This window comes from Streptomyces sp. KL109B (assembly GCF_030766935.1).
GTDB lineage: Bacteria > Actinomycetota > Actinomycetes > Streptomycetales > Streptomycetaceae > Streptomyces.
This window is the reverse complement of sequence record NZ_JASERL010000013.1, coordinates 1-55596: the sequence shown is the minus strand read 5'-3', so window position 1 is coordinate 55596 and position 55596 is coordinate 1. Positions and strand designations below refer to the sequence as shown.

At 71.1% G+C, this 55596-nt stretch carries 52 protein-coding genes and 1 pseudogene (1 of these 53 only partly in view); 17 read left to right on the top strand and 36 right to left on the bottom strand.

Translation table 11 applies throughout. The annotated features are described in order from the left end of the window. Positions 1 to 328, bottom strand: partial view of a glycerophosphodiester phosphodiesterase gene (locus RBJ65_RS33795; protein ID WP_306332193.1) — the 5' portion only. The gene continues 884 nt to the left of window position 1, outside the view; the window shows 328 of its 1212 coding nt (coding positions 1–328); its start codon is at positions 326 to 328; the stop codon falls past the left edge of the window. Positions 329 to 625: 297 nt separating this feature from the next. Between RBJ65_RS33795 and RBJ65_RS33790 the strand changes: the two genes are divergently transcribed. Further along, the gene (locus RBJ65_RS33790; protein WP_372341279.1) at positions 626 to 1315 is read left to right on the top strand and encodes a lysophospholipid acyltransferase family protein; all 690 of its coding nucleotides are present in this window, start codon (positions 626 to 628) and stop codon (positions 1313 to 1315) included. A 189-nt stretch (positions 1316 to 1504) separates the two neighbouring features. Here the strand turns inward: RBJ65_RS33790 and RBJ65_RS33785 are convergent, their stop codons facing one another. Together RBJ65_RS33785 and RBJ65_RS33780 are read right to left on the bottom strand one after the other, a co-directional pair. Beyond that, on the bottom strand, positions 1505 to 3037 hold the full coding sequence (locus RBJ65_RS33785; RefSeq protein WP_306319170.1) for an MFS transporter: 1533 nt from the start codon (positions 3035 to 3037) through the stop codon (positions 1505 to 1507). Continuing rightward, positions 3034 to 3585, bottom strand: a complete 552-nt coding sequence (locus RBJ65_RS33780) for a TetR/AcrR family transcriptional regulator (RefSeq protein WP_306319171.1) — start codon at positions 3583 to 3585, stop codon at positions 3034 to 3036. Before RBJ65_RS33780 ends, RBJ65_RS33785 begins: the two co-directional genes overlap by 4 nt. Before the next feature lie 130 nt (positions 3586 to 3715). Between RBJ65_RS33780 and RBJ65_RS33775 the strand changes: the two genes are divergently transcribed. Further along, positions 3716 to 3985: a hypothetical protein gene (locus tag RBJ65_RS33775; RefSeq protein ID WP_306319172.1), complete on the top strand. Its 270-nt coding sequence runs from the start codon at positions 3716 to 3718 to the stop codon at positions 3983 to 3985. A 95-nt stretch (positions 3986 to 4080) separates the two neighbouring features. Here the strand turns inward: RBJ65_RS33775 and argH are convergent, their stop codons facing one another. Continuing rightward, the gene (argH, locus tag RBJ65_RS33770) at positions 4081 to 5514 is read right to left on the bottom strand and encodes an argininosuccinate lyase (protein WP_306319173.1); all 1434 of its coding nucleotides are present in this window, start codon (positions 5512 to 5514) and stop codon (positions 4081 to 4083) included. Between the two features lie 157 nt (positions 5515 to 5671). On the opposite strand from argH, the gene RBJ65_RS33765 reads away from it, so the two are divergent. From RBJ65_RS33765 to RBJ65_RS33750, 4 genes are all read left to right on the top strand, one after another. Beyond that, positions 5672 to 6568, top strand: coding sequence for a DMT family transporter (locus RBJ65_RS33765; RefSeq protein ID WP_306319174.1), 897 nt, complete (start codon positions 5672 to 5674; stop codon positions 6566 to 6568). A gap of 18 nt (positions 6569 to 6586) precedes the next feature. Then, positions 6587 to 7174: a pyridoxamine 5'-phosphate oxidase family protein gene (locus RBJ65_RS33760; RefSeq protein ID WP_306319175.1), complete on the top strand. Its 588-nt coding sequence runs from the start codon at positions 6587 to 6589 to the stop codon at positions 7172 to 7174. A gap of 3 nt (positions 7175 to 7177) precedes the next feature. Next, a complete protein-coding gene (locus tag RBJ65_RS33755) occupies positions 7178 to 7942 on the top strand; it encodes a L,D-transpeptidase (protein WP_372341280.1) in 765 nt (254 codons plus the stop codon). 155 nt (positions 7943 to 8097) lie between these two features. Beyond that, on the top strand, positions 8098 to 9117 hold the full coding sequence (locus RBJ65_RS33750) for a bile acid:sodium symporter family protein (RefSeq protein WP_306319177.1): 1020 nt from the start codon (positions 8098 to 8100) through the stop codon (positions 9115 to 9117). 120 nt (positions 9118 to 9237) lie between these two features. Here the strand turns inward: RBJ65_RS33750 and RBJ65_RS33745 are convergent, their stop codons facing one another. From RBJ65_RS33745 to argC, 5 genes are read right to left on the bottom strand one after another with little or no spacing between them, the layout of a single operon-like run. Then, positions 9238 to 9801 (bottom strand): arginine repressor, encoded by a 564-nt coding sequence (locus RBJ65_RS33745; RefSeq protein WP_306319178.1) that lies wholly within the window; start codon positions 9799 to 9801, stop codon positions 9238 to 9240. A 17-nt stretch (positions 9802 to 9818) separates the two neighbouring features. Continuing rightward, positions 9819 to 11018, bottom strand: a complete 1200-nt coding sequence (locus RBJ65_RS33740) for an acetylornithine transaminase (protein WP_306319179.1) — start codon at positions 11016 to 11018, stop codon at positions 9819 to 9821. Beyond that, positions 11015 to 11956, bottom strand: a complete 942-nt coding sequence (argB, locus tag RBJ65_RS33735) for an acetylglutamate kinase (protein WP_306319180.1) — start codon at positions 11954 to 11956, stop codon at positions 11015 to 11017. Before argB ends, RBJ65_RS33740 begins: the two co-directional genes overlap by 4 nt. Next, on the bottom strand, positions 11953 to 13104 hold the full coding sequence (gene argJ, locus RBJ65_RS33730; protein WP_306319181.1) for a bifunctional glutamate N-acetyltransferase/amino-acid acetyltransferase ArgJ: 1152 nt from the start codon (positions 13102 to 13104) through the stop codon (positions 11953 to 11955). The genes argB and argJ overlap by 4 nt, the downstream gene beginning before the upstream one ends. Then, a complete protein-coding gene (gene argC / locus RBJ65_RS33725; protein ID WP_306319182.1) occupies positions 13101 to 14129 on the bottom strand; it encodes an N-acetyl-gamma-glutamyl-phosphate reductase in 1029 nt (342 codons plus the stop codon). The genes argJ and argC overlap by 4 nt, the downstream gene beginning before the upstream one ends. Before the next feature lie 164 nt (positions 14130 to 14293). Here argC and RBJ65_RS33720 point away from each other — a divergent pair, with 164 nt between their 5' ends. After that, positions 14294 to 15286: an aldo/keto reductase gene (locus RBJ65_RS33720; RefSeq protein WP_306319183.1), complete on the top strand. Its 993-nt coding sequence runs from the start codon at positions 14294 to 14296 to the stop codon at positions 15284 to 15286. Positions 15287 to 15400: 114 nt separating this feature from the next. On the opposite strand, the gene RBJ65_RS33715 is transcribed toward RBJ65_RS33720, so the two are convergent. After that, positions 15401 to 17890, bottom strand: coding sequence for an alpha-L-arabinofuranosidase C-terminal domain-containing protein (locus RBJ65_RS33715; protein WP_306319184.1), 2490 nt, complete (start codon positions 17888 to 17890; stop codon positions 15401 to 15403). Positions 17891 to 18013: 123 nt separating this feature from the next. On the opposite strand from RBJ65_RS33715, the gene RBJ65_RS33710 reads away from it, so the two are divergent. After that, positions 18014 to 18493, top strand: a complete 480-nt coding sequence (locus tag RBJ65_RS33710) for a DUF6314 family protein (RefSeq protein ID WP_306319185.1) — start codon at positions 18014 to 18016, stop codon at positions 18491 to 18493. 78 nt (positions 18494 to 18571) lie between these two features. On the opposite strand, the gene RBJ65_RS33705 is transcribed toward RBJ65_RS33710, so the two are convergent. Together RBJ65_RS33705 and RBJ65_RS33700 are read right to left on the bottom strand one after the other, a co-directional pair. Continuing rightward, entirely contained in the window at positions 18572 to 19006 is a 435-nt protein-coding gene (locus tag RBJ65_RS33705) for a GNAT family N-acetyltransferase (RefSeq protein ID WP_306319186.1), read from the bottom strand. A gap of 10 nt (positions 19007 to 19016) precedes the next feature. Then, positions 19017 to 20486, bottom strand: coding sequence for a PLP-dependent aminotransferase family protein (locus RBJ65_RS33700; protein ID WP_306319187.1), 1470 nt, complete (start codon positions 20484 to 20486; stop codon positions 19017 to 19019). Between RBJ65_RS33700 and RBJ65_RS33695 the strand changes: the two genes are divergently transcribed. Together RBJ65_RS33695 and RBJ65_RS33690 are read left to right on the top strand one after the other, a co-directional pair. Further along, positions 20485 to 21477, top strand: a complete 993-nt coding sequence (locus RBJ65_RS33695) for a DMT family transporter (RefSeq protein ID WP_306319188.1) — start codon at positions 20485 to 20487, stop codon at positions 21475 to 21477. The two genes, RBJ65_RS33700 and RBJ65_RS33695, sit on opposite strands and share 2 nt — an antisense overlap. 80 nt (positions 21478 to 21557) lie before the next feature. Continuing rightward, positions 21558 to 21755 carry a DUF1918 domain-containing protein gene (locus tag RBJ65_RS33690; RefSeq protein ID WP_306319189.1) on the top strand — a complete coding sequence of 66 codons (198 nt, stop codon included), beginning with the start codon at positions 21558 to 21560 and terminating at the stop codon, positions 21753 to 21755. On the opposite strand, the gene RBJ65_RS33685 is transcribed toward RBJ65_RS33690, so the two are convergent. Next, complete coding sequence (locus RBJ65_RS33685; RefSeq protein ID WP_306319190.1) at positions 21742 to 22956, bottom strand: glycoside hydrolase family 10 protein; 1215 nt, start codon at positions 22954 to 22956, stop codon at positions 21742 to 21744. The two genes, RBJ65_RS33690 and RBJ65_RS33685, sit on opposite strands and share 14 nt — an antisense overlap. A gap of 246 nt (positions 22957 to 23202) precedes the next feature. Between RBJ65_RS33685 and RBJ65_RS33680 the strand changes: the two genes are divergently transcribed. Both RBJ65_RS33680 and RBJ65_RS33675 read left to right on the top strand, forming a co-directional pair. Beyond that, on the top strand, positions 23203 to 24063 hold the full coding sequence (locus RBJ65_RS33680; protein ID WP_306319191.1) for a 3-hydroxybutyryl-CoA dehydrogenase: 861 nt from the start codon (positions 23203 to 23205) through the stop codon (positions 24061 to 24063). 193 nt (positions 24064 to 24256) lie between these two features. Further along, positions 24257 to 24517, top strand: coding sequence for a hypothetical protein (locus RBJ65_RS33675; protein ID WP_306319192.1), 261 nt, complete (start codon positions 24257 to 24259; stop codon positions 24515 to 24517). A gap of 31 nt (positions 24518 to 24548) precedes the next feature. On the opposite strand, the gene RBJ65_RS33670 is transcribed toward RBJ65_RS33675, so the two are convergent. The 10 genes from RBJ65_RS33670 to infC form a co-directional block, all read right to left on the bottom strand. Further along, positions 24549 to 25079 (bottom strand): NUDIX hydrolase, encoded by a 531-nt coding sequence (locus tag RBJ65_RS33670; RefSeq protein WP_306319193.1) that lies wholly within the window; start codon positions 25077 to 25079, stop codon positions 24549 to 24551. Positions 25080 to 25151: 72 nt separating this feature from the next. Continuing rightward, on the bottom strand, positions 25152 to 26492 hold the full coding sequence (locus tag RBJ65_RS33665) for a transcriptional regulator (protein WP_306319194.1): 1341 nt from the start codon (positions 26490 to 26492) through the stop codon (positions 25152 to 25154). 286 nt (positions 26493 to 26778) lie between these two features. After that, entirely contained in the window at positions 26779 to 27864 is a 1086-nt protein-coding gene (locus tag RBJ65_RS33660; RefSeq protein ID WP_372341281.1) for a PP2C family protein-serine/threonine phosphatase, read from the bottom strand. A gap of 193 nt (positions 27865 to 28057) precedes the next feature. Further along, positions 28058 to 30559: a phenylalanine--tRNA ligase subunit beta gene (pheT, locus tag RBJ65_RS33655; RefSeq protein ID WP_306319195.1), complete on the bottom strand. Its 2502-nt coding sequence runs from the start codon at positions 30557 to 30559 to the stop codon at positions 28058 to 28060. Continuing rightward, complete coding sequence (gene pheS, locus RBJ65_RS33650) at positions 30559 to 31683, bottom strand: phenylalanine--tRNA ligase subunit alpha (protein WP_306319196.1); 1125 nt, start codon at positions 31681 to 31683, stop codon at positions 30559 to 30561. Before pheS ends, pheT begins: the two co-directional genes overlap by 1 nt. A gap of 140 nt (positions 31684 to 31823) precedes the next feature. Then, the gene (locus tag RBJ65_RS33645) at positions 31824 to 32939 is read right to left on the bottom strand and encodes an ATP-binding protein (protein ID WP_306319197.1); all 1116 of its coding nucleotides are present in this window, start codon (positions 32937 to 32939) and stop codon (positions 31824 to 31826) included. Between the two features lie 46 nt (positions 32940 to 32985). Then, positions 32986 to 33828: an RNA methyltransferase gene (locus tag RBJ65_RS33640; protein ID WP_306319198.1), complete on the bottom strand. Its 843-nt coding sequence runs from the start codon at positions 33826 to 33828 to the stop codon at positions 32986 to 32988. Between the two features lie 230 nt (positions 33829 to 34058). Continuing rightward, positions 34059 to 34442, bottom strand: a complete 384-nt coding sequence (gene rplT, locus RBJ65_RS33635; protein ID WP_306319199.1) for a 50S ribosomal protein L20 — start codon at positions 34440 to 34442, stop codon at positions 34059 to 34061. 101 nt (positions 34443 to 34543) lie between these two features. Beyond that, on the bottom strand, positions 34544 to 34738 hold the full coding sequence (rpmI, locus tag RBJ65_RS33630) for a 50S ribosomal protein L35 (RefSeq protein WP_004933563.1): 195 nt from the start codon (positions 34736 to 34738) through the stop codon (positions 34544 to 34546). 123 nt (positions 34739 to 34861) lie between these two features. Next, positions 34862 to 35545, bottom strand: coding sequence for a translation initiation factor IF-3 (gene infC / locus RBJ65_RS33625; protein WP_306319397.1), 684 nt, complete (start codon positions 35543 to 35545; stop codon positions 34862 to 34864). Between the two features lie 350 nt (positions 35546 to 35895). Between infC and RBJ65_RS33620 the strand changes: the two genes are divergently transcribed. Then, positions 35896 to 36258 carry a DUF1844 domain-containing protein gene (locus tag RBJ65_RS33620; RefSeq protein ID WP_306319200.1) on the top strand — a complete coding sequence of 121 codons (363 nt, stop codon included), beginning with the start codon at positions 35896 to 35898 and terminating at the stop codon, positions 36256 to 36258. Positions 36259 to 36276: 18 nt separating this feature from the next. Here RBJ65_RS33620 and RBJ65_RS33615 read toward each other — a convergent pair whose 3' ends face one another. Next, positions 36277 to 37056, bottom strand: a complete 780-nt coding sequence (locus RBJ65_RS33615; protein WP_306319201.1) for an SseB family protein — start codon at positions 37054 to 37056, stop codon at positions 36277 to 36279. A 94-nt stretch (positions 37057 to 37150) separates the two neighbouring features. Between RBJ65_RS33615 and RBJ65_RS33610 the strand changes: the two genes are divergently transcribed. Continuing rightward, complete coding sequence (locus RBJ65_RS33610; protein WP_306319202.1) at positions 37151 to 38032, top strand: serine hydrolase; 882 nt, start codon at positions 37151 to 37153, stop codon at positions 38030 to 38032. Here the strand turns inward: RBJ65_RS33610 and mycP are convergent. Continuing rightward, entirely contained in the window at positions 38016 to 39314 is a 1299-nt protein-coding gene (mycP, locus tag RBJ65_RS33605) for a type VII secretion-associated serine protease mycosin (RefSeq protein WP_306319203.1), read from the bottom strand. The genes RBJ65_RS33610 and mycP overlap by 17 nt on opposite strands. Before the next feature lie 7 nt (positions 39315 to 39321). Further along, entirely contained in the window at positions 39322 to 40197 is an 876-nt protein-coding gene (locus RBJ65_RS33600; protein ID WP_306319204.1) for a hypothetical protein, read from the bottom strand. Positions 40198 to 40694: 497 nt separating this feature from the next. Here RBJ65_RS33600 and RBJ65_RS33595 point away from each other — a divergent pair, with 497 nt between their 5' ends. After that, positions 40695 to 41897: an amino acid deaminase/aldolase gene (locus RBJ65_RS33595; protein WP_306319205.1), complete on the top strand. Its 1203-nt coding sequence runs from the start codon at positions 40695 to 40697 to the stop codon at positions 41895 to 41897. Positions 41898 to 41950: 53 nt separating this feature from the next. Here RBJ65_RS33595 and RBJ65_RS33590 read toward each other — a convergent pair whose 3' ends face one another. Genes RBJ65_RS33590 through RBJ65_RS33575 form a run of 4 tightly spaced genes read right to left on the bottom strand, consistent with a single transcriptional unit; the run spans position 41951 to position 46870 of the window. Next, positions 41951 to 43249 (bottom strand): haloacid dehalogenase-like hydrolase, encoded by a 1299-nt coding sequence (locus RBJ65_RS33590; protein WP_306319206.1) that lies wholly within the window; start codon positions 43247 to 43249, stop codon positions 41951 to 41953. Positions 43250 to 43292: 43 nt separating this feature from the next. Further along, positions 43293 to 44081 (bottom strand): 3-oxoacyl-ACP reductase, encoded by a 789-nt coding sequence (locus RBJ65_RS33585; RefSeq protein WP_306319207.1) that lies wholly within the window; start codon positions 44079 to 44081, stop codon positions 43293 to 43295. Then, a complete protein-coding gene (locus tag RBJ65_RS33580; RefSeq protein ID WP_306319208.1) occupies positions 44078 to 45454 on the bottom strand; it encodes an aldehyde dehydrogenase in 1377 nt (458 codons plus the stop codon). The genes RBJ65_RS33585 and RBJ65_RS33580 overlap by 4 nt, the downstream gene beginning before the upstream one ends. 51 nt (positions 45455 to 45505) lie before the next feature. After that, positions 45506 to 46870 (bottom strand): glutamine synthetase family protein, encoded by a 1365-nt coding sequence (locus tag RBJ65_RS33575; protein WP_306319209.1) that lies wholly within the window; start codon positions 46868 to 46870, stop codon positions 45506 to 45508. Positions 46871 to 47050: 180 nt separating this feature from the next. Here RBJ65_RS33575 and RBJ65_RS33570 point away from each other — a divergent pair, with 180 nt between their 5' ends. Beyond that, a complete protein-coding gene (locus RBJ65_RS33570) occupies positions 47051 to 47749 on the top strand; it encodes a gamma-glutamyl-gamma-aminobutyrate hydrolase family protein (RefSeq protein ID WP_306319398.1) in 699 nt (232 codons plus the stop codon). A gap of 9 nt (positions 47750 to 47758) precedes the next feature. Here RBJ65_RS33570 and RBJ65_RS33565 read toward each other — a convergent pair whose 3' ends face one another. Next, a complete protein-coding gene (locus tag RBJ65_RS33565; protein WP_306319210.1) occupies positions 47759 to 48712 on the bottom strand; it encodes a phosphotransferase family protein in 954 nt (317 codons plus the stop codon). Between the two features lie 139 nt (positions 48713 to 48851). After that, complete coding sequence (locus RBJ65_RS33560; RefSeq protein WP_306319211.1) at positions 48852 to 49772, bottom strand: LysR family transcriptional regulator; 921 nt, start codon at positions 49770 to 49772, stop codon at positions 48852 to 48854. A gap of 70 nt (positions 49773 to 49842) precedes the next feature. Between RBJ65_RS33560 and RBJ65_RS33555 the strand changes: the two genes are divergently transcribed. After that, on the top strand, positions 49843 to 50970 hold the full coding sequence (locus tag RBJ65_RS33555) for a TDT family transporter (protein ID WP_306319212.1): 1128 nt from the start codon (positions 49843 to 49845) through the stop codon (positions 50968 to 50970). Between the two features lie 53 nt (positions 50971 to 51023). On the opposite strand, the gene RBJ65_RS33550 is transcribed toward RBJ65_RS33555, so the two are convergent. From RBJ65_RS33550 to RBJ65_RS33535, 4 genes and pseudogenes are all read right to left on the bottom strand, one after another. Continuing rightward, the gene (locus RBJ65_RS33550; RefSeq protein WP_306319213.1) at positions 51024 to 51788 is read right to left on the bottom strand and encodes a helical backbone metal receptor; all 765 of its coding nucleotides are present in this window, start codon (positions 51786 to 51788) and stop codon (positions 51024 to 51026) included. Positions 51789 to 51799: 11 nt separating this feature from the next. Continuing rightward, entirely contained in the window at positions 51800 to 52375 is a 576-nt protein-coding gene (locus RBJ65_RS33545) for a helix-turn-helix domain-containing protein (RefSeq protein ID WP_306319214.1), read from the bottom strand. 278 nt (positions 52376 to 52653) lie between these two features. After that, positions 52654 to 55263 (bottom strand): ABC transporter permease/substrate binding protein, encoded by a 2610-nt coding sequence (locus RBJ65_RS33540; RefSeq protein ID WP_306319215.1) that lies wholly within the window; start codon positions 55261 to 55263, stop codon positions 52654 to 52656. Then, positions 55256 to 55596: pseudogene (locus RBJ65_RS33535) on the bottom strand (hypothetical protein); the annotation flags it as partial. The pseudogene RBJ65_RS33535 and the gene RBJ65_RS33540, both read right to left, overlap by 8 nt.

The window sequence follows — 55596 nt, the reverse complement described above, 5'->3', positions numbered from 1 at the left end:
TGGTCGGGCAGAGGTCGCCCGCCTCGATGATGTGCGCGCCCATGTCGAGCGCCAACTGGTACGAGCCGAGCGTGTGCTCGGGGCGGTAGCCACTCGTGCCGCGGTGTGCGATGACCGTGGGCACGGGGAGGCCCGCGAGGCCCTTGCTCATGTTAATCGCGCCACTTTCTCTCTCGGCCGCTCTTGCGGTTCCGGCCGCCCCGAGTGCTGTCGCGCCCGCGCCGAGCACCGCGGCACCGAGCAGTGCGCGCCGGCCGACCGCCCCCGCGGTCGGTGACTGCCGCGCCCCCTGCGCGAGCTGTGACTTCTCGTTCCCCTTGTTCCCCATGACGCACTCCTCCCACCAAGTACTGCCTTGCACCTGTCAAAGCGAGGTCGATCGTAGGGGTGCGGAAGTGACGAGTGGGAGACCCTGGACGGAACGTCGGGGTGATGCGGCATGGCGCACGGGCGTTTCCCGCGCATCAACGGGGCGCCAACTTCGGTCAACTCCTCGTATCCAGTCCGTGAACCCGATGTGCGCGGGGTACTCGTGCGCGAGTATCGTCCTCACCTGCACAGACTCCTCGGTCCAATCCAGGTGTCAACCACCGCTCATTCGTTGACCCATTCGTTGACCCATTCCTTGACATCGGAGGGCTCGTTGTCCCGCTTCGCGCTCATCAAGGCAGTGCTCGGCCCGATCATGCGCCTGGTGTTCCGCCTACGGGTGGAAGGCGCAGAGAAGATTCCGGGGAACGGTCCCGTCATCCTGGCGGGCAACCACCTGACGTTCATCGACTCGATGCTCCTGCCGCTCGTCTGTGACCGGCAGGTCTTCTTCATCGGCAAGGACGAGTACGTCACCGGCAAGTCCCTCAAGGGCCGCCTCATGGCGTGGTTCTTCACCGGGGTCGGCATGATTCCCGTCGACCGCGACGGGGCCAACGGTGGGGTGGCCGCGCTGATGACCGGCCGCCGGATCCTGGAGGAGGGCCGCATCTTCGGCATCTACCCGGAGGGCACGCGCTCCCCCGACGGACGCCTGTACCGGGGCCGGACCGGCATCGCCCGGCTTACGTTGATGACGGGTGCGCCCGTCGTCCCCTTCGCCATGATCGGCACGGACAAGTTGCAGCCGGGCGGTGCGGGGATCCCGCGGCCGGGCAAGGTGACCGTGCGCTTCGGCGAGCCGATGGAGTTCTCCCGCTACGACGGGATGGGGCGTGACCGGTACGTGTTGCGGGCCGTGACGGATTCCGTGATGGCGGAGGTCATGCGGTTGTCGGGGCAGGAGTACGTGGACATGTACGCGACGAAGGCCAAGGCAGCGTAAGCGCTGGCCGCTGCATTACGGGTACGCGGGCCCGGCCCACCGGTTCTTTCCTCCGGTGGGCCGGGCCTTTCGCCGCGCCGCGGCCGACGCCCCTGGAGGGGGCGGGTGGGTGGCACAGGTGGGCCAATCAAGCCCCTGCGGCGATTGAGCAGCGGGGTCCGGGGCGGAGCCCCGAGGCGTGGGGGCGGGTTACTGTTCGAGGCGTTGGTGGCGGAGGAGGAACCAGGCCGCGACGGACGTCGCCAGCAACACCACCGCACCGACCCCCGCCGCAACCTGCAACCCGTCGACGAAGGCCGCCCGCGCCCCGTCGAGCACCGCCTCCGCCTGCCCCGCCGGCAACCCGGACACCGCCTCCACCGCCCCGCCAAGGGAATCGTGCGCCGCGACCGCCACCCCCTCCGGCGTACCCGCCGGAACCGTGAACCCGGAGTACACACCGGTGACGATCGACCCGAGCAACGCGATACCGAGCGCCGTACCGAGCTCGTACGCCGTCTCGGACACCGCCGACGCCGCCCCCGCCTGCTCCTTCGGCACGCTGGACAGAATCACGTCGGCCGTCACCGTGAACGAGAACCCCGCGCCCACACCGACGACGAGCAGCACCGCGCCGAGCAGCGGATACCCGGTCGACTGGCTCAGCGTGGTGAGCGCGGCCAGCGCGAGGCCGACCGCCGCGAGCCCACCCGCGACCACCCCACGTACCGAGAAACGCCGCGCCACCGTACCGGCGACGAGCCCCGCCGCCACCGCCCCGACGGCCGCCGGGAGTTCGGCGAGGCCCGCCTCGAACGGCTGGCGCCCCTGCACCAGTTGCAGGAACTGGGAGAGGAAGAAGACCAGGCCCGCCAGGCCCAGAATCGTCAGCAGGTCGGCCAGGACCGCGCCCGAGAACCCGCGGTTGCGGAACAGCCGCATGTCAAGGAGTGGCGCCTCCAGCGTGAGTTGGCGCCGCACGAACCACACGAGCCCCGCCACACCGACGACCGCCGACACCGCGACACCCGCACCGAAGCCGTGCGCCGCCGCCTCCTTCACCGCGTAGACGACACCGATCATGCCGACCAGGGACAGGAAGACACTCACCAGGTCCCACGGCCCCGGCACCGGGTTCTTCGACTCCGGGATCAGCTTCGCGCCGACGACCACCAGGATCGCCATCACCGGCAGGTTGATCAGGAAGACCGAGCCCCACCAGAAGTGTTCGAGCAGAAACCCGCCGACGACCGGCCCGACCGCCGCGCCCGCCGAGGCCATCGCTCCCCAGATGCCGATGGCCAGCGACCGCTCGCGCGGGTCGTGGAAGATGTTGCGGATCAGCGCCAGCGTGGACGGCATCAGCGTCGCGCCCGCGACACCCAGCAGGGCGCGCGCCAGGATCATCAACTCCGGTGTCGTCGCGTACGCGTTGAGCACCGACACCGCGCCGAACGCGACCGCGCCCGTCAGCAGCAGCTTCTTGCGTCCGATCCGGTCGCCGAGGCTGCCCATGGACACCAGCAGACCGGCGATGACGAACGAGTACACGTCCCCGATCCACAGCAACTGCGTGCCCGAGGGCTTCAGGTCCTCGCTGATGTAGGGGGTCGCGAGGCCGAGGACGGTCGCGTCCACGGCGACGAGCAGCACGGCCAGCACGAGGACGGAGAGGGCGAGCCACCGCGCGGGGCGGGACGTCACCCCCTCCGTCGCGGAAGTGCGCTGTTGTGTGCTGGTCATGGTTCCACTCTCCGTATTGCGCCGCCGAGCAGCAGCTCGACGATCATGAATTGGAAGTCCTTGGCCGCGACGCGGCCGTCCTGTACCGCCCAGGCGCCGCTGCCGATGAGGCCGTAGAGCGCCTCGGTCAGCCAGGCGGGTGTCAGGTCGATCCGGAACTCGCCCGCTTCCTGTCCGCGCCGGAACAGCGCCTCTATGCGGGCGTCCAGGTGCGCCCACCCGGCGTTCTGCTCCTCTCCCTCGAAGAGCTGGTTCTCCGTGACGAGGAAGGCGAGCAGCGGCGCCGCCGGCTCGACCTCGCGGACGAGCCGGCGCAGCGCCTCGACGGCCGGTCCCGCGTCGAGCCCGGCCCGGTCGAGCGCCGTCGCGCACTCGGCGATGCCCAGTTCCTCGAGGGCGCGGACCAGCGCGTCCCGGCCCGCGAACTGGCGGTGCAGGGTCGCCCGGCTGATGCCGGCGGCCCGCGCCACCTCGTCCATGGTGGCCGTGGATTTGCGGGTGAGCAGGGCGGCAGCGCTGCGCAGCACCTGGGCACGATCGACAGACATGAGACGAGGATACGTCACATGAGACATGAATGTCTCACGGGAGGCGTGGGCGTCTCGTATAGCTCAAGTGGCCGACCCCCTCACGCAGTGTTACGACTGTCGGGACGTTCGACTCCCGGGAGGTACCGGCATGGGGTGCTGCATCTTCGCCGCGATGGCGGCCATCGGGCCGCGGGTGGCGCTGATCATCACGTGGCTGTTCACCAACCTCGTGGACCGCGCCTTCACCGGCGTACTGCTGCCGCTGGTCGGCCTGATCCTGCTGCCGTGGACAACGTTGGGTTATGTCCTCGCGTACGCGCCCGTGGTCGGGGTCCGCGGGATCGGCTGGGTCGTGATCGTCTTTGGTCTGCTGCTCGATCTGTCGAGCTACGGAGGCGGGGCACGGGCGCGCCGCTGACGCCCAGCCCGTCCGGGCACGCGGACGCCGAAGGGCCCGGCCCGTCCACGGATGGACGAGCCGGGCCCTTCGGCGTGCCGACGGCTACTGGTTCGTCACGGCTGCTTCTTCGCGTCGGCCCACGTGCGCTGCACCGTCAGGTCCTGCTTGACCTCGGCGAGCTGGGTGGCGACCGCGCTCGGCGCCGTGCCGCCGCGGCCGGAGCGGGAGGCCAGGGCGCCGGGGACGTTCAGCACCGTGCGGACCTCGGGCTTGAGGTGCTCGGAGATCTTGGCGAACTGGTCGTCGGTGAGGTCGTCGAGCTCCTTGCCCTCCGACTCGGCGACCTTGACGCACTCGCCCGCGACATCGTGCGCGACGCGGAACGGCACGCCCTGCTTGACCAGCCACTCGGCGATGTCCGTGGCGAGCGAGAAGCCCGCCGGGGCCAGCTCCTCCATGCGCTCCCGGTTGACCGTGAGCGTGGCCATCATGCCGGTGAACGCCGGGAGCAGAAGAGCCAGCTGGTCGCAGGAGTCGAAGACCGGCTCCTTGTCCTCCTGGAGGTCGCGGTTGTACGCGAGCGGGAGCGCCTTGAGCGTGGCCATCAGGCCCGTGAGGTTGCCGATGAGGCGGCCGGACTTGCCGCGCGCCAGCTCCGCGATGTCCGGGTTCTTCTTCTGCGGCATGATCGAGGAGCCGGTGGAGAAGGCGTCGTGGAGCGTGACGAAGGAGAACTCCTTCGTGTTCCACAGGATGATCTCCTCGGCGATCCGCGAGATGTTCACGCCGATCATCGCGGTGATGAAGGTGAACTCGGCGACGAAGTCACGGGAGGCCGTGCCGTCGATGGAGTTGGCGGAGCTGCCGTGCTCGAAGCCGAGGTCGCGGGCCACCGCCTCCGGGTCGAGGCCGAGGCTGCTGCCCGCGAGGGCGCCCGAACCGTACGGCGAGACGGCCGTCCGCTCGTCCCACTGCCGCAGCCGCTCCGCGTCCCGGGACAGGGACTGGACGTGCCCCAGGACGTGGTGCGCGAAGAGCACCGGCTGGGCGTGCTGAAGGTGCGTACGCCCCGGCATCGCGACGTCCGGGTGCGCCTCCGCGAGGCCGACGAGGGCCTCCTGGAGGTCGGCGATGAGGCCGCCGATGACGCGGGCCTCGTCGCGCAGGTACATCCGGAAGAGCGTCGCCACCTGGTCGTTGCGCGAGCGGCCCGCGCGGAGCTTGCCGCCGAGGTCCGGGCCGAGGCGCTCCAGGAGGCCGCGCTCCAGGGCGGTGTGCACGTCCTCGTCGGCGATGGTGCCGGTGAAGGAGCCGTCCGCGACGTCGCCCTCCAGCTGGTCGAGGCCGGCGAGCATGCGGGTCAGCTCGTCCTCGGTGAGCAGTCCCGCCTTGTTGAGCACGCGCGCGTGGGCGCGGGAACCCGCGATGTCGTACGGGGCGAGGCGCCAGTCGAAGTGGACGGAGGCGGAGAGTTTCGCCAGGGCCTCGGCCGGGCCGTCGGCGAACCGGCCGCCCCAGAGGCGGACATCGCCGTTGTTGCTGCTCACGTGCTCTGCTCCTCAAGCCGGTGGGTGTGCGTGCCGTGGACTGACCGTCACGCATGCATGATTATGCAGGGTACTGCATGATTCGTCAATCGTGCGGTCGGAGCCCCGCGGCAGCGAGGGCGCATGGCCGGAGATCCGCCGGGTACCCGGCACTGTCGTGATCAAGCGGACCGGCGTCCCGATGCGCTCCCGCGCCCTGGTCGGCATGGGTGTGGGCGCGCTCTCCCTGTCCGTCGCGCCCGTCCTCATCGACCTCTCCGGCACCTCGCCGGGCACGGCCTCGTATCTGCGCTGCGCGCTCGCCCTGCCGCTGCTCGCGCTCCTGTGCGCGCCGGAGCGGCGCCGCGAGGGGCCGCCGGGCGCCCGTCATCTCGCGCTCGCGGCGCTGGCCGGGGCACTGTTCGCGGGCGACATGCTGCTGTGGACGGCGGCCATCGGGGAGGTCGGGGCCGGCCTGTCCACGGTCCTGGTCAATGTGCAGGTGGTGCTCGTGCCGCTACTGGCGTGGCTGGTGGACGGGGAGCGGGTCACCCGGCGCTTCCTGCTGTGGCTCGGGCCGCTCGTCGTCGGTGTCGCGCTCACCGGCGGCGTACTCTCCGACGCGGTCGGCGACGAGCCGCTGCTCGGCACCGTGCACGCGCTGCTCGCCGCGCTCTGCTACTCGGGGTTCCTCTTCCTGCTGCGGCGCGGCGGCCTGTCCGGGCGGGTACGGCAGACGTATCTGACGGTCACCGCGTCCGCCGGGCTGGTCTCGCTCGGGGTCGGGGCGCTGTGGTCCGGCGTGACGTTCGCGCCGGGGTGGGCGGCGCTCGGCTGGCTGGCCGGGGCCTCGCTGACCAGCGGCGTGATCGGCTGGCTGCTCGTCGCGGTGCACTCGCCGCGGCTGGCGAGCCATGTCGGCGCCGTGCTGCTCCTGCTCACCCCGGCCGGCGCGCTCGCCTGTGGGGCCGCCGTCCTCGGCGAACGCCCCACGCCCCTCCAACTCGCGGGGTGTGCCCTGCTGTTGGCCAGCGGCTATTTCGCCGTACGGACATCAACGACGGACGACGCGTGAACGCGGCATCATCCTGGCATGGGAAAAAGTCATGACCGCATAGCCGGGCGGCTGCGCACCTTCATCGAGGAGCAGCCGATCTTCTTCACCGCCACCGCCCCGCTCTCCGGCGACGGCACGGTGAACCTCTCCCCCAAGGGCCTCAAGGGCTCCTTCGCCGTGCTCGACGAACTGACCGTCGGCTACCTCGACTTCGCGGGATCCAACGCGGAGACCATCGCGCACCTCCGCGAGAACGGGCGGATCACGCTGATGTGGTGCGCGTTCCAGGGCCCGCCGAACATCGTCCGGGTGCACGGCCGCGGCGAGCCCGTGTTCCGCGACGACCCGCGCTTCCCCGAACTGCTCGGCCACTTCCCCGACATCGACCCGACCCGCAACGGCCTGCGCGCGATCATTCTCGTGCACGCCGAGCACATCCGTGACACCTGTGGCTACGCCGTGCCCTTCATGACGTACGACGAGGATCGCGACCTGCACGGCAGGCGCTTCGAGCGCGAGGACGACGCGGGGCTCGACGCGTACTTCCAGAAGAAGGAGTACATCGCGACGAGCCTGGACGGCCTGCCGGGGCTGCCGCTCCCGCTGCCGCCCGCTACGTTCTGATTCATGCGTCCTGTACGAGTATGTGCTGCACGAGCGGTACCAGCTGTACGAGTGGTACCAGCTGTACGAGTGGGTGTCGCCGGTGTCGTCGCCGTCTGCGCCGCGTTCGGCGTCGCGCCCTCGGCGACCGCCACGGCCGCTCCGCTGCCCGCCCGGATGGCGGACACGGGCGGCGGCCGTCAGCTGATCACGGCCGAGGCGCCCCGGGCGTCCTCGACCACCGGCACCGTCACCTGGTGGGACCGGAAGGTGAACGGCCAGTGGGCGAAGGCCGGTTCGGCGCCCGCGCGGTTCGGGGCGAAGGGGCTAGTGGCGGGCGGCAAGCGGGAGCAGGGCACCAACACGACACCCGCCGGGCTCTACGATCTGCCCTTCGCGTTCGGCGTCGAGGCGGCGCCCGCCGGGACCACGGCGACGTACCGGCGCGTGCACCGCGACTCCTGGTGGTGCCAGGACAACGCCTCCCGCTCGTACAACCGCTGGACCGAGCCGCGCCCCCGCGACTGCCGCGCCGCCGAGTCCGAGCGCCTCGCCGACTACGGCACGCAGTACGCGCACGCCCTCGTCGTCGGCTTCAACTACCGCCAACCCGTGCACGGCCGCGGCGCCGGAATCTTCCTGCACGTCAACGGGCGCGGGGCGACGGCCGGTTGTGTGTCCGTGCCCGCGGACTCCATGCGGCGGATCGTGTCGTGGGTGCGTCCCGAGCGGGCGCCGCACATCGCGATCGGGACGGCGGGCGGGGCGACGGCGATCACCGGGTACTGACTGGGTACTGACCGGGTACTGACCAGGTAGCGAGTCCCGTGTAAGGACCACATAACGAGACAGGGTTGCGCGGGCCGGGCGCTCGGGCGTTGCATCGCCCGGTGCGAAGCGAATCCGAACAGACGTCCCCCTCCTCTCCCCCGGCGGAGACCCCGGTGGAGCCCGCCCCGTCGGCCGGGTCCGCCGACCGTGCCGCGCGGCTCGCGGTCACCGTCTTCCCTGTGCTCGTCCTTGTGGCGGGTGCCTGGGGTCTCGCCTCCCCGGGCACCTTCGCCTCGTGGGGCACGAACGTGCCTTATCTGCTGGGCGTCGTGATGTTCTGCATGGGGCTCACCATGACCCTCACCGACTTCAAGGGCGTCGCACAGCGGCCCTGGGCGGTGGGGCTCGGGCTTGTCGCGCACTACGTGATCATGCCAGGGCTCGGCTGGGTGATCGCCCACGCGCTCGGTCTGTCCCCGCAGTTGGCGGCCGGTGTCATCCTCGTCGGCTGCGCTCCCAGCGGCACGGCGTCCAACGTCGTGACGTATCTGGCGCGCGGCGACGTCGCTCTGTCGGTGTCCGTCGCGACCGTCTCCACGGTGCTGGCGCCGCTGATCACGCCGCCGTTGACGCTGCTGCTCGCGGGCGAGTACCTGCCGGTGGACGCCGGGTCGATGATGACGGACATCCTCAAGACCGTGCTGCTCCCGGTGATCGCGGGGCTGGTCGTACGTCTTGTGCTCGGCCGGTTCGTCGACCGGCTGCTGCCCGTGCTGCCGTGGCTGTCCGCGCTGACGATCGCCGTGATCGTGGCGGTGGTGGTGGCGGGGAGTGCCGATGCGATCAAGTCGGCGGCGGCGCTGGTCATGGTGGCGGTGGTGCTGCACAACGGGCTGGGTCTTGCGCTCGGTTATGGGGCCGGGAAGCTCGGTCGGCTCGGTAAGCCGGCGTCGCGGGCCATGGCCTTCGAGGTCGGTATGCAGAACTCGGGGCTTGCGGCTTCCCTGGCCACGGCCCACTTCAGCCCGCTCGCGGCGCTGCCCGCCGCGGTGTTCTCCGTGTGGCACAACGTGTCGGGGGCGTTGGTGGCGGCGTGGATGTCGTATCGGGCGCGGGCGGCCGAGCGGGGCGCGGAGGCGTCGGCGGGCGCGGAGGCGTCGGCGGGCGCGGAGGCGTCGGCGGACGCGCGGTAGAGGCCGGGGCTCCGCCCCGGACCCCGCTCCTCAAACGCCGGAGGGGCTGGATTCACCCGCCGGAAGGGCTGGAATTGCCCTCCGGCGGGGCTGGATCGGCCGGGGTACCGAGCGGAGCGGCTAGTGGTTGTTCTGGGCCAGGCGGAGCATGTGGTCGGCGAGGGACTGGCCGCCCGCCGGGTCGCGGCTGATGAGCATCACCGTGTCATCGCCGGCGATCGTGCCGAGGATGACGTGGAGTTCGGCCTGATCGATGGCCGAGGCGAGGAACTGGGCCGCGCCCGGCGGGGTGCGCAGGACCACCAGGTTCGCCGAGGCCTCCGCCGAGATGAGCAGTTCCCCGGCGAGGCGGCGCATCCGCTCCTCCTTGGCGGATTCGCCGAGGGGGGCCTGCGGGGTGCGGAAGCCGCCTTCGCTGGGCACGGCGTAGATCAGCTCACCGCCGGTGTTGCGGATCTTGACCGCGCCCAGTTCGTCGAGGTCGCGGGAGAGCGTGGCCTGGGTGACCGTGAGGCCGTCGTCGGACAGCAGTTTCGCCAACTGGCTCTGGGAGCGCACGGGTTGGCGGTTGAGGATGTCCACTATCCGGCGGTGCCGCGCGGCGCGGGTCTGCGGCACCGCGGCCGCCGCCGCGTGTGCGAGGTTCGTGGCCGCGGCTACGTCTCTCTCCGCTTTGCTGCTCATCGTCGTCGTCCCATTCCTCAGGATCGTCCTTCGTCCTCGGCTGCCGTGTCCAGTACGGCGGGCAGCGCCGCGAGGAACGCGTCCGCCTCGGCGTCGGTCAGGTTCAGCGGCGGCATCAGCCGGACGACGTCGGGTGCGGGCGCGTTCACCAGGAGGCCCGCGTCCTGGGCCGCCTGCTGCACCTGCGGTGCGCGCGGCCCGGTGAGCACGATACCCAGCAGCAGGCCCTCGCCCCGTACATGGCTGGCCAGGGGGTGTCCGAGCGCCTCGACGCCGGACTTGATGCGCTCGCCGAGCGCCTTGGTGTTCTCCAGGAGTCCTTCGCCCGCGATGGTGTCGAGGACGGCGAGGCCCGCCGCGCAGGCGACCGGGTTGCCGCCGAAGGTCGTGCCGTGCTGGCCGGGCTTCAGCAGCTTGGCCGTCTCGCCGAAGGCGATGGTGGCGCCGAGCGGGAGACCGCCGCCGAGGCCCTTGGCGAGCGTCACGACGTCGGGCTCGATGCCCTCCTCCGCCTGGTACGCGAACCAGTGCCCGGTCCTGCCGACGCCGGTCTGCACCTCGTCGAGCACGAGCAGGGTGCCGGTGGCGCGGGTGATCTCGCGGGCCGCCTTGAGGTAGCCGGCGGGCGGTACGACCACGCCGTTCTCGCCCTGGATCGGCTCGATGATGACGAAGGCCGTGTCCTCCGTGACCGCCGACCTGAGCGCGTCCGCGTCTCCGTACGGGACGTGCGTGACGTCGCCGGGCATCGGCGTGAAGCCGTCCTGCTTTCCGGGCTGTCCTGTCAGGGCGAGGGAGCCCATGGTGCGGCCGTGGAAGCCGCCGGTGGTGGCGACCATGTGCGTACGGCCCGTGAGCCGGCCGATCTTGAACGCGCCCTCGTTGGCCTCGGCGCCCGAGTTGCAGAAGAAGACGGCGCCGTCCCGGCCGAAGAGCTGGAGGAGCCGCTCGGCGAGGGCGACGGGCGGTTCGGCGACGAAGAGGTTGGAGACGTGGCCGAGGGAGGCGATCTGGGTGGAGACCGCTTCGACGATCGCCGGGTGGGCGTGGCCCAGCGCGTTGACCGCGATGCCGCCGACGAAGTCCAGGTACTCCTTGCCGTCGGCGTCCCACAGCTTGGCGCCCGCGCCCTTGGCGAGGGGCAGCCTGGGGGTGCCGTAGTTGTTCATCAGGGCGCCCTGCCAGCGCTGGGTCAGTTCCGCGTTCGTCCCGGTCATGATGGATCCCCCTGATTCGGCTGTTCCGCGTCGGCCATGACCATCGTGCCGATGCCTTCGTCGGTGAAGATTTCCAGCAGGATCGAGTGCTGGACCCGGCCGTCGATGACGCGGGCGGTGTGCACGCCGTTGCGCACGGCGTGCAGGCAGCCCTCCATCTTCGGGACCATGCCGCTCGCCAGCTCCGGGAGCAGCTTTTCGAGTTCGGTGGCGGTGAGCCTGCTGATGACCTCGTCGGAGTGCGGCCAGTCCTCGTAGAGGCCCTCGACGTCGGTCAGCACCATCAGCGTCTCGGCGTCCAGCGCAGCAGCGAGTGCCGCAGCCGCCGTATCAGCATTGACGTTGTAGACATGCGAGTCGTCCTGGGAGCGGGCGATCGAGGAGACGACCGGGATGCGGCCGTCGGCGAGCAGGGCCTCGATGGCGCCGGTGTCGATCTCGGTGATCTCGCCGACGCGGCCGATGTCGACCAACTCGCCCTCGATGCGGGGCTGGTGCTTGGTGGCGGTGATGGTGTGCGCGTCCTCGCCGGTGATGCCGACGGCGAGCGGTCCGTGCTGGTTGAGCAGGCCGACCAGTTCGCGCTGCACCTGTCCGGCGAGCACCATCCGTACGACGTCCATGGCGTCCTCGGTGGTGACCCGCAGGCCCGCCTTGAACTCGCTGACGATGCCGTGCCGGTCGAGCGCCTTGCTGATCTGCGGGCCGCCGCCGTGCACCACGACCGGCTTGAGTCCGGCGTGGTGCAGGAAGACGACGTCCTGTGCGAACGCGGCCTTCAACTCCTCGTCTACCATGGCGTTTCCGCCGAATTTGATGACGACGGTCTTGCCGTGGTGCCGGGTCAGCCAGGGCAGCGCCTCGATGAGGGTCTGCGCCTTGGGGAGCGCCGTGTGTTTGCGGGCGGAGGCCGGCTTGCTGTCCTTGGTCTCGCTCATGAGCTGTACGCGCTGTTCTCGTGGACGTAGTCGGCGGTCAGGTCGTTGGTCCAGATCGTCGCGGTCTCGGTGCCCGCGGCGAGGTCGGCGGTGACGACGACCTCCCGGTAGCGCATGTCGACCTTCTCGCGGTCCTCGCCGACGCCGCCGTTCTTGCAGACCCAGACGCCGTTGATCGCGACGTTCAGCTGGTCCGGCTCGAAGGTGGCCTGCGTGGTGCCGATGGCGGACAGGACGCGGCCCCAGTTGGGGTCCTCGCCGTGGATGGCGCACTTGAGGAGGTTGTTCCGGGCGATGGAGCGGCCCACCTCGACGGCCTCGTCCTCGCTCGCGGCGTTGATCACCTCGACCTTGATGTCCTTGCTTGCGCCCTCGGCGTCGCCGATGAGCTGCCTGCCGAGGTCGTCGCAGACGAGCCGGACGGCCGTGGCGAACTCCTCGTACTCGGGGGTGACTTCGGCGGCGCCGGAGGCGAGAAGGAGCACCGTGTCGTTCGTCGACATGCAGCCGTCGGAGTCGACGCGGTCGAAGGTGACGCGGGTGGCGTCGCGCAGCGCCTTGTCGAGGGTCTCGGTGTCGAGGTCGGCGTCCGTGGTGAGGACGACGAGCATGGTGGCGAGGCCGGGGGCGAGCATGCCCGCGCCCTTGGCCATGCCGCCGACGGTCCAGCCGTCGCCCTGGTGCACGGCCGTCTTGTGCACGCTGTCGGTGGTCTTGATGGCGATGGCGGCCTTCTCGCCGCCGTGCTCGGAGAGCTGGGCGGCGGCCTTGTCGACGCCCGGCAGCACCTTGTCCATGGGCAGCAGCTCGCCGATGAGGCCGGTCGACGCGACGGCGACCTCCCCGGCGTTGACCTCCAGGACCTCGGCGACCTTCTCGGCGGTGGCGTGGGTGTCCTGGAAGCCCTTGGGGCCCGTGCAGGCGTTGGCGCCACCGGAGTTGAGGACGACGGCGGAGACGAGGCCGCCCTTGAGTACCTGCTCGGACCACAGGACCGGGGCCGCCTTGACGCGGTTGGAGGTGAACACGCCCGCGGCCGCCTGGCGGGGGCCGCGGTTGACCACGAGGGCCAGGTCCGCGTTCCCGCTGTTCTTGATTCCGGCGGCGATGCCCGCGGCCTGGAATCCCTTGGCTGCCGTCACACTCACGGCGCGACTCCGATCGTCGAGAGCCCGGTGGTCTCGTCGAGACCGAGGGCGATGTTCATGGATTGAATGGCACCGCCGGCGGTGCCCTTGGTCAGGTTGTCGATCGCGGCGATGACGATGACGCGGCCGGCCGCCTCGTCGTACGCGACCTGGATCTGCGCCGCGTTCGACCCGTACACGGCGGCCGTCTGCGGCCACTGCCCTTCGGGCAGCAGGTGCACGAACGGCTCCTCCCCGTACGCCTTCTCGTACGCGGTCCGTACGGCGTCGAGCGTCACGCCCGGCTTGGCCTTGGCGCTGCACGTGGCGAGGATGCCGCGGGGCATCGGCGCGAGCGTCGGCGTGAAGGAGACGGAGACCCGCTCCCCCGCCGCGGCGCTGAAGTTCTGGATCATCTCGGGGGTGTGCCGGTGGACACCGCCCACGCCGTACGGCGACATGTTCCCCATGACCTCGCTGCCGAGCAGGTGCGGCTTGGCCGCCTTGCCCGCGCCGGAGGTGCCGGAGGAGGCGACGATCACGGCCTCGCTCTCCACGATCCCGGCGGCGTACGCGGGGACGAGGGCGAGCGAGACGGCCGTCGGATAGCAACCGGGAACCGCGATGCGCTTGGACCCCTCCAGCGCGGCGCGGCCACCCGGCAGTTCGGGAAGGCCGTACGGCCAGGTGCCGGCGTGCGGGGAGCCGTAGAACCTCTCCCAGTCGCCCGCGTCCGTCAGCCGGAAGTCGGCCCCCATGTCGACCACGAGGACGTCCGGGCCGAGCTGCTCGGCCACGGCGGCGGACTGCCCGTGCGGCAGCGCGAGGAACACGACATCGTGCCCGGCGAGCACCTCCGTCGTGGTCTCCTGGAGGACTCGGTCGGCGAGCGGGTGGAGGTGCGGCTGGAGAGCGCCCAGGCGCTGCCCCGCGTTCGAGTTGCCCGTCAGGGCGCCGATCTCCACCTCGGGGTGCGAGAGCAGCAGGCGCAGCACTTCGCCGCCCGCGTATCCACTCGCTCCCGCCACTGCTGCGCGTACCGCCATGGAACCCTCCTCTTGGATGGCATGACTATACGTCGCCGTGCACGTTTATGCAATCGTGTGGCGGCGGGGCCTCCGCTTGGCCTGGAGCGCACTCCAAGCCATAGCGTCGACGACGGCGCACCGCACCGGCGTCACCACAGGACCACCACAGGAGGCAGCACCCCATGTCGAACCTTCCCACTCGCCGCCTGGGCGCGCTCACCGTCTCCGCGCAGGGCCTGGGCTGCATGGGCATGAGCCATGGCTTCGGCCCGTCCGACGACGAGCAGTCGATCGGCACCATCCACCGCGCCCTGGACCTCGGTGTCACCCTGCTCGACACGTCGGACTTCTACGGCCAGGGGCACAACGAGGAGCTGATCGGCCGGGCCCTCACCGCGCCCGGCCGCCGTGAGCAGGCCGTCCTGGCGACGAAGTTCGGCTTCGCCAACAAGCTGGGCGACCCGACGGAGATCCGCGGCGACGCGGCCTACGTCCGCCAGGCGTGCGAGGCCTCGCTGCGCCGGCTCGGCGTCGACCACATCGACCTGTACTACCTGCACCGTGTCGACCGGAGCGTGCCCATCGAGGAGACCGTGGGCGCCATGGCCGAGCTGGTCGAGGCGGGCAAGGTCCGCCACCTCGGCCTCTCGGAGGCGGGCGCAGACACGCTGCGGCGGGCGTCCGCGACGCATCCGATCGCGGCGCTGCAGAGCGAGTTCTCGCTGTGGACGCGCGACCTGGAGGCGGAGGTCCTGCCGGTGTGCCGGGAGCTGGGCATCGGGCTCGTACCGTTCTCGCCGCTGGGGCGCGGCTTCCTCACCGGCGCCTACAAGTCGACGGAGCAGTTCAAGGAGGGCGATCTGCGCCGCACCCAGCCGCGCTTCACGGACGGCAACCTGGAGCGCAACCTCGCGATCGTCGAGCGCCTGGAGGAGCTGGCGGCCAAGAAGGGCGTCACGGCGGGCCAGTTGGCGCTCGCCTGGGTGCAGCACCAGGGCGACGACGTGGTGCCGATCCCCGGCACCCGCCGCCAGAAGTACCTGGAGGAGAACGTCGCGGCCGCCACGCTTGAGCTGTCGGCGGACGACCTGGCCGCGATCGACGCGGCGGCCCCGGCGGGCGAGGTGGCCGGTGACCGCTACGACGCGGGCAGCATGAAGTACGTGAACGGCTGACGGTCGCGCCGCTCCGTACGGCGAGCGTGGCGCGCGCGGCGACGGGGGTCCCGGCCGCTCCCCTCCTCGCCGCCGGGCACCGCGCGCGCCAACTCACCGCAGGATCCGAGGGGTTCAGCCCTTCTTGATCCTCAGGAACGTCACCGAGTTCCCCGGGAAGGTGTACGTGAACCTGTCGCTCACCCCGTCGAACGTCGACGTCACCGGCCGCACGGGCCGCTCGGTCGCCGTGTTCTCCGCGTCCGGCGCCGCGCTGAGCGTCGTGACGGCCGCCGAGTCCGCGACGTCGGCGCCGCCGAGGTCGACCTTCGTACGGGCCGCGGAGTCCTGGGCGTTGACGACCTTGACGATGAGGTCGCCGGTCTTCTTGTCCTCGGTGACGACCTGGCGGAACGGCTCGGCCGGCTTGTCGTCCTTGAAGGAGCCCCACTCCTGGCCGTCGAGGTAGAGGGTGACCTGGCGGCCGCGCACCTTGATGTCGATGTCGTAGGCGCGCCCTGTCTCGATCGAGCCGGCTTTGGAGACGAGCGTCGACTTGCCGCCGTTCACGGCCTGTTCGACGGCGGACGAGGTGTTGTTCCAGCCGCCGAGGTTCCACCAGTAGTAGTTGCCGGTGTCCTTGACGCCGAAGGCGACAAGGAAGCCCTCCTTGCCGGACTTCTTGGTGGCCTTCACGTGCAGGTCGTAGTCCTGCCAGCTCGGGTCGCCGGCGGTGACCAGGGTGTTCTCGGCGGCCGCGTCGGACTGCACGTACTGCCCGTCCTGGACGCTCCAGCTCCCCTTGCCGCTGCCGGTCCACTGTCCGGCGTCGCCGCTGAAGTCGTCGCTCAGCAGCGTCTTCCCGTCGGCGTCCGTCACCTTTACGTCGTCGTACGCGGCGCTGGTCGCCCAGGTGGACAGGCCCACGGCGCCGGTGATGGGTTCGAGGGTCGAGGGGGTGGCGGTGGCCTTCGAGGGGACGACCTGGTCGCCGACGTTGCGCATGAAGAGCTTCTGCACCTCGTAGTCGGCCGAGCCCCAGGACTTCTGGTCGTTGAACCAGATCATGTCGGGCTTCCACTGCACGGTGTCGGTGCGCGCGAACAGCGGCGCGTAGGAGGCGAGTTTGACGACGTCAGCGTTGCGTTCGAGGCCCGTCATGTAGGCGGCCTCGGACATCGCGTTGGTCCACTGGTTGCCGAGCGAGGCGTACTCGCCGAGGAAGACCTTGGGGCCCTGCCGGTCGTAGGAGTCGTAGCGCTCGTTGTTCTGGAGGAACCACTGCGGGCTGTTGTAGTAGTGCTCGTCGACCATGTCGACCTTGGCGTCCTTGTTGAGCTTCCACGCCGTGTCGAAGGTCGTGCCGCTGTCGTCGGGGCCCGAGTTGGAGATGACCTCGACGTTCGGGTACTTGGCGGCGATGGCGGCGCGGAACTGCTTGAAGCGGGCGAAGAACTCGTTGGGAAGGTTCTCTTCGTTGCCGACTTCGAGGTGGGTGAGGTGGAAGGGCTTGGGGTGGCCCATGTCGGCGCGGAGCTTGCCCCACTTGGTGCTGGTCGGGCCGTTGGCGAACTCGATGAGGTCGAGGGTGTCCTGGATGTGCCGATGGAGCAGTGCGTCGTCGTCGGTGGCCTTGTTCTGGCCGCAGCCGGTGACGAGCGCGGGGACGACGGGCAGCGGCATCGCGCCGATGTCCTCGGCGAACTGGAAGTACTCGTAGTAGCCGAGGCCGTAGCTCTGGTTGTAGCCCCAGAAGTTGGCGTTGGTGGCGCGCTGCTCGACCGGTCCTACGGTGTCCTTCCACTGGTACGAACGCTTGCGCTCGTAGCCGGAGGCCGCGTCGTACCCCTTCATGGAGCCGGTGTTGACCAGGCAGCCGCCGGGGAAGCGCACGAAGCCCGGCTTGAGGTCGGCGACCTTCTCCGCCAGGTCCTTACGTAGACCGTTCTTGTGCCCCTTGTAGGTGTCGCGCGGGAACAGCGACACCATGTCGAGCGCGGCGTCCTTCGTGGTGGCGACGGTGAGGCGGCCGGTGGTGGTGTCCTGGCTCGGCGTGAACGTCGCCCTGTACTGGGCCCAGCCGCCGCGCGTGCGCACCTTGCGGGGCGTCGCGAGCGCACCGTCGGCGTCCCCGAGGGTCACGGTCAGCTCGGCGTCGCCGCGCGCCCACACCGAGAAGTCGTACGTGGCACCCTTCTGGAGGGTGTAGCCGGTGCCGTAACCGGAGTTGGTGGCACTCGAACCGGCGGCGAGCGAGAGGTAGTTGCGGTTGCGGGCGTTCAGCCGTCCGTCGTCGTCGGCGACCTTCGCGGTGCCGGTGGTCTTCCAGGCGGTGAGCGGGGTGTAGGCGCCGTTGTCGGCGGTGGAGTACTCGAAGGATCTGTTCTGTACGAGTTCGGCGTAGAGGCCGCCGTCCGCGGCGCGGTTGATGTCCTCGAAGAAGACGCCGTACATCGTGTCGTCGATGGCCGCGCCCGAGCGGGCCGGGTCGACGGTGACGGAGTAGTCGGTGACGTCGGAGGTGTCGGGGGCGTCGGGGGCTTCCGCCGCCGACGACGGCAGTACTGCCGCGCCCACCAGCAGGGAGCCCACCGCGGCCCCGAGCCCTAATCTCCAGTGCCTCATACGCGCTCCCTAGGTTACTTGTTGTTCGATATCTCGTACGTCGTCCTAAACTGCGAACGGCAAGATAGAAAGCAGCGGTACGCGCGTCAACGGTTCGCGCAGAGGTGAGCGGGAGTGGTGTGCGTGACGGAGGAACTCTGGCCGGTTTCCGACGTGTTGGCGTTCCTGGCGGGGCGCTGGCGGGTCGAGCGGACGGTGCGGGACCTCGCGGCCGACGTGACGGGGACGTTCAGCGGGACGACCGATTTCACGGCCGAGTCCACGGCCGGGTCCACGGCCGGGTCCCCGGCCGAGGGCGGCGGGCTGCTGCACTTCGAGTCGGGGACGTTCGAGTGGCACGGGGTCGCGCGGCCCGCGGAGCGGACGCTGCGCTATCTACCGGGGGCGGACGGGGACGGCACCGCCGTGGTGCGCTTCGCCGACGGACGCTTCTTCCACGACCTGGACCTGCGGACGGGGCACCACGTGGCGGACCATCCGTGTTCGGCGGACCTGTATCGCGGCGAGTTCACCGTGTACGACGCCGATCGGTGGCGGACGGTGTGGCGGGTGAAGGGGCCGGCGAAGGACCTCCGGCTGGTGACGGAGTACCGCCGGGCGTGACCGTGTCCGTGGCGGTCAGCCGTGGGTACGGCCACGGGGCTCCGCCCCGGACCCCGCTGCGCAATCGCCGCAGGGGCTCTAAGCGGTGAAGTACAGCGCCATCCACTGCTCCGGCTTCTCCAGGGGCTTGAAGCCCACCTCCTCGTACACGCCGTGCGCGTCCTGCGTCGCCAGGAGGACCCGGCGGATGCCGAGCGGCTTGAGGTGGTCGCGGACGGCCGTGACCATGGCCTTACCGATGCCCTTGCCCCGAGCGGAGCGGTCCACGTAGACGTCGCAGAGCCAGGCGAACGTGGCGCCGTCCGTGATCACGCGCGCGTACGCGACCTGTTGCCCCGAAGCGGTGTCGTAGACGCCGAAGTTGAGGGATCCGGCGACCGCCTTGTCCTGCGTGGCGCGCGGGCGGTCGAGGGCCCAGTAGGCGTCCTCGGAGAGCCACGCGTGGACGCGGTCCGCGTCGAGTCGGGCGGGGTCGGTGGAGAGCTCGTAGCCGTCGGGCAGTGTGCTGGTCATCCGGGGATCCTCACAGGTCGGACGCGTGCGCGTCGAGCCGATTCGGGCCCAGCACCTCGGCGCAGGCCGCGTTCAGGCGGCGTACGCCCTCGGTCAGCTCGGCGGTCGTCGCGACGCCCACGAAGCTCAGCCGGACGTGCGGCGCCGGGGGTTCGGCCGAGAAGTACGGGCGCCCGGGGGCGACCGCGACGCCCGCGCGCAGGCCGCCCGCGACGAGCGCGGCCTCGTCGCCGCCCTCCGGGAGGCGGAGCCACAGGTGGTAGCCGCCGGCCGGGACGTGCGTGAGGTCGAGCGCGGGCAGGTCCGCGGTGACGGCGGCGGCGAGGATGTCGCGCCGCGACCTCAACTCGCCCGCCAGCGTACGCAGATGGCGGGGCCAGGCCGGGGAGCCGACGAGTTCGAGCGTGGCCTCCTGGAGGGGGCGCGGCACGAAGAGGTGGTCGACGACCTGGATCGCGCGCAGCCGTTCGAGGACCGGTCCGCGCGCGGCGAGGCAGCCGATGCGCAGGCTCGGCGACGTCGCCTTGGTGAGCGAGCAGACGTGCACCACCACACCGTCCGGGTCGTCGCTCGCCAGCGGCCTCGGCAGCGGCCCCGCGTCCTCGTGCACGAGGCGGCGCACGAAGTCGTCCTCGACGATGAACGCGCCCGCCTCCCGCGCGATCCGCAGCACTTCGGGGCGGCGGTCGGGGGCGAGCATCGCGCCCGTCGGGTTCTGGAACAGCGGCTGGCACACGAAGAGCTTGGCGCCGCTCGCCTTGAAGGCCCGCGCGAGGAGTTCGGGGCGCACCCCGTCCCGGTCCACCGGCACCGGCACCGGCCGAAGCCCCGCCGCCCGCGCGATCGCCAACATGCCGGGGTACGTGGGCGATTCGACGAGGACGGGGGCGCCGGGCGGGGCGAGCGCGCGCAGCGCCGTCGTGAGGGCCGACTGACCGCCGAAGGAGATCAGCACGTCGGACGCGGAGACGGCGCCGCCGATGCCGCGTGCGAACCACTCGCGCAGTTCGGGCAGCCCGTCGACCGGCGGCTTCGCCCACGCGCCGGGGCGGCGTCCGGCCCGCGCGAGGGCGGCGGACAGGGCGGCGCCCGGCTGCAGCACCGGGTGCAGATAACCGGTGTTGAGCTCGATCACGCCGGGTGGCGGCGGCGCGAGCGTCACCAGGACCCCGGCCGCGTCGACCGCGCGCGGCACGACCTCGGTCGCGGCGTCCGCGCTCAGCGCGACCTCCTGCCAGGAGGTGTCGCCGACGGGCCCGGTCGCGGCGCGCGCCTCGGCACGGAAGGCACCGGCTCCGGGCCGGGTGACGACGAGGCCCTCCGCGGCGAGCTGCGCGAGCGCCCGCGAGACCGTCACCGGGCTCACCTTGAAGCGGTCGACGAGGGAGCGGCTCGACGGCAGCTTTTCACCCGGCGAGTAGCGGTTCAGCTCGGATCGGAGCTGTTTCGCCAGTTCACCCACGCTGCTACTCTGTTGCATGAGAGCACAGAATAGCGCTACCACACCGATTCGGGTAGCAGTTGCCGACCGGCCGACCCCCTCGGCGGCCCAGCCGGGGTCGAACCGACCAGGGTCGAACCAGCCGGGGTCGAGTGGGAGCAAGGCCGGGTCGACGAAGCTCGTCGGCACCCTGCTCGCCGCCGTCGCCGTCACGTCCTTCTCGCTCACCTTCCCCGCCACCGCCTGGGGCCTCGAGGGCTTCGGCCCGTACTCGCTGATCAGCGTGCGCTGCGTGCTGGCCGCGCTCGTCGCGGGCACCTGCCTGCTGGCGCTGCGCGTACGCCCTCCGCAGCGGCGGCACTGGGCGGGGCTCGCCATCGTCGCGTCCGGGGTGGTGCTCGGCTTCCCGCTGCTCACCACGCTCGCCCTTGAGACGGCGACGACCGCGCACTCCGCCGTCGTGGTCGGCCTGTTGCCGCTGACCACGGCCGTCTACTCCTCGATACGCACCGGCTCCCGACCCTCGCGCGCCTTCTGGGTCGCGGCGTGCGCGGGCGCGGCGGCGGTCATCGCGTTCACGGTGCAGCAGAGCGGCGGCGCCCTCACGCGGGCCGACCTGTTCCTGTTCGCGGCGCTGCTGATCTGCGCGGCGGCCTACGCGGAGGGCGGCCGGCTCGCGTCCCTGATGCCGGGCTGGCAGGTCATCGCGTGGGCGCTCGTGCTGTGTCTGCCGCTCGCCGTGGCGGGGGCCGCGCTCTCACTCCCGTACGAGACCGTGCACCTGACCGGGCACGCGATGGCGGGGCTGCTGTGGGTGGCGGTCGGCGCGCAGTTCCTCGGCCTGGTCATCTGGTACAAGGGCATGGCGATGATCGGAGTCCCGAAGGCGAGCCAACTCCAGCTCGCCCAGCCGCTGTTGACGCTCGTGTGGTCGGTCGTCCTGCTCGGCGAGGCACTGCCGGTGGCGGCGCCGCTGACGGCGGTGGCGGTCCTGCTGTGCATCGCGGTCACCCAGCGCGCGCGTGGCTGAGACGGGTCCCAACCCCCGCGCGCCGCCGTACACTTGCCGCAACGCACGGCACGTACGGCACGTCGAGGAGGTCACTCCTGATGCGCGCAACCGTAGGCGACCAGCTCCTGGTGCACGGCCGGATCGTCGGTCAGCACGACCGGGTGGCGCAGATCATCGAAGTGCTCGGCGCGGACGGCGATCCGCCGTTCCGCGTCCGGTTCGAGGACGGCCACGAGGCGATCATGTCGCCGGGCCCGGACGCGGTGGTCCGGCACCCCACCGTCAAGAAGGCCTGACCCGGTCGTAGTGGTCCTCGACCACGCGGGCCATCGCGCCGATCCGGTCCTGCCCGACCTCCTTGGCCGAGAAGAACACGTGTCCGCGCACCTCAGGGAAGCCGTCCGCGAACGTGAGGTGCCGGGACAGCTCGGCCGGGTCCTGCCAGGCGGCGGGCTGCGCCGGGTCGCCCGCCTTGTAGAGCGCCTCGCCGATGTAGAGGCGCACGCCCGTGCCGCGTACGGCATCGGCCCACCACGGCACGAGCTTCGCGTAGTCGGCGGCGGCGAAACCGACATTCCAGTAGACCTGCGGACATACATAATCAATCCACCGCTCGCGCACCCACTTACGGGTGTCCGCGTGCAGGTTGTCGTAGGTCTGCACGCCTGCCGTGGTGTCGGAGCCCAGCGGGTCGGTGGCCTTGTTCCGCCACACCCCGAAGGGGCTTATGCCGAACCGGCAGCGGGGCCTCGCCTTCTTGATGCGCGCCGCCATCTCCTGGATCAGCCGGTCGATGTTGTCCCGCCGCCAGGCCGCCTTGTCCGGGAAGTCACCGCCGTACGTCTCGTACGTCGCGTCGTCGTCGAAGACCTGGCCGACGACGGGGTACGGGTAGAAGTAGTCGTCGAAGTGCACGGCGTCCACCGGGTACTTCTCGACCGCGTCCAGCATCGCGTCCACGACGAAGCGGCGGACCTCCGGGATGCCGGGGTTGTAATAGAGCTTCCCGCCGTACGCCACGACCCACTCGGGGTGCAGGCGGGCCGGGTGCGTGGGGACGAGGCGGCTGGGGTCGATGTGGTTGGCGATCCGGTACGGATTGCACCAGGCGTGCAGTTCCAGGCCGCGCGCGTGCGCCTCCGCCACCGCCGTGCCCAGCGGGTCCCAGCCGGGGTCCTGGCCCTGGGTGCCGGTGAGGACCTGGGACCACGGCTCGTACTCGGACGGCCACAGCGCGTCGGCGGTCGGCCGGATCTGGAAGATCACCGTGTTCAGCCGGCGGCGTACGGCGGTGTCCAGATGCGCGATCAGCTCGGCGCGCTGCTCGTCGGCGCTCAGGCCCGCCCGCGAGGGCCAGTCCCGGTTCGCGACCGTGGCCAGCCACATGCCCCGCAGCTGCCGCCGCACCGGCACCGATGAGGCGACGGCGTCCCCCGCCGTCAGCGCGCTCAGCGCGAGGGCCGCGCCGAGCGTGAATCCGCGCCGCGAAAGGCGCACATGCCGTGACGGCTGACGTGCCGAATGACGTGACGGCTGACGTGCCGAATGACGTGAGATACGTCCCATAGTTCCCCCCAAGCCCCCTGTGACACGGTGTTGTCCGCATGAACAGCCGTTAACCCGGACTCCACCCCTCCCATGTCTACGGGGTAACGTGCGGTTCCGGAAGCCCCCGGAGAGACACTGTGCCCCTGGTACCGGTGATCCCGGACGATCAGCGAAAGGCACGAGGTGACGGACACCTTGAGTGACATCCAACGCGTCGGTGTGGTGGGTTGCGGCCAGATGGGCGCCGGGATCGCGGAGGTCTGCGCCCGCGCGGGCCTGGACGTGAAGGTGGCCGAGACCACCGGCGAGGCTTTGGAGTACGGCCGTACCCGGCTGCTCAGCTCGCTCGCGAAGGCGGCCTCGCGCGGCAAGATCACCGAGGAGGAGCTGGCGGAGACGCAGGAGCGGCTCACGTTCACCACGGACCTCGGCGAGTTCGCCGACCGGGACCTCGTCATCGAGGCGGTCGTCGAGAACGAGCAGGTGAAGACGGAGATCTTCCAGGTCCTCGACCAGGTCGTGACGCGGTCCGACGCGATCCTCGCGTCGAACACCTCCTCCATCCCGCTGGTGAAGCTGGCCGTGGCGACCTCCCGCCCGGACCACGTGGTCGGCATCCACTTCTTCAACCCGGCGCCGGTGCAGAAGCTCGTCGAGCTGATCCCGGCGCTCACCACGTCCGAGGGCACCATCAGCCGCGCCCAGGTCATGGTGGAGAAGACCCTCGGCAAGCACGCGATCCGCGCCCAGGACCGCTCGGGCTTCGTGGTGAACGCGCTGCTGGTGCCGTATCTGCTCTCCTCGATCCGGATGTTCGAGTCCGGCATCGCGAGCCGCGAGGACATCGACAACGGCATGGAGCTCGGCTGCGCGCACCCGATGGGCCCGCTCAAGCTCTCCGACCTGATCGGCCTCGACACCATCGTCTCCATCGCGGACTCGATGTACGAGGAGTACAAGGAGCCGCTGTACGCCGCTCCCCCGCTGCTGCAGCGGATGGTCGACGCGGGCCGGCTCGGCCGCAAGTCCGGCTCGGGTTTCTACACCTACGCCTGACCACGCACCGTAATCCGCGAGTGGGCCCTGTGTTCTTCGGAGCACAGGGCCCACTGCGTTCGCACGGGGTGCGCGCGGCTGACTCGCATATGCCTTTCGCACACGCTCCCGCCGCGCCCACCAGGCGAGTTGACTTCCGATACGTACATCAGTGACGACGCGCTGATGTCACGCACAAGGAAGGAGCACACTCGTGACCACCGACCCGGAGAATCCAGTGGTCCTCCCCGAAGAACTCGCAGAGTTACGACGGGTCTTCGAGGTCCGACTGGCCCGCATCGACGGTCAACTGGCCTTGCACACACACCGCGACGACCAGACCGCGAAGGATCAGGACGATCTGAGCAGTCGGGTCAGCGCGCTCGAGAACACCCGCTGGCCCCTGCCCACGGTGGCCGCGCTGACCTCGGTCGGCGCGCTCGCCATCGCGGTGTGGCAGGCACTCGGTCACTAGGCCGTCCGGCCTGTGGGCCCGGGAGGGGGCCCTAACCGAGATTCAGGTGGTGCAGGAGAAGCAGTGCGGCCGCCATATTGGCGGCCGGGACCTCTCCGCGAGCGATCATGTCGGGGACGAGTTTGAGATGGACCCATTCCCTGCGGTCCGACTCGAAGTCGTCCTGGGGGTGGCCGATGTACGTTCCCTCGTCGGTCCAGTAGATGTGGTGCCGGGCGTCCGTGAGGCCGTTGGACGGTTCGACGCTCATGAGATGCCGCAGCGGTCCCGGCCGCCAGCCGGTCTCCTCCTCCAATTCCCTCGCCGCCGCGTACGCGATGTCCTCCCCGTCCTCGACGACGCCCGCGGCGAGTTCCCAGCCCCAGCTGTCGGTGATGAAGCGGTGCCGCCACAGCAGGAGCACTTCGTGCGCCTCGTTGACGATCGTGGCGACCGCCACGGGGCGAAGACGTATGACGAAGTGGTCGAGGTGCCGGCCGTCCGGTAGGGCGACGTCTGCCAGGTTGACGCTGAACCACCGGTTTGCATACACAGTTTGTTCGTTCTGTTTCGTCCACTGCACGGTTCTGCCACCTTCCGCCGAGTTGATGGCAATATCGCAGCAGTGGCGTTCGCGGGCTCCCCGCGCAAAGGCTCACAGCGGGACGCGCAGCGCTCCGTCGATGAGTTCGGCGGCCTCGGCCGTACCAGCGCATCCGCTGCGTACGAGGTGCTCGCGGACGGCCCGGAGTCTGTCGCGCAGACGCTGCGACTCCATCCCCCGAGCGGTCTCGGCCATTTCCACGGCGGTGGCCACGGCTTGTTCCGCGTTCCCCTGTCTGAGCTGGATCTGGCTCAGCACGGCGAGCCGGTGCACACGACCCCGATCGTGCGCCGGGGTGTGCACCGCCTCCTGCGCGTGCTCCTTCGCGGCGGCGTAGTCACCGAGGCTCAACAGGGCCTCCGCCACCTGTACGTTGACGAATCCGGGCTGCACGTAACCCGTCTCGTCCGGTTCGTGCCCGCGCCGGATGCGGTCGGCGGCGGACTCGGCACGCCGGATGCACTCCAGGGCGCTCGTGCCGTCACCGAGGTGCGCGTACGCCTTCGCCTGCATCGCGTACAGATCGGAGGCGAGCGCGGGCGAGATGTGCCGCCCGGCGGCGCGCAGCGCGGCCTCCGCGAAGGCGACGGCCTGCCGGTGGTCGCGCATGTGCAGCGACTGGTTGACGAGGAGCGCGATGACGTACGCCCCAAGTCCCCTGTCCCCGCTGGCCTTTGCAAGGCGCAGCGCCTGGTGGAAGTAGCGCTGCGCGAGCCCGTGCGCGTCCGAGTCGTACGCGCAGATGCCCGCGATGGCCACCAAGCCGCCCGTCGCGCGGTGCAGTTGGCGTCCGGTGTCGTCGGTGTAGCTGCCGCGAAGCAGCGGCGCCGCCTCGGTGTTGAGGAAGCCGACGATGCGGCTGCGGGTCGCGATGCCGCCCGCCTTGCGGTACATCTGCTCGTAGTGGGCGCGGGCCGAGCGCATCATCTCCAGGTCGGCGATGCTCACCGGGTGGCGGCCGCCGCGCGACACGTCGTTGTCCTCCGGCGGGTTCTCCCACTCCCACACCGGCATCACGGCGGGGGTGCCGGTGACGGCGGGCGCGTCCAGGATGTGCCGGCGCTGCTGCTGGTCGGAGCGCCACAGCGCGGTCGCGCGCTCCACGAACCCGGACAGCGTGCTGATGTGCGAGGCGACCGGTTCGCAGGAGATGCCGAGGCCGATGTCGTCGAGGGTGACGTGCCGCTGGAGCCGCGCGGCGAGCACCTCGCAGATCAGGTCGGGCACCTGGCCACGCGGCCGCTGGCCCTTCAACCAGCGGGCCACGGCGGTGTGTTCGTAGCGGAGGGCGAGGCCGCGCGCCTTGCCCACCTGGTTGACGTGCGCCGCGAGTCCCGCGTGGGAGATCCCGGCCTCGTCGAGAATCGCGTCGAGCAGGGTGTTGGGCTGCATCGGAGCCTCCGTTGCCCTCCATTGGCTCGGTGTCCGCCAGCCTAATGGAGTCCGGTTCACACGGGGTGTGATCGGAATGCCCAAGTCCGTGGCGTGTGCGCGCTGTTGTGGCTGTTATGAACCGGGTTGACTGAACTGCCTCGAAAGAGGCCGGCCGGGCCGTCGGCTCCCCCTCGTACAGCGCGGCGGCCCGTTACCGCGTCGTCCGCCCGCTCGCCTGCCCGACACACTCCGCGACGGGCGGACGGCGCGCCCTCCGGCTACCGCTTCCTGACGAGGGGTCGGCTCAGAGCACCTTGTGGGCGGTGCGCAGAGCCGTCTCGGCGTGCTGGGCGGGCACCCTGCTCCGGTCGTTGCGCAGCACCAACAGCGCGGCGTCGTCGGCGAGACGGCCGCCGACGTGGCACAGGAGTCGGCTGTAGACGGCGTGGATGACGGCCTGCGGCACGACGGGCCCGTGGCGCACGGCGGTGGCGAGCGTGGAGCGCAGCGGGAAGAACCGGCCGCGCGGATCGCGGGCGTCCTCCAGGCCGTCGGTGTAGAGCAGCATCCCCTCGCCCGGCCGGATCCGCCCGCAGCGCACCGGCGGCAGCTCGGCGGGCAGCGGGAACGGGCCGAGCGGCGGCAGCGGATCGCCCCCGCTCATCGCCTCCACGCGGCGGGCGGCGCCCGGCCGCAGCAGATACGGCCACGGGTGACCGCAGTTGAGGGCGTACACCGCGCCGTCCCGCCGGATCTCCAGGAGCAGCACCGTCACGAACTCCTCGGCGAGCGGGTTCTCCGGTTCCCCGCCACCGGCGGAGGGGTGCTCGTCGCGGGCGCGCTGGCGCAGGTACCGGGCGTGTGCGCGCTCCAACCTCCGTAGCAGCGGCCCCAGTTCGTCCTCGTCGTGGGCGGCCTCGCGGAAGCTGCCGAGCACGGCGCCGACGGTGCCGACCGCGGCCAGGCCGTGTCCTCGTACGTCGCCCATGACGACGCGGACGCCGTGGTCGGTGGCCACGACGTCGTACAGGTCGCCGCCGATGCTGGCGCCGCGGTCGGCGGAGTGCTGTCCGGCGGCGAGCACGAGCCCGTCGAGCCGGGGCGGCGGCGGGCGAAGGAGCGCGGACTGGGCGGCGGTCGCGGCGGCCTGCGCGTCCCTCAACTCCCGCATGAGGCTGCCGCGTACGCGCAGTATCAGGCCGGTGCCGACGGCGAAGAAGACGGCGCTCGTCGTGATCCGCGCGCCGAACCCGTCCAGCTGCGCGAGCGGGCAGACGAGCTTGTACGTCATGGCGACGGCGCCCCACACGGTCGGCAGGCCCAGCATCAACGTGCGCCGGACGCGCCGGGGTTCGGCTCGGGTGGGTTCCGTTGTCTTCGTACGGATCATGCCGACGGCCCCCTCGGCCCAGTACAGCGCACGCCGGGTCGGCCCGGCGGCCGCAATGATTCTGTCGACCGCCTGCCCGTTCGGACCACGCCACAGAGAATCATCACCCGAATGAGTGAGGGAGGTCCCCGGAACCGCTGAGGGGCGTATCCGGTGTCCCGGATACGCCCCTCACGTGCGGCTTCGCGCGCCGTTACGCGCCGCGCAGCACCGCGCCCGTGCGCTCGGCGGCCAGCGCCACCGCGGCGTCGCGGGCGGCCGAGGCCTCGTCGACCTTCAGGGTGCGGTCGGCGGCCCGGAAGCGCAGCGCGTAGGCGAGCGACTTCTTGTCGGCGCCGAGCTGCTCCGCGTTCTCGTACACGTCGAACAGGCGCAGCGACTCAAGGAGTTCACCGGCGCCCTCGCGCAGCACCCGCTCGACCTCGCCCGCCGGGACCGTCTTGTCGACGACCAGCGCGACGTCCTGCGTGGCGACGGGGAACGTGGAGATCCGCGGCGCCTCGACCAGGCCGGTTCCGGCCTGCTCCAGGGCATCGAGGTCCAGCTCCATCGCGCAGGTGCGCTCGGGCAGGCTCAGCGCCTTGACGACGCGCGGGTGCAGCTCACCGGCGTGGCCGACCAACTGCTCGCCCACGTACAGGGCGGCGCAGCGGCCGGGGTGCCACGGCTCGTGCTGGGCGGCGCGGACCGTGAGCTCGACGTGCGCCTCGCGGGCGAGGGTGCGCGCGGCCTCGATCGCGTCGGCCCAGTCGGCGGGGCGGCCCTTGCCCCACCAGCCGGCCTGCTCGCGGGCGCCCGCGAGGACGACGGCGGCGTGCCGGGGCTGGGCGGGCAGCGCCGCGTCAAGGCCGGCGATCTCCTCGTCGGTCGGGCGGCGGTCGACGGGGAGGCGGACCGGGGCGGTCTCCTCGCCGGTCGGCCGGAAGACGAGGCCGGTCTCGAAGAGCGCCAGGTCGTGGCTGCCGCGGCCGTCGTTGCGACGCAGCGCGGTCAGCAGGCCGGGCAGCAGCGTCGTACGGAGCGCGGGCTCCTCGTCGCTGAGCGGGTTGATCAGCTTGACGACGGTGCGGCGCGCGTCGTCCGCCTCCAGGCCGAGCTGGTCGAAGACGCCCTCGCCGATGAAGGGGTAGTTGAGCGCCTCGACGTACCCGGCGCCGGCAAGCGCGCGGCCGACGCGGCGGTGCAGGCGCTGGCGCGCGGTCAGGCCGCGGCCCGCCGGGGGCTTCGGCAGCGTGGAGGGCAGGTTCTCGTAGCCCTCAAGGCGGATGACCTCTTCGGCGAGGTCGTTCGGGTCCGCGAGGTCGGGGCGCCAGGACGGCACGGTGACCGTCAGGGCGTCCTGCCCGTACACGTCGCAGCCGACCTCCTGGAGGCGGCGCACCACGGTCTCGCGGCCGTACGCCACGCCCGCCACCTTGTCGGGGTGGTCGGCCGGGATGGTGATGGTGTGCGGCCCGGACGGGGCGACGACCTCGGTGACCCCGGCTCCGGCGGTGCCGCCCGCGAGCAGCACGAGCAGGTCGACGGCGCGCTGGGCGGCGGCGGACGCGGCCTGCGGGTCGACGCCGCGCTCGAAGCGCTTGGACGCCTCGGAGGGCAGCTTGTGACGGCGCGCGGTGCGGGCGATGGAGACGGCGTCGAAGTGCGCGGCCTCGACGACGACATCGGTGGTCCCGGCGCCCTCCTCGTGGTCGGCGATCTCCGTGTTGGCGCCGCCCATCACGCCTGCGAGGCCGATCAGGCCGCGCTCGTCGGTGATGACCAGGTCCTCGGCGTCGAGCTTGCGCTTGACGCCGTCGAGGGTGGTGAGCGCCTCGCCCTGCTCGGCACGGCGGACGCCGATCGCGCCCTGGACCAGGGAGCGGTCGTAGGTGTGCAGCGGCTGGCCGAGCTCCATCATCACGTAGTTCGCGATGTCGACGGCGAGCGAGATCGGGCGCATGCCGACCTTCTGCAGGCGGCGCTGCAGCCAGATCGGGGAGCGCGCCTCGGGCTGCAGGCCGTTGACCGTACGCGCGGTGAACCGGTCGCAGCCGAGGCGGTCGGTGACCCGCACCGGGTAGCCGTCGGCGTTCGGCGTGGGCACGTCGAGGAGCGCCGGGTCGCGCAGCGGCAGGCCGTAGGCGATGGCGGCCTCGCGGGCGACGCCGCGCATGGACAGGCAGTCGCCGCGGTTGGCGGTGACGGCGATGTCGAGGACCTCGTCGATCAGTTCGAGCAGCTCGATGGCGTCGGTGCCGACCTCGTGCTCCGGCGGCAGCACGATGATGCCGTGCGTGCCGTCGTCGCCCATGCCCAGCTCGTCGCTGGAGCAGATCATGCCGTGCGAGGTCTTGCCGTACGTCTTGCGCGCGGAGATCGCGAAGCCGCCGGGCAGCTCGGCGCCGGGCAGGACCACGACGACCTTGTCGCCGACGGCGAAGTTCCGGGCGCCGCAGACGATCTCCTGCGGCTCACCGGTGCCGTTCTTGTCGCCGACGTCGACGGTGCAGAAGCGGATGGGCTTCTTGAAGCCCTCCAGCTCCTCGATGGTCAGCACCTGACCGACGACGAGGGGGCCCTTGAGGCCCGCGCCGAGCTGCTCGACGGTCTCGACCTCAAGGCCTGCGGACACCAGCTTGGCCTGCACGTCGCGGCCGGTCTCGGTGGCGGGGAGGTCGACGTACTCCCGCAGCCAGGAAAGCGGGATACGCATCAGATCTCCATCCCGAACGGCCGGGTGAAGCGGACGTCACCCTCGACCATGTCTCGCATGTCTTCGACGTTGTGGCGGAACATCAGCATCCGTTCGATGCCGAACCCGAAGGCGAATCCGCTGTACTTCTCGGGGTCCACACCGCAGGCGACGAGCACCTTCGGGTTGACCATGCCGCAGCCGCCCAGCTCGATCCAGCCCTCGGAGGAGCAGGTGCGGCAGGGGCGGTCGGGGTTGCCGACGGACTCGCCGCGGCACACGTAGCACACCATGTCCATCTCGGCGGACGGCTCGGTGAACGGGAAGAAGTTGGGCCGCAGCCGCGTCTTCATGTCGTCGCCGAAGAGCGCCTGGACCATGTGGTCGAGGGTGCCCTTGAGGTCGGCCATGGTCAGGCCCTCGTCGATGGCGAGGAGCTCGACCTGGTTGAAGACGGGGGTGTGCGTGGCGTCCAGCTCGTCGGAGCGGTACACGCGGCCGGGGCAGATCACGTAGACCGGCGGCTCGCGGTCCAGCATGGAGCGGATCTGCACGGGCGAGGTGTGCGTGCGCAGCACGACACCGGAGTCCTCGGCCTTCGCGTCGGCGCCCTGCACGAAGAACGTGTCCTGGGTGCCGCGCGCCGGGTGGTCCGGGCCGATGTTGAGCGCGTCGAAGTTGAACCACTCGGCCTCGATCTCCGGGCCCTCGGCGACCTCGTAGCCCATGGCCACGAAGACGTCCTCGATGCGCTCGGAGAGCGTGGTCAGCGGGTGCCGGGCACCGGCCTGGCGGCGGTCGTAGGGCAGCGTGACGTCCACGGCCTCCTCGACCAGGACGCGCGCGTCGCGCTCGGCCTCCAGCTCGGCCTGGCGGGCGGCGAGGCCCCGGCCGACGGCGGCGCGGGCCTGCCCGACGAGCTTGCCCGCGGCGGCCTTGGCCTGCGGCGGCAGCGCGCCGATCTCGCGGTTGGCGAGCGCCAGCGGCGAGGTACCGCCGGTGTGCGCGACCTTGGCCTCCTGAAGCGCCTCGAGCGAGTCCGCGGCGGCGAAGGCGTCGAGCGCCTCCTTCTGGACGCGCTCGATCTCTTCCGGTTTCAGTGCCTCGACCTCGACAGGGTCGTACGACTTGTTCGGTGCCGACATCTCTTCCCGTGCTTCCGATTGGCGTGGCTGATGGTCCCGCAGACGCGTTCGACGGCCGTCGAGTGGCGGGGACGCAAACGTGCCAAAGGACGAGTCTAACGGGGGTGAGGTGTACGAATGCGCCCGTGGGGCCCCGGTACTCAGCTGGTGAGATACGCCGGCGTCGCCACGGGCAACGTAAATCGAAACTCGGCGCCGCCACCGGGCGCCCGCCCCACGGTGATCGACCCGGCGTGGGCCTCCACGATGCCCTTGACGATGTAGAGGCCGAGGCCCGTGCCGCCGCGCTTGCTGCCCCGCCAGAAGCGGGTGAAGACGCGGTTCATGGACTCCTCCGGGATGCCGGGGCCTTCGTCGGACACGGTGACCGACGTGCCGGTGGGCGTGGTGGGCTCGACGTCAATGGTGACGGTTCCCTCGCCGTGCCGCACGGCGTTTTCCAGCAGATTGCTCAGGACCTGGTCGATCTTGTCCGGGTCGGCCCAGGGGTCGGGCAGCGGGTGCTGGACGCGCAGCAGGAACCGGTCGGCCGCCTGGCCCGCCGCGACGTGCGCCTGGATGTGCCGGGAGACGGCGGCCGCGATGTCGACGGGCTGGCGCCGAAGCTCAAGCCGCCCGGAGTCGATGCGCGAGATGTCGAGGAGCTCGGCGATCAGCCGCGTCACCCGGTTCGCGTCCGCGTCGACGGTCTCCAGCATCAGCCGCTTCTGCTCGTCCGTGAACCGTTCCCACTTGGCGAGCAGCGTCGCGGTGAAGCCCTTGACGGAGGTCAGCGGCGAGCGCAGCTCGTGGGCGACGGTGGCGATCAGCTCGGCGTGGCTTCGTTCGGTACGTCGCCGGGCCTCGGTGTCCCTGATCGACACGACGACGCGGTGCACGGGCCCGGTCGGCCGGTCGCGCACATAACGCGCGGTGACCAGGACCTCCCGGCCGCCGGGCAGCAGCAGGTTCCGCTCGGGCTGTCCGGCGCGCGTCGCGAGCCCGTCGTACGGGTCGGTGAGCTGCCACCAGCGCCGCCCTTCGAGGTCCTCTAACGGAAGGGCACGTTCGAGCGGTGCGTCGAGGGCGGATTCGGCCCGGACGGCGGTGATCCGCTCCGCGGCGGCGTTGAAGCAGATGACGCGGCCGCGCTCGTCCGCGACGACGAGTCCGTCGGGCAGGTCGTCGGGGTGGACGCCGAGGGCGGCGAGCTCGTCGGCCCCGGACGCGCCGGCACCGGCCGGCCCGCGCGCACCGCTGCCGTTGACGACGCTCATCTCCCGCGCTCCCCCTCCCGGCGGTCGAACCGGAAGAGTCACCCTACTAGCTGGGTGTGACGGAGCGGCACCCTCCGGGGGCGCGCTGCGCACGCGCGGACGCGTACAGGCAAACGGCCGCGGCCGTCGCGAGGTTGAGGCTCTCGGCCTTGCCGTGAATGGGCACGCGGACGACGGCGTCGGCGAGCGCGCGGGTCTCCTCCGGCAGCCCCCACGCCTCGTTGCCGAAGACCCACGCGGTGGCGGCGCCCATGCTCCCCCGGTCCAGCTCACCATCGAGGTCGTCCTCCCCCGCCCCATCGGCGGCGACGATCCGAACCCCCGCCTCCTTGAGCCCGGCGACGGCCTCCTCGACGGGTACGCCGACGGCGACGGGCAAGTGGAACAGGGACCCGACGGAGGCGCGGACCGCCTTCGGGTTGTAGACGTCGACGGACGCGTCGGTCAGCACGACGGCCTCCGCCCCGGCCGCGTCGGCGCAGCGCAGCACGGTTCCGGCGTTCCCGGGGTCGCGTACGTTCGCGAGTACGGCGACGAGCTTGGGCCGCGCCGCGAGGATCTCGGTGAACGGGGTGTCCAGGAACCGGCACACGCCGACGAGCCCCTGCGGAGTGACGGTCGTCGAGATGTCGGCGATGACGCCCTCTTCGGCGAGGTGCACCCGCGCCCCGGCGTCCCTGGCCTCGCCCACGATGTCGGCGTACCGCTCCGCGGCGTCGACGGTCGCGAACAGCTCGACGAGCCCGCCGTGCGCGGCCGCCTCCCGCACGGCCTGCGGCCCCTCGGCGAGGAACTGCCGTTCCTTCCCCCGGAAATTCCGCTTCGCGAGCCGCCGCGCGGCGCTCACGCGCGGCGACTTGGATGAGATCAACTCGGGCGTTGCGACCATGCGCCTAACTTTCGGGGTGGGTGACGGTGTTGGGGACCGGTTCCATGGTTGCGCAGCACCGCGCCGACTCGGCAGATTGCCCAAGGCGGTTGCGGCCCAATCAAGCCCCGCCGGCGATTGAGGCGCGGGGTCCGGGGCGGAGCCCCGTGCGGTGCGGCGCAACGAACAACGTGGGACCCGCAAGCCAACGGGCTTGCGGGTCCCACGTCACATGCGGCTCAGCGGAGCGTTCACGCCGCCTTGGGCGCGTTCACGTCCGCCGGAAGCGCCTTCTGCGCGACCTCGACGAGCGCGGCGAACGCGTTCATGTCGTTGACGGCCAGCTCGGCCAGCATCTTGCGGTCCACCTCGATGTTGGCGGCCTTCAGACCCTGGATGAGGCGGTTGTACGTCATGCCGTTCTGGCGGGCAGCGGCGTTGATGCGCTGGATCCACAGCTGACGGAAGTCGCCCTTGCGCTTCTTGCGGTCGTTGTAGTTGTAGACGAGGGAGTGGGTGACCTGCTCCTTCGCCTTGCGGTACAGACGCGAACGCTGACCGCGGTAGCCGCTGGCCTGCTCGAGGATCGCCCGACGCTTCTTGTGCGCGTTCACCGCGCGCTTGACGCGTGCCACTTGTTAACTCCTTGTAGCGGGGCCGGGGTTGTCTTCACCCGACCCGAATTCGAATAGTCCCGGTCCAGCCGACGTACAGGGCGCGATCACGCGCCCGTACATCACTTGCCGAGAAGCTTCTTGATCTTCGCGGCGTCGCCCGGGGCCATCTCGGCGTTGCCGGTGAGGCGGCGCGTCACGCGGGACGACTTGTGCTCGAGCAGGTGGCGCTTGCCGGCGCGCTCACGGAGCACCTTGCCGGAGCCGGTGACCTTGAAGCGCTTGCTGGCACCGCTGTGCGACTTGTTCTTCGGCATGGCGCCGTTCTCTCCTCGTCAGTGGCATTCCCGGGCCGGTCCGTGCGTGGCGCGAACCGGCCGTGGTGGAACGTCAGTTGTGTCAGTTGGTATCCGTGGCGCACGGGCTGTGCGCGGCACGGATCATGCCTCGGCCGGAGCCTCGGCGGGGGTCTCGGCGACGTCCTCGTCGGCCTGCTCCTCGGCGGCGTTCTGCGAACGTCCCGGGTTGGCCTTCGCGTCGGCCTTGCGAGCGGCCTGGGCCTCGCGGGCCTCGGCCATCGCCTCGGTCTTCTTCTTGTGCGGACCGAGGACCATGATCATGTTTCGGCCGTCCTGCTTCGGGTTCGACTCAACGAAACCGAGGTCCTCGACGTCGTTCGCGAGACGCTGCAGCAGTCGGTAGCCGAGCTCCGGCCGGGACTGCTCGCGACCACGGAACATGATCGTGATCTTGACCTTGTCGCCCTGCTTGAGGAACCGGACGACGTGACCCTTCTTGGTGTCATAGTCGTGCGGGTCGATCTTCGGCCGGAGCTTCATCTCCTTGATGACCGTGTGCGCCTGGTTCTTGCGCGCCTCACGGGCCTTCATGGCCGACTCGTACTTGAACTTCCCGTAGTCCATGAGCTTGCATACGGGCGGACGGGCGTTCGCCGCCACCTCGACGAGGTCGAGGTCGTACTCCTGAGCAAGCTCAAGGGCCTTGGCAAGCGGAACAATCCCGACCTGCTCGCCGCTGGGACCGACAAGTCGCACTTCGGGAACGCGAATCCGGTCGTTGATGCGGGGCTCGGCGCTGATGGATCCTCCTCGGTAGCACCACACGACGGCCTGGCGGACCGCCGCGTACGTTTGTGACGTAAGTACCAACCGCGCCGACGCACAAAAAATGCCCCGGACGGTACACACGCGGGGCTCCATGAACTACCGGAGCACCGCCACGGTGAACCGCGGGGCGCAGTATCGGACGGTTCCGTCGTCCGTACGGAACGACGGTGACCGTCTGACCGGTGACCCACCGCCCTGGTCGGGCGGTCAGGTGGGAGATCGGAGCCTCCACTTGTGGGCCGGGCACCTGATCCGTGAGGACGTGGGTTTCCGGCCGGTCGTTACACAAGGTTAGCAGGACTTGGGGGGTGCGCCCAATCGGGTGCGCGGGACATATCGTGGGGCCCATGAGTGACGCGACCCCCGCAACCGAAACCCCTGATTACGACGCGCTGACCCGCGACATCGCCGACGTGCCCGCCGTCGAGGTCATCGTGACGGTCGCGGTGAACCTGATGAGCGCCGCCGCGGTGAAGCTGGGCCTCACCGAGGAGGGCGACACCCACAAGGACCTCGACGAGGCCCGCAAGCTGATCCACGCGCTGGCCGGGCTGCTCGACGGCAGCGCCACGGAGATCAGCTCCTTCCACGCCGCTCCCCTGAAGGACGGCCTGAAGTCGCTGCAGCTCGCGTTCCGCGAGGCATCGGTGGTGCCGGACGAGCCGGGCCAGGGCCCCGGCGAGAAGTACACGGGCCCGATCTACGGCTAGGCCCTCCGGCCGCTCGGCTCACCCACGTACGTAGAGGGGCTCGCCCGGTGGCGTCGCCTCGACCGGCAGGAGTGCCAGGTCGAGGCCGCGCACCAGGCGGGCCCTCAGTGTTTCGTCGGCGGCGATGCGGGTGGCGACGGCCTGGGCGGTGGCCTGGACGTCGGCGTCCGGGTCGAGGACCAGGGCGAGCGTGCCGTCGGCCCGGCCGGAGCCCAGGTAGGCGCGGGCCACGGACGGCTCGGCGGCGACCGCGGCGCGGGCGGCCTCGCGGACGGCCGGGTCGGCGAGCGGGGCGGTGTCGGTGCGGCCCTCCGCGAGCGCGTACAGGGCGGGGCCCGTCAGTTCGTACGGGACGGGGCCCGCGACGTCGAGGACGACGGTGTCGGCCTGTTCGTGGGCGGCGGCCTGGAGAGCCTGGTGGAGGGGGACGGCGACCGGGCGGGCCTGGGGGTCCCACAGGGCGAGCGAGGCGATCGAGGTGAAGGCGGGCAGCGCCTTGCGGCCGGCCGCCTTCAGGGTCGGGACCGCCATGTCGCTGGTCTTCTCGCGGCGCAGGCCGCCCGCCCGTCTCCCGCCACCGCCCTTGTTTCGAGCTTCGCGCCCCTCCTCATTGTCCTCCTCGACCTCACCGAGCACGGCGACGACCGGGACGAGCAGCCGGGCGTCCTTGAGGAGCTCAAGGACGGGGCCGTGGGCCGTGCGGTCCTTCGACCACGCGGCCAGGGCCTCGGTCAGGCGCGGGTCGGCCGTGCCGTCGTCGTCGGAGAAGCCGGGGTCGGGAATGTTCTTGTTCGCCACGGTCGCCGAGCCTACCGAGCGGCCGGGGACGATTCTCAGCGGACCCTGAGACGCGGCTCAGGGTCCGCACAGAGCGGCGGCGGAGCATCGCGGCATGTCCCGTCGAACGAGAAGACGCGGCTTCGCCGCCACCGCCGTCGTACTCACCGCCGCCGTCGGCGGCACTACGGTCTACGCACAGACGCGGCCGCACGACGCGGCCGTCCTCGTCTCGCACACCGCCTCCGCACAGAGGAGTCCCACGACCGTGGACAAGGACACCGAGCTGGCCACGGCCGTGCAGGCGGCCGCTCAGGGGCACGACGGCGAGGTCTCCGTCACCGTGTACGACGAGACGAGCGGGAGCGGCGCCTCGTACGCGTCGGGGGACGGGACGTACGACACCGCGAGCATCGTGAAGGTCGACGTGCTCGCCGCGCTGCTGCTGCGGGCGCAGGACGAGGGGCGGGAGCTGACCGTGCGGGAGCGGACGTACGCCACCGCGATGATCGAGAAGAGCGACAACGACGCGACGACCGCGCTGTGGGACGACATCGGCGGGGCGGACGGGCTCGACGCGGCGAACGAGCGGCTGGGACTCACCGGGACCAGCGGTGGCGACGGGTCCCTGTGGGGGCTCACGCAGACCACCGCGGCCGATCAACTCGCCCTGCTCAAGCAGGTGTTCGGGGTCGGTGACGGGCTCGCCCTGACCAAGGAGTCGCGATCGTACGTCCAGGAGCTCATGGGCAATGTGGAGAGCGACCAGGCGTGGGGCGTGTCCGCGGCCGGGGACGGCGCCGCGTTGAAGAACGGGTGGCTGCGGCGCAGCACCACCGGGTTGTGGGACATCAACAGCGTCGGCGAGGTCACCGCCGGCGGGCGGAAGTACCTGGTGGCCGTGGTCTCCAACGGGAGCGTCACCAAGGACGCGGGCGTCGGGCTCGTCGAGGATGTGGCGCGGGCCGCGGTGCCGGTGGTCAGCGGCGCGGCATGAAGCGGTGGCCGCGCCACAGGTAGCCGGCCGCGCCGAGGAGCAGCACGCCGAGGGTGCTCGCGAGGACCGTCGCCCAGGTGGCGAGGCCGCCGGCGGAGTCGTCGTCGGGGCCCGGACCGAAGTACTTCTCGCCGTACGAGGCCGAGGTCAGGCGCTGTGGTTTCAGTTTCGCGCCCGCGGTGATCGCGGCGGCCGGGTCGACGAGGCCGAAGCCGCGGGAGTCGTCGCGGCCGCCGGAGGGCGGGTCGTCGGCGGTGTCCTCCATGAGCTTCTTGAGCTGCGCGGGGCTGAGGCCGGGGTGCGCGGCGCGGACCAGGGCGACGGCGCCCGACACGAACGCGGACGCGGCGCTGGTGCCCCACGCCGAGTAGTACTTGCGGTCGGGGTCGGCCGTGACGATGTTGCGGCCCGGCGCGGCCACGGAGGCGTACCAGCGGCGGGTGGAGAACGAGGCGCGGGCGCCTGACGAGTCGACGGCTGTGGCGGTGATGACGCCGGGGTACGCGGCCGGGTAGGAGACGTGGTCGCCCTGTTCGCCGCCGTTGCCCGCGGAGGCGACGACGGAGACGCCCTTCTTCAGCGCGTACTGGACGGCGGCGTCCTCGCTGGCCTCGGGGTGGGCGGTGTTCGAGTCGTCTCCGAGGGACAGGTTGATGACGTCGGCGCCGTGGTCGGTGGCCCAACGGATGCCGTCGGAGAGGGCGTTGCCGCGGGTTTCGCGGGCCTTGGCGCGGGACGGGTCGCCGTCCTCCAGGATCACCCGCACCGGCAGGATCTTCGCCTGCGGGGCCACGCCCATGACGCCGTCGCCGTCGTCCTTGCCGTGTCCGTGGCCCGCGATGATGCCGGAGATGGCGGTGCCGTGCCGGGCCCAGGGGCGGTCGCCGCGCTTCGCGCCGAAGCCGACGAGGTCCTTGCCTTCGAGGACGTTGCCCTTGAGGTCGGGGTGCTCGTCGTCGACGCCGGTGTCCAGGACGGCGACCGTGACGCCCTTGCCGCGCGTCGTCTTCCACGCGTCGGCGGTGTGCAGCGCGGTGAGGCCCCACTGCTGGGCGCGGACGGTGTCGGCGTGGGCGGCGGTGGTGGGGAGGAGGGTGAGGAGGGTGGCGGTGCCGAGGGCCGCGAGGGTGCGGGTGAGGGCGTGGGTGGGGGTGTGGGTGGGGGTGTGGGTGGGGGTGTGGGTGGGGGTGTGGGTGGGGGTGTGGGTGGGGCGGAGGCGGCGGTTTTTGGCGGCGGCGCCGCTTGCGGATCCGCTGCGGTTCCTGCTTCTGGTGCGGTTCATCGTTCTGCTACTGCTCCGTGTCCCGGTCCGCGGACTTCTTGACCGTCTTGCGCAGGTCGCGTTCGATCCGGTCGGCGATGCCCTGCGCGTCGTGGCCGAGGCCCGCCTGGGCGGGGGCGCTGGTGGAGCCGGACTTCATGGCGTCGGCCGCGGGCTGCGGTTCGCTGACGCTGCGGCCGTCGGCGAAGCCGGAGACCGCGTACACGACGACCGGGGCGTCGGTGAGGATGTTGATCGTCCAGGACGCGCGCTGGCGGTCGCCGAAGCCCTCGGCGACCGTGCCCTTCGCGGCGTAGGGCCGGGGCATGAGGTCCTCGCGGCGGTCCAGGCCCTGTTCGAGGAAGCGGGAGCGCAGCGCCTTCGTCGCCTCCGCGTCGGCCTTCGTGAACATCAGGCCGACCGTGGTGACGTTGCTCTGCGTGGCGTCGGTGTAGGTGGCGCGCAGCAGGCGCAGGCAGCCGGCGGAGCGCAGCGCCTTGTGCAGCAGCGGGTCGAAGGCGTGGGCGCAGGTGCTGTCGGGGGCGACGGCGATCCGGGTCCAGGTGCGGTCCGCCCTGCCGGGGCCCGCGCCCTCGCCCTTGAGGGTGCGCGGGAACAGCCGGTCGACGGGGACGCCGTGCCAGAGCTGTCCTGCCTCGCGGTAGGCGGCCTGTACGGACGGGGGGCCGTCGTCGTCGCCGGTGAGCATGGAGCCCGTGGTGGCGCCGCCGATCAGGCCGAGGCCGAGCACGACGCAGGCCGCGGCGGCCGCGGTGCGGGGTTTGAGGCGGGAGCCGATGGGGCGCAGGAGGGTGGTGCGGTCGTCGTAGTGCTCGGGGCGGGCGAGCCGGACGAAGGGGCGGCCGACGGTTTCCGGGCGGGGGGTGAGGTCGACGCTGCCCACGGAGCGGCGGGGTGGGGTTGAGGGCATCGGTGGGGTCGGCGGAGCCGGGGGTGCGGTCGCGGGGCGCTGCCCCGGACCCCGCTGCTCAAGCGCCGCAGGGGCTTGATTTTGGTCGCCCCGGATCGGGCGGAGGCGGGTTGTGCTCTCGGCTTGGGTTTCCTTCGGCGGCTGGGCCGGGGGAAGGGGCACACCGGTGCTCTTCGCCGGCGGTGGGCCGTCCGGGAGGCGGGACGACGGGGCCGGGGGTGGTGGTGTGGAAGGCAACGGTGGGGCCGTGGGGGGAAGTTCGGTGGGCCGGGGCGGGGATGTGGGGCGCGGCGGGACGCGCCGGGCTTCCGTACTCATGCCTCCCCCGTTTCCTCGGCCTGCGTGCGCGTCACTCTAACGGGCCCGGCCAGGTCAACGCGTACTCCGCACACGGGTCGCACACGGGATCGACCGATCCATCACCATCCGTCCCCCTACCCTGCGGTAATCCTGTCTGGCAGGCTTCGGCCATGACACCGCGCGCCGCCGATCGGGCCCGGTACGACCGGGCCACCGCTCATCTCGACGCCCCTCTGGCGATCGTGGATCTGGACGCCTTCGACGCCAATGCCGACGACCTGGTGCGCCGGGCCGCCGGGAAGCCGATCCGCGTCGCCAGTAAGTCCGTGCGTTCGCGCGCCCTGTTGGAGCGGGTGCTGGCCAGGCCAGGGTTCGCCGGGATCATGTCGTTCACGCTCGCCGAGTCGCTGTGGCTCGCGCGGTCGGGGTTCGAGGACGTGCTACTGGCCTATCCGTCGGCCGACCGGGACGGCTTCGCGGAGCTGGCGCACGATCCGAAGCTGGCGGCGGCGGTGACCGTGATGGTCGACGATCCGGCGCAGCTCAGGCTCATCCAGGACGCGCGGGACGGGGGCCGCGAGGAGATCCGGGTCTGCGTGGAGCTGGACACGTCGTGGCGGACGCTGGGTGGCCGGGTCAGGGTCGGCGCGCTCAGGTCACCGCTGCGTACGCCCACTCAACTCGCCGATCTGGCCCGGGTCGTGAGTCGCCGTCCCGGGTTCCGGCTCGTGGGGATCATGGCGTACGAGGGTCATGTCGCGGGCGTCGGGGACGCGCTGGCGGGGCGGCCGGTGCGATCGCGGGCGATCCGGCTGATGCAGGCCGCGGCCCGCAAGGAGCTGGCGGTGCGGCGGGCCGAAGTGGTGCGTGCGGTGCGGGGCGTGGCGCCCGACCTTGAGTTCGTGAACGGGGGCGGCACGGGGAGCGTGCAGCACACGGCGGCGGAGGAGGCGGTGACCGAGATCGCGGCCGGTTCCGGGCTGTATGTCCCGCGGCTCTTCGACAACTACACGTCGTTCACGGGGCGTCCGGCCGCGCTCTTCGCGCAGCCCGTGGTGCGCAGGCCGGGGGTCGGGGTGGTCACCGTGCTCGGTGGCGGGTATCCGGCCTCGGGGGCGGCGGGTGTCGACCGGCTGCCCGTGCCGTATCTCCCGGAGGGGTTGCGCTACGACGCGCAGGAGGGCCCGGGGGAAGTACAGACGCCGCTGCTCGGGTCGGCCGCCGACGACCTGCTCATCGGCGACAAGGTGTGGTTCCGGCACGCGAAGGCCGGGGAGTTGTGCGAGCGGTTCGAGACGCTGCACCTGGTGTCGGGCGACCGGGTCGTGGAGACGGTGCCGACGTATCGGGGCGAGGGCTATACGTTCTTGTAGCCACGTCTAGCCACGTCCAGCCACGTCACTGTGGCCCTCGCCCCGTACGTGCGTCAGGAGTTCGCGGATCCGTAGATGGTGTCGGTCTGGTCCGGCACGACCGAGCCGTCGTCCCTGAGCAGCGGGCCGAAGCCGCCCTCCGGCTTGTTGTATCCGGCCGTCGAGCACGGGTACGTACCGGTCTTCTGGGGCAGCGGCTCGATGAACATCGGGTTGGCGACCCAGCGGCCGTCGGCGTTGTCGTAGGCCCGGCACATGATCTCGGGCTTGTTGCGGTTGAGGACGAGGTGGGAGCCGGTCGCGTCGCCGACGAATGTGACGTCGGTGTCGGCGTCACCGCCGCCGAGCGCGATCCGCTTGTTCCACTTCTGCTTGTCCCAGGCCGACTTCCCCTTGATGTGGAAGATGTCCTGGTTGATCCAGCACCGCTTGCCGTCGATGTACGGGATGGCCTCGCCCTGCGTCCTGCCGACGCCGCCGCAGCCCTCGTTGTACGTGGTGATGCGGCCCCGGGAGTCGAGGACGGAGCGGATGGCGATGGTGTGGGCGCGGTCGATACCCACACCCGCCGACCAGACCTCGGTGACCGGCTCGGACCCGGCCGACACGATGTAGACGTCGAAGCCGGCCTTCTGGAGCGTACGGATCAGGTCGCGCTGCTGCTCGTAGTACCGGACGTAGCCGGGGATGGTGTGGGTGCCCAGCTTCTGCGTGGAGCCGATGGGGGCGGCGAGGGCCTCCTTGCGCGCGGCGGCGGCGTACGACTCCAGTTCGGGGACGGTGTGGCCCGCGAAGAGCTGGGGCACCCAGGCGTACTGGGGCACGGTGCGCCGGTGGTTCCACTCGCCCGCGAAGGCGGCGGCGCCGCTCATCGTCTTGCCGGACTCACGGATGTTGAAGATCTCGTCCGTGCAGTCGGTGTCGGTGGAGGTCGGCAGCGGGGACCCGACGGGGACGTCGGTGCCGCAGGCGGCGGTGAGCGCCTTGTCGGCGTCGTCGGTCAGCCACTTGCTGGTCTGCTTCCAGCTCGCGGGCCGCAGGATCTTGTCGTGCTTGAGCGACCAGGCGATGGTCGCGTCGGTGACGTCGTTCTTGGCGACGGTGTTGTCCCAGTCGAACGCGGCGACGGGACGCGGGCCCTTGTGTCCGCCGCAGATGCCCCGTTCGTCGATCATGCGCTGGAGCTTGGCCCGGTTCTGGCCGTACCAGGGCAGCTTCTTCGACAGCTGGGGGCAGTTCGCGGAGGCGGGCTGTGCGGACGTGGCGGCGGCCGCGGGAGTGGCGAGGCCGGCGGCCGCCAGCAGGGCGGCGGCCGCGACCGAGGTCCACGCGGCAACATGTCTGTTACGCATGTGAGTGGACCGTACACGCGCCGGGGCGATGCTCACAGGGTTCTCACACTGGTGTCACGTACGCGCCCGAAATCCCGCCGTCGACCAGGAAGTCGGTGGCGTTCACGAACGCCGCGTCGTCGCTGGCGAGGAAGGCGACGGCCGCCGCGATCTCCATCGCCTCGGCGAACCGGCCGACCGGAATGTGCACCAGGCGGCGGGCCGCCCGCTCCGGGTCCTTCGCGAACAGTTCCTGGAGGAGCGGGGTGTTGACCGGGCCTGGGCACAGGGCGTTGACGCGGATGCCCTCGCGCGCGAACTGCACGCCCAGCTCGCGCGACATGGCGAGGACGCCGCCCTTGGACGCGGTGTAGGAGATCTGCGAGGTGGCGGCGCCCATCCGGGCCACGAACGACGCCGTGTTGATGATGGAGCCCTTGCCCTGGCGCCGCATGTACGGGATGGCGGCCTTGCAACACAGGTACACGGAGGTGAGGTTGACCTCCTGGACCCGCTTCCACGCCTCCAGGCCCGTTTCGAGGATCGAGTCGTCGTCCGGGGGCGAGATGCCCGCGTTGTTGAAGGCGACGTCGACCGAGCCATAGGTGTCGTACGCGGTCTTGAACAGCGCCTCGACCTGCTCGGCGTCGGTGACGTCGACCTGGACGAAGGTGCCGCCGACCGCCTCGGCCGCCTGCTTGCCCGCGGTCTCGTCGATGTCGCCGCAGACGACGTGCGCGCCCTCGGAGGCGAGGCGGCGGGCGGTGGCGAGGCCGATGCCGCTGCCGGCGCCGGTGATGACGGCGGTGCGGTCGACGAGGCGGCGGCAGATGATGTCCTGCGAGTCGGTCACTGAGCGGGCCCTTCCGTGCTGATTTCCGTGCTGATGAAGACGTTCTTGGTCTCGGTGAAGGCGGCGAGGGCGTCGGGCCCGAGTTCGCGGCCGATCCCCGACTGCTTGGAGCCGCCGAACGGCGTCCAATAGCGCACCGCGGAGTGCGAGTTGACGGACAGGTTGCCCGCGCGGACGGCCCGCGAGACGCGCAGCGCGCGCCCCACGTCGCGGGTCCAGATCGAGCCCGACAGGCCGTACGGCGTGTCGTTGGCGAGGCGTACGGCGTCGGCCTCGTCGGTGAACGGCAGCAGGACGGCGACCGGGCCGAAGATCTCCTCCTGCGCGCAGCGCGAGTCCGGGTCCTGACCGGTCAGCACGGTCGGCGGGAACCAGAAGCCGGGCCCCGACGGGGCGCTGCCCCGGATCGCGGGGGCGTCGTCGGGCACGAAGTCCCTGACCCGGTCGAGCTGAGCGCGCGAGATGAGCGGGCCCATCTGCGTCTTCTCGTCGGCCGGGTCGCCGACGACGACGGCGCGCACCCGGTCGGCGAGCAGCTCGGCGTACTCCTCGTACACCGGCTCCTGTACGAGGATCCGGGTGCGGGCGCAGCAGTCCTGGCCGGTGTTGTCGAGGAAGGCGAAGGGGTCGGCGGCGGCCGGGAGGTCGGCGTCGGCGAAGACGACGTTGGGGCTCTTGCCGCCGAGCTCCAGGGTCACCGGCTTCACGCGGTCCGCGCACGCGGCCGCGACCCGGGTGCCGACGCGGGTGGACCCGGTGAACACGATCTTCGCGACGCCCGGGTGCTCGACGAGGGCGTTCCCGGTGACCGGGCCCTCCCCCGGCAGCACCTGGAACAGCCCCTCGGGAAGCCCGGCCGCCAGGGCGAGTTCGGCGAGCCGCAGCGCGGTGAGCGGGGTCGTCTCGGCGGGCTTGAGGAGGACGGCGTTGCCGGCGGCGAGGGCGGGGGCGGTTCCCCAGGCGGCGATCGGCATCGGGAAGTTCCAGGGCGCGATGACGCCGACGACGCCGAGCGGTTCGAGGAACGTGACGTCGAGGCCGCCGGGGACCGGGATCTGACGGCCGTTCAGGCGCTCGACGCCCCCGGCCGCGTAGTCGAGCAGATCGCGTACGTTGCCGGCTTCCCAGCGGGCGTTGCCGACGAGGTGCCCCGCCTCCTGGACCTCCAACTGGGCGAGTTCTTCGAGGTGTTCATCGACGGCGGCGGCGAAGCGGCGCAGCAGCCGGGCCCGGTCGGCGGGGGTGGCGGCCGCCCAACCGTGTTGTGCGCGGGTGGCGCGGGCGACGGCGGCGTCGACCTCTTCCCGGGTGGTGGTGGGGACGGTGGCCACGAGCTCTTCCGTGGCCGGGTTCAGTACGTGCAGCGGTGCCAATGCGGTCCCTTTCACAGCCTTCCGAATTCACAGCCTTCCGATTCCTCGGGGCTATAGCCGTTCGAATCCCCGACGCAGCTCCCAGTCGGTGACGGCGGCGTCGTACGCGTCGAGTTCGACGCGCGCCATGTTGCGGTAGTGGTCGACGACCTCGTCCCCGAAGGCGGCCTTGGCGAGGGGGCTGTTGGCCCACAGGTCGGCGGCCTCGCGCAGGGTGCCGGGGACGTGTTCGTAGTCGGCGGTGTAGGCGTTTCCGGCGCAGGCGTCCGGGAGTTGGAGCTTGTGCTCGATCCCGTACAGGCCCGCCGCGACGAGCCCGGCGACGGCGAGGTACGGGTTGACGTCGCCGCCCGGGAGCCGGTTCTCGAAGCGGGTCGAGCGGCCGTGGCCGACGACGCGCAGCGCGCAGGTGCGGTTGTCGTGACCCCAGGCGACGGCGGTCGGCGCGAAGGAACCAGGCTTGAACCGCTTGTACGAGTTGATGTTCGGCGCGTACAGCAGGGAGAAGTCGCGCAGCGCGGCGAGCTGCCCGGCGAGGAACTGCCGCATGACCTCGGACATTCCGTCGCCGTCGGGACCCGCCATGACATTGGCGCCGTCGGAGTCGGCGAGCGAGAGATGGATGTGGCAGGAGTTCCCCTCCCGCTCGTTGTACTTCGCCATGAAGGTGAGCGAGCAGCCCTCCTGCGCGGCGATCTCCTTGGCGCCGGTCTTGTAGATCGCGTGCTGGTCGCAGGTGACGAGGGCGTCGTCGTAGCGGAAGGCGATCTCGTGCTGCCCGGGGTTGCACTCGCCCTTGGCGGACTCGACGGTCAGCCCGGCGCCCGCCATCTCGTTGCGGATGCGCCGCAGCAGCGGCTCGATCCGCCCGGTCCCGAGCACCGAGTAGTCGATGTTGTACTGATTGGCGGGCGTCAGCCCCCGGTAACCGGCGTCCCAGGCCTGCTCGTACGTGTCCTTGAAGACGATGAATTCGAGTTCGGTGCCGACCTGGGCGGTGAGCCCGAGTTCGGCGAGCCGGTCGAGCTGGCGGCGCAGGATCTGGCGGGGCGCGGCGACGACCGGTAAGCCGTCGTTCCAGGCGAGGTCGGCGGTGAGCATGGCGGTGCCGGCGTTCCAGGGGACGCGGCGCAGGGTGGCGAGGTCGGGCCGCATGGCGAAGTCCCCGTACCCACGCTCCCAGGAGGACATCTCATAGCCGTCGACGGTGTTCATCTCGGTGTCGACGGCGAGCAGATAGTTGCAGCCCTCCGTGCCGTGGTCGAGGACCTCGTCGAGAAAGAAGCGGGCGGCGAAGCGCTTGCCCTGGAGCCGGCCCTGCATGTCGGGGAACGCGAGGACCACGGTGTCGATCTCGCCGCACGCGACGAGGGCGTGCAGTTCCTCCACGGTCAGCGGGGGTGTGCGGTCTGCCACGGGAAGATCCTCCTCAAGCTCAACCGGAAGCCACAACGTACGGGGCCGGGCTGCCGCCTGGGAAGAAGCCGTAAGCCGTTCGGCGGGGCGGCTGCCCGCATGCTGAACGCCCCGGTGGCGCGCTCCCCGATCTCGTACGCTCGGGGATTCGGTACGTACGGCATCGGGGAGCGCGACACCATGGTGAGCAGGCCGCTGATCGGCATCAGCACCTACCTGGAGAACAAGGCCAGTTGGGGCATCTGGGAGCTGCCCGCGGCGCTGCTGCCGGCCGGCTATCCGCGGCTCGTGCAGGACTCGGGCGGCCTCGTCGCGATGACTCCCCCGGACGACCCGAAGCACGCGCCTTCGGTGGTGGCGCGGCTCGACGGAGTGATCGTGGCGGGCGGCCCGGACGTCGACCCTGGCCAGTACGGCGCGCAGCGCGACCCGCGCACCGGACCGCCCGCCGCGGAGCGCGACGCGTGGGAACTCGCCCTGATCCGCGCCGCGTTGACCTCGGGCACGCCACTCCTTGGCATCTGCCGCGGCATGCAGCTCCTGAACGTGGCCCTCGGTGGCACGCTGACGCAGCACATCGAGGGCCACGTGAAGGAGACGGGTGTCTTCGGCCAGCACACGGTCACCCCGGTGCCGGGCACCCGCTACGGCGACCTCGTCCCCGACCCCACGGACGTCCCGGCCTACCACCACCAGGCCGTCGACCGCCTCGGCAAGGGCCTCGTCGCCTCCGCCCACGCCGACGACGGCACCATAGAGGCGGTCGAACTGCCGGGCATGACCTGGGTGATGGGCGTCCAGTGGCACCCGGAGATGGGCGAGGACGCCCGCGTCACCGAAGGTCTGGTACGGGCCGCGAGCACGCCCCACGGCTTCTGAGCCGCCCCTTCAGCTCTTGAGCCTGGCCTTGAGCCACGCCAGGGCGGCGTCGCCCTGCGCCCGCTGGAAGGGCCGCAGCGTGGGCAGCCCCGGCGGGGTGGGGCGCGTCGCGTGGTCGAGGAAGAACCCGGCGAGCGCGGCGAGCGTCCGCGTGACGCCTTCCGGGTCGGCGGCGCGGCCCAGCGGATGCGCCGTGAACACCTCGTCGGGGTCGGGCCCGCCCTGCGCCCGTACGCACGGCAGCATGAGCAGCAGGTCGAACCAGGGCGCGGCGCGCACAGCGTGCGGCCAGTCGACGAACACGACACGGTCGTCGTCCGTCAGCAGCATGTTGTCGGCCCGCAGGTCGGCGTGCGCCAGCGTGTCCCCGCCCGCGAACCCGGCCCAGGGCGCGGCGAGTTCGGCGAGCCACTCGGCGTTCCGCACGCCCCACGGATCGAACCCGGCCCCCGCCACCCGCCCCTCGTCGACCAGCCCGCGCCACCCGTTGAAGTCGGGACCGAGCACCTCACCGGCGCTGCGGGCGGGGAACGGGGCGGGCGTGAGCACCCGGGCGAGCCGGTCCACCGCCCCCAGCACCCGCCCCAACTCCCCTTCCCGCCACGGCACGTGCGGCTGCCGCCCCACCACGTCCTCGAAGGCGAGGGCGACCCACCCCTCGTCGTCGTACACCCCGAGCAACCGCGGCGCCGGAACCCCTTCCGGCAGCGCCGCGGCGTTCCGCGCCTCCGCGCGGTGAAAGCGCGGACTGAGCGGATTGGTCTCCGTATCGACGGCCTTCACGAACGCCCGCCGCCCATCGGCAAGCACCACCCGCACGGCCACCCCCGGCGAAAACCCTCCACTTTGCGTCACCGCCCCGACCACCCCTGCCCCGAGCACCCCCTCGACACCACGCCGCACCCGCTCGGGCAGCGCGCTCCAGGGGGTCCGCACACCGCTTGCACTCGGAGCCCGACCCATAAACCGATCGTGCCGCCCCCGACCTCTCAGGTCGACCCAATAAAGGCCCTGGTGACGATTCGCAACCCCAAACAGCCCCGCCGGCGATTGAGGCGCGGGGTCCGGGGCAGAGCCCCGCGACCGCAACCCCGGCTCGGCGTCACCCGGACCGGGTCAGCGACAGCAGATCACGCGCGGGCCCCACCGGCAGGTGCCCCGTCGGCCACACCGCCCGCAACTCCCGCGCAAGCCGCACCCCCTCCAACGGCACCGCCACCAACCGCCGCGCCGCCAACTCCTCCCCCACCGCCAGCTCACTCAACACGGACGGCCCGGCCCCACTCACCGCCGCCGACTTCACCGCCGTCGTCGACGACAACTCGATCAGCGGCCGGGCGAGCCCACCGAGCGCCGCTTCCAGGACTTGCCGCGTCCCCGACCCCTCCTCGCGCAGAATGAGCGGCGTCGCCGCCAACTCCCCCGCCGCGAGCGCCTTCCGCCGCCGCGACCACGGATGCCCCGGCGCCGCCACCACGATCAGCCGGTCGTGCGCGATGACCGCCGAGTCGAGCCCTGCGGGAACCGTGAGCCCCTCCACGAACCCGAGGTCCGCCTCCCCGCCGAGCAGCCGCTCCGCGACCGCCGCCGAGTTCCCGGCCAGCAGCGACACCGCCGTGTCCGGCCGCTCGGCCCGCAGCGCGATCAGCCACCGCGGCAGCAGATACTCGGCGATCGTCATGCTCGCCGCCACCCGCAGCCGCGAGTCACGCCGGTCCCGCAGCGCGGACGCCCCCGCGTCGAACTGCTCGGCGGCCTCCACGATGGGCCGCGCCCAGTCCGTGACGAGCGCGCCACTGTCGGTGAGCCGGGAACCGCGCGGCGAACGGTCGACGAGGGCGAGCCCCAGCTGCCGCTCCATCGACCGGATCCGGCTGCTCGCGGCCGGCTGCGTAATACCGAGGGCCCGCGCGGCGGCGCCCAGACTCCCGAGCCGCGCCACCGCGAGCAACAACTGCAACGCACCCAGCTCGGGCACCCGATGCGCAAGCCCGGCGTCCAGTGCCACTTCTCCCTCGCTCATAAGCCCAGGTTATGCCCTGATAGCGAGAACACCCCTGGTGGGGGCCCGTGCCCGGCGGGACCGTAGAACCATGGTCACCGCCGCCCACCCCGCACCCCACGCCCATCCCGTCGCCCGCCCCACCACCGGCGTCCGCGCCGCCGTCCGGCACCTCGGGCCGAACTGGTACGCCGCCGTCATGGGCACCGCGATCATCGCCAACGCGGGCGCCACGCTCCCTGTCCGGTTCACCGGCCTGCGCACCGCCTGCACGGTGTTCTGGGCACTGTCGTTCGTGCTGCTCCTCGTGCTCCTCGGCGCCCGCGCCCTGCACTGGAGGCACCACCGCGACCGGGCCAAGGAGCAGTTGCTCGACCCGACGGCGGCGCCGTTCTACGGCTGCCTCTCGATGGCGCTGCTCGCCGTCGGCGCGGGAACGGTCCTGGTCGGCCAGGACTGGATCGGTGCGCGAGCGGCGATCGCCATCGACGTCGTGCTGTTCGTCGCCGGCACGGTCATCGGGCTCGTCGCGGCGGTCGCCATCCCGTACCTGATGGTGGTCCGGCATCGCATCAGCGCCGATGAGGCCTCACCGGTGTGGCTGCTTCCGGTCGTCGCGCCGATGGTGTCGGCCGCGGTCGGGCCGCTGCTTGTGCCGCATCTGCCGGGCGGTCAGGCGCAGCAGACGCTGCTGCTCGCCTGTTACGCCATGTTCGGCCTGAGCCTGCTCGCGACGCTGGTCATGCTGCCTGTCGTGTTCGCCCGGCTGGTCACGGCGGGGCCGTTGCCGTTGGCGCTGACCCCGACGCTGTTCCTCGTCCTCGGGCCGCTGGGGCAGTCGACGACGGCCGCGAACAAGTTCGCCGATGTCGCGGGCGGCGTGCTTCCGGAGTCGTACGCGCACGGGTTCACCGCGTTCGCCGTGCTGTACGGGGTGCCGGTGATGGGGTTCGCGTTGATGTGGCTGGCGTTGGCGCTTGCGATGGTGGTGCGGGCGCGGCGGCAGGGCATGGGGTTCGCGATGACGTTCTGGGCGTTCACGTTTCCCGTCGGGACGTGTGTGACGGGGGCGGAGGGCCTTGGGGCGCACACGGGGCTCGCGGTGTTCGACGGGTTGGCCGTCGTGCTGTACGTGGGGTTGGTGGCGGTCTGGGTGGTGGCGGCGGCCCACACGGTGCGTGGCCTGCTGACCGGGCGGCTCCTCTCGGCGCCCCGCTGAGAGTTGCGGTTGACCGTTCCTACGCCGCGGGGCTCCGCCCCGGACCCCGCTCCTCAATCGCCGGAGGGGCTTGATTTACCGGAACCGCCGGAGCCGCCGCAGGGGCCTGATTTGTCAGGCAACCGGCGGCGCAGCTCCCCCGCCGCCTCCTCCAACGACGGTCCGTACCACGTCAGATGGCGGCCGCTCACCAGCACGCTCGTGGCGTCGAAGCACTCGGGGCCGTCGTCCGCGGTGAAGCGGTACGGCTCGTCCGGGAGGATCACCACGTCCGGCTTGCGGGCGCGGAGTTCGTCGAGCGGGATCCGCGGATAGCGCTCGCTGTGGCCCGCGTACACGTTGTCCACGCCGAGCCGCGCCAGCAGGTCCCCCGCGAAGGTGTCGCGGCCGAGCACCATCCAGGGGCGTCGCCAGATCGGTACGACGGCCGTCAACCGGCTCCCGCCAACCGGGAGTTCGGACCACGCGGCCTCCGCGGCGGCCAGCCACCCCGGCCGCTCCGTCGCCCCGCAGGCGCGCAGCACCCGCTCCAACTCCCGTACGGCCTGCGGCAGATCACGTACCTCCGTGACCAACACCTCGACACCCGCGGCGCGCAGAGCGGCGAGGTCCGGCTCCCGGTTCTCCTCCTCGTTGGCGACGACGAGGTCGGGGCGGAGCGCGAGGACCGCCCGCACGTCCGGGTTCTTGGTGCCGCCGATGCGGGGGACGTCCAGGTCCGCGGGGTGTGTGCACCAGTCGGTGGCGCCGACGAGGACGCCGGGCAGCGTCACTGCGATCGCTTCCGTCAGGGACGGTACGAGGGAGACGACACGCACGGCGGCGCGGCCTACTTCGGGCCCGGCTCGTCGACCGCGTCGATGTGCTCGGCGACCGCCACCACGAGCACCCGCGCGTCCCCGACGGTGGCCCGCCACCGGTGCCGTACGCCACCGGTCAGGTACAGGGTGTCGCCGCGGTCCAGCCGGTAGGCCCGCCCCTCCGCCTCGACCTCGACCGCGCCCTCGGTGACATGCATCAGCACGTCGTTGCGGAGCTGGAACTCGCGGCCCGGGTCGTGGTCGCCGACGAACTCCTGGGCGTGCATCTGATGGTGGCCGCGGACCAGGGAACGTACGACGAAGTCCGTGCCGTCCTCGGCGACGGAGGCGTCGTCCGCCCGCACCAGGTCGACGGTGCGCGCCGGGTCGGCGGCGGCGAGGAGTTCGACGGCGGTGGTGCCGAGCGCGTCGGCGACCTTCTCCAGGGAGCGGCGGCTGGGCCTGGCCCGCTCGTTCTCGACCTGGCTGAGGAACGGCACCGACAGGCCGCTGCGCTCGGCGACGGCCGACAGGGTCAGTTCGAGGGAGCGCCGACGGCGTCGTACGGCCGCGCCCACGCGAAGTGATTCCTTGTGTTCGTCCATGGCCCGCGCTCCCTCCCGCTGGTCGCCCTGCCCGTTCCCGCTTCGCTCGCCCGGCTTATTCGCCGGGGACCCGCGCCCCGGATTGGTGTACCCGGTTCGTTTGAATGCACCCTACGCATGTTCACCCCGCCGTTTCATGTGAGCGGGGGAAAGCGGTGGGTCACGATCGGGCCGCGCCGTCCCGCCCCGACGAACGCCGCGAGGGGCGGGCCCCCTTACGGGAACCCGCCCCTCGCACGGCTGCACGCGTCAGTGAGCCGTCAGAGTCATCAGAGTCGTCAGGAAGCGGTCATCCGCTTCTCGACGTCCTGGTGCGTCTCGAGCCACTTGGAGACGGCCGCCTCCTCGTGTCCCTGACCCTGCTTCTTGATCTCGGACTCCAGGCTCGCCAGCTCGTCCTCGCTCATCTTGAAGTTCTTGATCCACTTCGTGAGCTGCGGGTACTTGCTGGGGAACTCCTTGTTGGAGATCGTCCGGATCGTGTTGCCAACGCCGAACTTCTTCTTCGGGTCCTTGAGCTTGGTCAGCTTGTAGTCGCTGTACGCCCAGTGCGGCGACCAGAGCAGAACCGCGACCGGCTCCTTCTTGGCGTACGCGCGCTTCAGCTCGGCCAGCATCGCCGGCGTGGAGCCGTCGACGACCTTGTACTCCTTGTCCAGGCCGTAGCCGGGCAGCACGTCGTTCTTGGCGGTGTTCATGACGCCGGTACCGGGCTCGATACCGATGATCTTGCCGTCGAACGTCTTGCCCTTGCCCTTCAGGTCCGAGAGGGACTTGACGCCCTTCACGTAGGAGGGAACGGCGACTTCCAGGGAGGTCGGGCTGTACCAGGTGCCCAGGTCCTTCAGGTTGTTCTTGTTCGCTTCCCAGTAGTTCTTCTGGGCGTGCGGCAGCCAGGCGTCGAAGTTCACGTCCAGGTCACCGCTGCCGAGACCGGTGTAGACCGGGCCGACGTCCATCTGCTTCAGGTTGAGCTTGTAGCCCTTGCGCTGCAGCACGTGCTTCCAGAGGTACGTCACCGCGACGTCCTCGTCCCACGGGAACCAGGCGACGGTCACCGGGCGCTTGGTCTCCGCGGCGGGAGCCTGCTTGACCGGGGCCACCTTGTTGACGAAGCCGGGGTTCTTCTTCAGCCACGTCTTGACGGCGTCCTGCTGCTTGCCCTTGCCGGCCTTGTTGATCTCCGCCTCAAGACTCGTGAGCTGCTTCTCGCTCATCTTGAAGTTCTTGATCCACTTGTTGGCCTCGGGGAAGTCCTTGCCGAAGCCCTTGCGCGCCAGCGAGTGCACGCCGTCGCCCTTGCCCCAGGCGCCCTTCGGGTCCTTGAGCTTGGTGAGCTTGTAGTCGTTGTACGCCCAGTGCGGCGACCAGAGCGTCGTGACGATCGGCTTCTTCGCGGTGTACGCGCGCTTCAGCTGCGCCAGCATCGCCGGCGTCGAGCTGTCGACGACCTTGTACTCCTTGTCGAGCCCGTACTCCTTGAGCACCTTGCTCTTCAGCAGCTGCATCTCGCCGGCACTGGCCTCGATGCCGGTGATCTTGCCGTCGAACTTGTCGGCCTGGCCCTTCAAGTCCTCCATGGACTTGATGTCCTTCATGTAGGACGGGACAGCCAGTTCCAGGGACGTGGGGCCGTACCAGGAACCCAGGTCCTCAAGCTTCTTGCCGTACTTCTTCCAGTACTGGGCGTGCGTCGTCGGCAGCCAGGAGTCCGTCTGGAAGTCGACGCTGCCGTCGGCGAGCGAGGTGTACAGCGGACCGGCGTCCATCTGCTTGACCTGCGCGTCGAAGCCGCGCTGCTCCAGGATCTCCTTCCACAGGAACGTGGAGGCGACGCCCTCGTCCCAGGGGATGTAGCCGATGGTGACCTTCTTGCCCTGGCCCACGTTCGTGGACGCGGCCGTCGGGTTGGCACCGCCGCTGTTCTGGCCGAACATGCCCATGCCGCCCGCGACGAGCGCGAGGACGACGACACCGACCACGGCGACGGCCGGGCGGGGACGGTAGGACCAGATCTTCAGGCCGTGCGCGGCGCGCAGCTTGTTGAGCGCGCGGCGGCCGAGCGGCGAGACCTGCTGGCCGAGCGAGCTGGTCATGCGGTCCAGGTAGACCGCGAGGATCACGATGGAGATACCGGCCTCGGCGCCGAGACCGACGTTCAGCTGGCCGATGGCCTCGTTGACCGCGCCACCGAGACCGCCGGTGCCGACCATGCCCGCGATGGCGGCCATGGACAGACCCAGCATGATGACCTGGTTGACACCGGCCATGATCGTCGGGAGGGCCAGCGGCAGCTGGACGCGCCACAGGGTGTTGCTCGGCTTGGTGCCGAACGCCTCGGCCGCCTCGACCAGTTCCTTGTCGACCTGCCGGATGCCCAGCTCGGTCATGCGCACGCCCGGCGGCACCGCGAAGATCAGCGTCGCGACGATGCCGGCCGGGGCACCCGAGCCGAAGAACAGAATGGCCGGGATCAGGTAGACCATCGCCGGCAGCGTCTGCATCAGGTCGAGGACCGGACGGAACAGATTGCTGATCCGGTTGGAGCGGGCCGCCCAGATGCCCAGCGGTACGCCGATGAGCAGAGCGATGATCGTCGACACGAGGACGAGCGACAGCGTCAGCATCGCGTCGTCCCACAGCTCCAGGTTCTGGATGAACCAGAACCCGATGACGGTCAGTACGCCACCGAGCGTGCCGCGCAGCCAGAAGGCGATCACGGCGAAGATGCCCGCGAGCAGCAGCGGTTCGGGCGCCTGGAGGAGGTCGCTGAGACCGTTGTAGACGCCGTTGAAGATGTCCTCGAAGAAGCCGAACAGCCAGTCGAGGTGGGTCAGCATCCACTGGACGATGTCATTGACCCAGTCACCGAAGGGAATCCTAGGCACCGGCATTCACCTTCTCCGCCGGCTCGTCGCCTTCGCCACGCGGCGACGGGACGGCATCCTTCTTGTCGTCCTTCGCGAGGCTCGCGGCCTCGCCGTTCTCGGAGGTCGCGGGGGTCTCGACCGTCTTCATCGGCTCACCGAGCACGGCGAGCAGCCGCTGGCGCGGCACCACACCCAGGAGCGCGCCCTCGTCGTCGACGACGGCGACGGGTATCTCGCTCGTCGAGCACGGCGTGAACAGGTCGATGATCGGCGCGTCCTTGTGCACCTTCGCCGGAGCATCGGCCACCCGGTAACCGTCCTCGGGCTCGGCCATGATCGCGCTCGCGCTCA

What these genes read in the sequence shown, in the direction of transcription:
- RBJ65_RS33785 (WP_306319170.1), bottom strand. Translation starts at nt 3,037, where the DNA reads ATGACCAGCACACAACAGCGCACTTCCGCGACGGAGGGGGTGACGTCC.
- RBJ65_RS33780 (WP_306319171.1), bottom strand. Translation starts at nt 3,585, where the DNA reads ATGTCTGTCGATCGTGCCCAGGTGCTGCGCAGCGCTGCCGCCCTGCTC.
- RBJ65_RS33775 (WP_306319172.1), top strand. Translation starts at nt 3,716, where the DNA reads ATGGGGTGCTGCATCTTCGCCGCGATGGCGGCCATCGGGCCGCGGGTG.
- RBJ65_RS33760 (WP_306319175.1), top strand. Translation starts at nt 6,587, where the DNA reads ATGGGAAAAAGTCATGACCGCATAGCCGGGCGGCTGCGCACCTTCATC.
- RBJ65_RS33755 (WP_372341280.1), top strand. Translation starts at nt 7,178, where the DNA reads ATGCGTCCTGTACGAGTATGTGCTGCACGAGCGGTACCAGCTGTACGA.
- RBJ65_RS33745 (WP_306319178.1), bottom strand. Translation starts at nt 9,801, where the DNA reads ATGAGCAGCAAAGCGGAGAGAGACGTAGCCGCGGCCACGAACCTCGCA.
- RBJ65_RS33740 (WP_306319179.1), bottom strand. Translation starts at nt 11,018, where the DNA reads ATGACCGGGACGAACGCGGAACTGACCCAGCGCTGGCAGGGCGCCCTG.
- argB (WP_306319180.1), bottom strand. Translation starts at nt 11,956, where the DNA reads ATGAGCGAGACCAAGGACAGCAAGCCGGCCTCCGCCCGCAAACACACG.
- argC (WP_306319182.1), bottom strand. Translation starts at nt 14,129, where the DNA reads ATGGCGGTACGCGCAGCAGTGGCGGGAGCGAGTGGATACGCGGGCGGC.
- RBJ65_RS33720 (WP_306319183.1), top strand. Translation starts at nt 14,294, where the DNA reads ATGTCGAACCTTCCCACTCGCCGCCTGGGCGCGCTCACCGTCTCCGCG.
- RBJ65_RS33715 (WP_306319184.1), bottom strand. Translation starts at nt 17,890, where the DNA reads ATGAGGCACTGGAGATTAGGGCTCGGGGCCGCGGTGGGCTCCCTGCTG.
- RBJ65_RS33705 (WP_306319186.1), bottom strand. Translation starts at nt 19,006, where the DNA reads ATGACCAGCACACTGCCCGACGGCTACGAGCTCTCCACCGACCCCGCC.
- RBJ65_RS33695 (WP_306319188.1), top strand. Translation starts at nt 20,485, where the DNA reads ATGAGAGCACAGAATAGCGCTACCACACCGATTCGGGTAGCAGTTGCC.
- RBJ65_RS33700 (WP_306319187.1), bottom strand. Translation starts at nt 20,486, where the DNA reads ATGCAACAGAGTAGCAGCGTGGGTGAACTGGCGAAACAGCTCCGATCC.
- RBJ65_RS33690 (WP_306319189.1), top strand. Translation starts at nt 21,558, where the DNA reads ATGCGCGCAACCGTAGGCGACCAGCTCCTGGTGCACGGCCGGATCGTC.
- RBJ65_RS33665 (WP_306319194.1), bottom strand. Translation starts at nt 26,492, where the DNA reads ATGCAGCCCAACACCCTGCTCGACGCGATTCTCGACGAGGCCGGGATC.
- RBJ65_RS33660 (WP_372341281.1), bottom strand. Translation starts at nt 27,864, where the DNA reads ATGATCCGTACGAAGACAACGGAACCCACCCGAGCCGAACCCCGGCGC.
- pheT (WP_306319195.1), bottom strand. Translation starts at nt 30,559, where the DNA reads ATGCGTATCCCGCTTTCCTGGCTGCGGGAGTACGTCGACCTCCCCGCC.
- pheS (WP_306319196.1), bottom strand. Translation starts at nt 31,683, where the DNA reads ATGTCGGCACCGAACAAGTCGTACGACCCTGTCGAGGTCGAGGCACTG.
- RBJ65_RS33645 (WP_306319197.1), bottom strand. Translation starts at nt 32,939, where the DNA reads ATGAGCGTCGTCAACGGCAGCGGTGCGCGCGGGCCGGCCGGTGCCGGC.
- RBJ65_RS33640 (WP_306319198.1), bottom strand. Translation starts at nt 33,828, where the DNA reads ATGGTCGCAACGCCCGAGTTGATCTCATCCAAGTCGCCGCGCGTGAGC.
- rpmI (WP_004933563.1), bottom strand. Translation starts at nt 34,738, where the DNA reads ATGCCGAAGAACAAGTCGCACAGCGGTGCCAGCAAGCGCTTCAAGGTC.
- RBJ65_RS33620 (WP_306319200.1), top strand. Translation starts at nt 35,896, where the DNA reads ATGAGTGACGCGACCCCCGCAACCGAAACCCCTGATTACGACGCGCTG.
- RBJ65_RS33610 (WP_306319202.1), top strand. Translation starts at nt 37,151, where the DNA reads ATGTCCCGTCGAACGAGAAGACGCGGCTTCGCCGCCACCGCCGTCGTA.
- mycP (WP_306319203.1), bottom strand. Translation starts at nt 39,314, where the DNA reads ATGAACCGCACCAGAAGCAGGAACCGCAGCGGATCCGCAAGCGGCGCC.
- RBJ65_RS33595 (WP_306319205.1), top strand. Translation starts at nt 40,695, where the DNA reads ATGACACCGCGCGCCGCCGATCGGGCCCGGTACGACCGGGCCACCGCT.
- RBJ65_RS33590 (WP_306319206.1), bottom strand. Translation starts at nt 43,249, where the DNA reads ATGCGTAACAGACATGTTGCCGCGTGGACCTCGGTCGCGGCCGCCGCC.
- RBJ65_RS33570 (WP_306319398.1), top strand. Translation starts at nt 47,051, where the DNA reads ATGGTGAGCAGGCCGCTGATCGGCATCAGCACCTACCTGGAGAACAAG.
- RBJ65_RS33565 (WP_306319210.1), bottom strand. Translation starts at nt 48,712, where the DNA reads ATGGGTCGGGCTCCGAGTGCAAGCGGTGTGCGGACCCCCTGGAGCGCG.
- RBJ65_RS33560 (WP_306319211.1), bottom strand. Translation starts at nt 49,772, where the DNA reads ATGAGCGAGGGAGAAGTGGCACTGGACGCCGGGCTTGCGCATCGGGTG.
- RBJ65_RS33555 (WP_306319212.1), top strand. Translation starts at nt 49,843, where the DNA reads ATGGTCACCGCCGCCCACCCCGCACCCCACGCCCATCCCGTCGCCCGC.
- RBJ65_RS33545 (WP_306319214.1), bottom strand. Translation starts at nt 52,375, where the DNA reads ATGGACGAACACAAGGAATCACTTCGCGTGGGCGCGGCCGTACGACGC.